Source organism: Rickettsiales bacterium, from assembly GCA_033762595.1.
Classification (GTDB): Bacteria; Pseudomonadota; Alphaproteobacteria; order Rickettsiales; family UBA8987; genus JANPLD01.
In genome coordinates this window covers 1-57,671 of record JANRLM010000049.1, presented here as the reverse complement: position 1 = coordinate 57,671, position 57,671 = coordinate 1, and the positions used below count along the sequence as shown (strand labels likewise).

52 protein-coding genes, 3 tRNA genes and 1 CRISPR repeat array are annotated in these 57,671 nt (G+C 34.1%); of the genes, 38 read left to right on the top strand and 17 right to left on the bottom strand.

The annotated features are described in order from the left end of the window. Nucleotides 1–44: 44 nt before the first annotated feature. Nucleotides 45–1,016 carry a rhamnan synthesis F family protein gene (locus tag SFT90_03930; protein MDX1949633.1) on the bottom strand — a complete coding sequence of 324 codons (972 nt, stop codon included), beginning with the start codon at nucleotides 1,014–1,016 and terminating at the stop codon, nucleotides 45–47. On the opposite strand from SFT90_03930, the gene SFT90_03925 reads away from it, so the two are divergent. Then, entirely contained in the window at nucleotides 1,015–1,866 is an 852-nt protein-coding gene (locus SFT90_03925; protein MDX1949632.1) for a glycosyltransferase family 2 protein, read from the top strand. The genes SFT90_03930 and SFT90_03925 overlap by 2 nt on opposite strands. 4 nt (nucleotides 1,867–1,870) lie before the next feature. Next, a complete protein-coding gene (rfbA, locus tag SFT90_03920) occupies nucleotides 1,871–2,758 on the top strand; it encodes a glucose-1-phosphate thymidylyltransferase RfbA (protein MDX1949631.1) in 888 nt (295 codons plus the stop codon). A gap of 154 nt (nucleotides 2,759–2,912) precedes the next feature. On the opposite strand, the gene secA is transcribed toward rfbA, so the two are convergent. Continuing rightward, nucleotides 2,913–5,684 carry a preprotein translocase subunit SecA gene (secA, locus tag SFT90_03915; protein ID MDX1949630.1) on the bottom strand — a complete coding sequence of 924 codons (2,772 nt, stop codon included), beginning with the start codon at nucleotides 5,682–5,684 and terminating at the stop codon, nucleotides 2,913–2,915. A gap of 59 nt (nucleotides 5,685–5,743) precedes the next feature. Here secA and SFT90_03910 point away from each other — a divergent pair, with 59 nt between their 5' ends. The 15 genes from SFT90_03910 (at nucleotide 5,744) to cas2 (ending at nucleotide 17,619) form a co-directional block, all read left to right on the top strand. Continuing rightward, the gene (locus tag SFT90_03910; protein ID MDX1949629.1) at nucleotides 5,744–6,730 is read left to right on the top strand and encodes an RluA family pseudouridine synthase; all 987 of its coding nucleotides are present in this window, start codon (nucleotides 5,744–5,746) and stop codon (nucleotides 6,728–6,730) included. A gap of 143 nt (nucleotides 6,731–6,873) precedes the next feature. Beyond that, nucleotides 6,874–6,949 (top strand) — tRNA-Thr (locus SFT90_03905). Nucleotides 6,950–7,035: 86 nt separating this feature from the next. Then, a tRNA-Pro gene (locus tag SFT90_03900) sits at nucleotides 7,036–7,112 on the top strand. A gap of 177 nt (nucleotides 7,113–7,289) precedes the next feature. Continuing rightward, nucleotides 7,290–8,465: a tyrosine-type recombinase/integrase gene (locus SFT90_03895; GenBank protein ID MDX1949628.1), complete on the top strand. Its 1,176-nt coding sequence runs from the start codon at nucleotides 7,290–7,292 to the stop codon at nucleotides 8,463–8,465. 1 nt (nucleotide 8,466) lies between these two features. Further along, nucleotides 8,467–9,360 (top strand): hypothetical protein, encoded by an 894-nt coding sequence (locus tag SFT90_03890; GenBank protein MDX1949627.1) that lies wholly within the window; start codon nucleotides 8,467–8,469, stop codon nucleotides 9,358–9,360. Nucleotides 9,361–9,446: 86 nt separating this feature from the next. Next, nucleotides 9,447–9,662, top strand: coding sequence for an AlpA family transcriptional regulator (locus SFT90_03885; GenBank protein MDX1949626.1), 216 nt, complete (start codon nucleotides 9,447–9,449; stop codon nucleotides 9,660–9,662). Continuing rightward, on the top strand, nucleotides 9,655–10,548 hold the full coding sequence (locus SFT90_03880; protein ID MDX1949625.1) for a toprim domain-containing protein: 894 nt from the start codon (nucleotides 9,655–9,657) through the stop codon (nucleotides 10,546–10,548). The genes SFT90_03885 and SFT90_03880 overlap by 8 nt, the downstream gene beginning before the upstream one ends. Nucleotide 10,549: 1 nt before the next feature. Beyond that, nucleotides 10,550–11,530 carry an AAA family ATPase gene (locus tag SFT90_03875; GenBank protein ID MDX1949624.1) on the top strand — a complete coding sequence of 327 codons (981 nt, stop codon included), beginning with the start codon at nucleotides 10,550–10,552 and terminating at the stop codon, nucleotides 11,528–11,530. A gap of 59 nt (nucleotides 11,531–11,589) precedes the next feature. After that, a complete protein-coding gene (locus SFT90_03870; protein ID MDX1949623.1) occupies nucleotides 11,590–11,913 on the top strand; it encodes a hypothetical protein in 324 nt (107 codons plus the stop codon). A 7-nt stretch (nucleotides 11,914–11,920) separates the two neighbouring features. Continuing rightward, the gene (locus SFT90_03865; GenBank protein ID MDX1949622.1) at nucleotides 11,921–12,172 is read left to right on the top strand and encodes a hypothetical protein; all 252 of its coding nucleotides are present in this window, start codon (nucleotides 11,921–11,923) and stop codon (nucleotides 12,170–12,172) included. Nucleotides 12,173–12,175: 3 nt separating this feature from the next. Then, entirely contained in the window at nucleotides 12,176–12,400 is a 225-nt protein-coding gene (locus SFT90_03860; GenBank protein ID MDX1949621.1) for a DUF5681 domain-containing protein, read from the top strand. Nucleotides 12,401–12,466: 66 nt separating this feature from the next. Further along, the gene (locus SFT90_03855; GenBank protein MDX1949620.1) at nucleotides 12,467–12,640 is read left to right on the top strand and encodes a hypothetical protein; all 174 of its coding nucleotides are present in this window, start codon (nucleotides 12,467–12,469) and stop codon (nucleotides 12,638–12,640) included. 336 nt (nucleotides 12,641–12,976) lie between these two features. Then, nucleotides 12,977–16,303: a type II CRISPR RNA-guided endonuclease Cas9 gene (gene cas9 / locus SFT90_03850; GenBank protein MDX1949619.1), complete on the top strand. Its 3,327-nt coding sequence runs from the start codon at nucleotides 12,977–12,979 to the stop codon at nucleotides 16,301–16,303. Nucleotides 16,304–16,305: 2 nt separating this feature from the next. After that, complete coding sequence (gene cas1 / locus SFT90_03845) at nucleotides 16,306–17,196, top strand: type II CRISPR-associated endonuclease Cas1 (GenBank protein MDX1949618.1); 891 nt, start codon at nucleotides 16,306–16,308, stop codon at nucleotides 17,194–17,196. Nucleotides 17,197–17,289: 93 nt separating this feature from the next. After that, nucleotides 17,290–17,619, top strand: coding sequence for a CRISPR-associated endonuclease Cas2 (gene cas2, locus SFT90_03840; GenBank protein MDX1949617.1), 330 nt, complete (start codon nucleotides 17,290–17,292; stop codon nucleotides 17,617–17,619). 58 nt (nucleotides 17,620–17,677) lie between these two features. Next, nucleotides 17,678–18,835: direct repeats of the CRISPR family, unit length 36 nt; unit sequence ATTATAGCGTATCTGTGTGGAAAAGGAAGCTATAAC. A 450-nt stretch (nucleotides 18,836–19,285) separates the two neighbouring features. On the opposite strand, the gene SFT90_03835 is transcribed toward cas2, so the two are convergent. Then, nucleotides 19,286–19,361, bottom strand: a tRNA-Lys gene (locus SFT90_03835). A 185-nt stretch (nucleotides 19,362–19,546) separates the two neighbouring features. Here SFT90_03835 and SFT90_03830 point away from each other — a divergent pair. After that, nucleotides 19,547–20,656: a calcium-binding protein gene (locus SFT90_03830; protein MDX1949616.1), complete on the top strand. Its 1,110-nt coding sequence runs from the start codon at nucleotides 19,547–19,549 to the stop codon at nucleotides 20,654–20,656. An 8-nt stretch (nucleotides 20,657–20,664) separates the two neighbouring features. Here the strand turns inward: SFT90_03830 and SFT90_03825 are convergent, their stop codons facing one another. From SFT90_03825 to SFT90_03795, 7 genes are all read right to left on the bottom strand, one after another. Beyond that, entirely contained in the window at nucleotides 20,665–21,153 is a 489-nt protein-coding gene (locus SFT90_03825) for a flagellar protein FliS (GenBank protein MDX1949615.1), read from the bottom strand. Nucleotides 21,154–21,208: 55 nt separating this feature from the next. Beyond that, on the bottom strand, nucleotides 21,209–23,791 hold the full coding sequence (fliD, locus tag SFT90_03820) for a flagellar filament capping protein FliD (protein ID MDX1949614.1): 2,583 nt from the start codon (nucleotides 23,789–23,791) through the stop codon (nucleotides 21,209–21,211). 17 nt (nucleotides 23,792–23,808) lie between these two features. Then, nucleotides 23,809–24,213 carry a hypothetical protein gene (locus tag SFT90_03815; protein ID MDX1949613.1) on the bottom strand — a complete coding sequence of 135 codons (405 nt, stop codon included), beginning with the start codon at nucleotides 24,211–24,213 and terminating at the stop codon, nucleotides 23,809–23,811. Between the two features lie 159 nt (nucleotides 24,214–24,372). Then, nucleotides 24,373–26,880 (bottom strand): flagellin, encoded by a 2,508-nt coding sequence (locus tag SFT90_03810; protein MDX1949612.1) that lies wholly within the window; start codon nucleotides 26,878–26,880, stop codon nucleotides 24,373–24,375. A 161-nt stretch (nucleotides 26,881–27,041) separates the two neighbouring features. Beyond that, complete coding sequence (locus SFT90_03805; protein MDX1949611.1) at nucleotides 27,042–27,890, bottom strand: hypothetical protein; 849 nt, start codon at nucleotides 27,888–27,890, stop codon at nucleotides 27,042–27,044. 3 nt (nucleotides 27,891–27,893) lie between these two features. Then, entirely contained in the window at nucleotides 27,894–28,766 is an 873-nt protein-coding gene (locus tag SFT90_03800) for a diguanylate cyclase (GenBank protein MDX1949610.1), read from the bottom strand. Nucleotides 28,767–28,771: 5 nt separating this feature from the next. Continuing rightward, entirely contained in the window at nucleotides 28,772–29,989 is a 1,218-nt protein-coding gene (locus SFT90_03795) for a hypothetical protein (protein ID MDX1949609.1), read from the bottom strand. Nucleotides 29,990–30,258: 269 nt separating this feature from the next. Here SFT90_03795 and rpmG point away from each other — a divergent pair, with 269 nt between their 5' ends. Together rpmG and SFT90_03785 are read left to right on the top strand one after the other, a co-directional pair. After that, a complete protein-coding gene (gene rpmG / locus SFT90_03790) occupies nucleotides 30,259–30,426 on the top strand; it encodes a 50S ribosomal protein L33 (GenBank protein MDX1949608.1) in 168 nt (55 codons plus the stop codon). 99 nt (nucleotides 30,427–30,525) lie between these two features. Then, entirely contained in the window at nucleotides 30,526–31,689 is a 1,164-nt protein-coding gene (locus SFT90_03785) for a SpoIIE family protein phosphatase (protein ID MDX1949607.1), read from the top strand. On the opposite strand, the gene gpmI is transcribed toward SFT90_03785, so the two are convergent. Beyond that, nucleotides 31,681–33,195, bottom strand: coding sequence for a 2,3-bisphosphoglycerate-independent phosphoglycerate mutase (gpmI, locus tag SFT90_03780; GenBank protein ID MDX1949606.1), 1,515 nt, complete (start codon nucleotides 33,193–33,195; stop codon nucleotides 31,681–31,683). The genes SFT90_03785 and gpmI overlap by 9 nt on opposite strands. 89 nt (nucleotides 33,196–33,284) lie before the next feature. Between gpmI and SFT90_03775 the strand changes: the two genes are divergently transcribed. From SFT90_03775 to SFT90_03760, 4 genes are read left to right on the top strand one after another with little or no spacing between them, the layout of a single operon-like run. After that, on the top strand, nucleotides 33,285–34,232 hold the full coding sequence (locus tag SFT90_03775) for a ribose-phosphate pyrophosphokinase (GenBank protein ID MDX1949605.1): 948 nt from the start codon (nucleotides 33,285–33,287) through the stop codon (nucleotides 34,230–34,232). Between the two features lies 1 nt (nucleotide 34,233). Next, complete coding sequence (gene nspC, locus SFT90_03770; GenBank protein ID MDX1949604.1) at nucleotides 34,234–35,385, top strand: carboxynorspermidine decarboxylase; 1,152 nt, start codon at nucleotides 34,234–34,236, stop codon at nucleotides 35,383–35,385. 52 nt (nucleotides 35,386–35,437) lie between these two features. Beyond that, entirely contained in the window at nucleotides 35,438–36,346 is a 909-nt protein-coding gene (gene htpX / locus SFT90_03765; protein MDX1949603.1) for a zinc metalloprotease HtpX, read from the top strand. Then, complete coding sequence (locus SFT90_03760) at nucleotides 36,343–37,491, top strand: aminotransferase class I/II-fold pyridoxal phosphate-dependent enzyme (protein MDX1949602.1); 1,149 nt, start codon at nucleotides 36,343–36,345, stop codon at nucleotides 37,489–37,491. Before htpX ends, SFT90_03760 begins: the two co-directional genes overlap by 4 nt. 3 nt (nucleotides 37,492–37,494) lie before the next feature. Here the strand turns inward: SFT90_03760 and glmS are convergent, their stop codons facing one another. After that, nucleotides 37,495–39,342, bottom strand: coding sequence for a glutamine--fructose-6-phosphate transaminase (isomerizing) (gene glmS, locus SFT90_03755; GenBank protein ID MDX1949601.1), 1,848 nt, complete (start codon nucleotides 39,340–39,342; stop codon nucleotides 37,495–37,497). Between the two features lie 147 nt (nucleotides 39,343–39,489). Between glmS and SFT90_03750 the strand changes: the two genes are divergently transcribed. Continuing rightward, nucleotides 39,490–40,329 carry an aminotransferase class IV gene (locus SFT90_03750; GenBank protein ID MDX1949600.1) on the top strand — a complete coding sequence of 280 codons (840 nt, stop codon included), beginning with the start codon at nucleotides 39,490–39,492 and terminating at the stop codon, nucleotides 40,327–40,329. Here SFT90_03750 and SFT90_03745 read toward each other — a convergent pair. After that, the gene (locus SFT90_03745; GenBank protein MDX1949599.1) at nucleotides 40,324–41,520 is read right to left on the bottom strand and encodes a methyltransferase domain-containing protein; all 1,197 of its coding nucleotides are present in this window, start codon (nucleotides 41,518–41,520) and stop codon (nucleotides 40,324–40,326) included. The genes SFT90_03750 and SFT90_03745 overlap by 6 nt on opposite strands. Nucleotides 41,521–41,523: 3 nt before the next feature. Beyond that, complete coding sequence (gene ruvX / locus SFT90_03740; GenBank protein ID MDX1949598.1) at nucleotides 41,524–42,021, bottom strand: Holliday junction resolvase RuvX; 498 nt, start codon at nucleotides 42,019–42,021, stop codon at nucleotides 41,524–41,526. Between the two features lie 51 nt (nucleotides 42,022–42,072). Between ruvX and rpoN the strand changes: the two genes are divergently transcribed. Then, the gene (rpoN, locus tag SFT90_03735; protein MDX1949597.1) at nucleotides 42,073–43,584 is read left to right on the top strand and encodes an RNA polymerase factor sigma-54; all 1,512 of its coding nucleotides are present in this window, start codon (nucleotides 42,073–42,075) and stop codon (nucleotides 43,582–43,584) included. Here rpoN and SFT90_03730 read toward each other — a convergent pair. Further along, nucleotides 43,570–44,727: a glycosyltransferase family 4 protein gene (locus SFT90_03730; protein ID MDX1949596.1), complete on the bottom strand. Its 1,158-nt coding sequence runs from the start codon at nucleotides 44,725–44,727 to the stop codon at nucleotides 43,570–43,572. The genes rpoN and SFT90_03730 overlap by 15 nt on opposite strands. A 41-nt stretch (nucleotides 44,728–44,768) precedes the next feature. On the opposite strand from SFT90_03730, the gene SFT90_03725 reads away from it, so the two are divergent. From SFT90_03725 to recN, 7 genes are all read left to right on the top strand, one after another. Then, a complete protein-coding gene (locus SFT90_03725) occupies nucleotides 44,769–45,644 on the top strand; it encodes a hypothetical protein (protein ID MDX1949595.1) in 876 nt (291 codons plus the stop codon). Further along, nucleotides 45,641–46,384 (top strand): uroporphyrinogen-III C-methyltransferase, encoded by a 744-nt coding sequence (cobA, locus tag SFT90_03720; GenBank protein MDX1949594.1) that lies wholly within the window; start codon nucleotides 45,641–45,643, stop codon nucleotides 46,382–46,384. The genes SFT90_03725 and cobA overlap by 4 nt, the downstream gene beginning before the upstream one ends. Nucleotides 46,385–46,469: 85 nt before the next feature. After that, nucleotides 46,470–47,213 (top strand): hypothetical protein, encoded by a 744-nt coding sequence (locus SFT90_03715; GenBank protein MDX1949593.1) that lies wholly within the window; start codon nucleotides 46,470–46,472, stop codon nucleotides 47,211–47,213. 8 nt (nucleotides 47,214–47,221) lie between these two features. Continuing rightward, nucleotides 47,222–47,995, top strand: a complete 774-nt coding sequence (locus SFT90_03710; protein MDX1949592.1) for a glycosyltransferase family 2 protein — start codon at nucleotides 47,222–47,224, stop codon at nucleotides 47,993–47,995. A gap of 81 nt (nucleotides 47,996–48,076) precedes the next feature. Continuing rightward, the gene (gene rpsT / locus SFT90_03705) at nucleotides 48,077–48,346 is read left to right on the top strand and encodes a 30S ribosomal protein S20 (protein ID MDX1949591.1); all 270 of its coding nucleotides are present in this window, start codon (nucleotides 48,077–48,079) and stop codon (nucleotides 48,344–48,346) included. A gap of 70 nt (nucleotides 48,347–48,416) precedes the next feature. After that, on the top strand, nucleotides 48,417–49,259 hold the full coding sequence (locus SFT90_03700; GenBank protein MDX1949590.1) for a hypothetical protein: 843 nt from the start codon (nucleotides 48,417–48,419) through the stop codon (nucleotides 49,257–49,259). Next, nucleotides 49,260–50,903, top strand: coding sequence for a DNA repair protein RecN (gene recN / locus SFT90_03695; protein ID MDX1949589.1), 1,644 nt, complete (start codon nucleotides 49,260–49,262; stop codon nucleotides 50,901–50,903). Here the strand turns inward: recN and prfA are convergent, their stop codons facing one another. Together prfA and recA are read right to left on the bottom strand one after the other, a co-directional pair. Then, a complete protein-coding gene (gene prfA, locus SFT90_03690; GenBank protein ID MDX1949588.1) occupies nucleotides 50,904–51,968 on the bottom strand; it encodes a peptide chain release factor 1 in 1,065 nt (354 codons plus the stop codon). 333 nt (nucleotides 51,969–52,301) lie between these two features. After that, nucleotides 52,302–53,330: a recombinase RecA gene (recA, locus tag SFT90_03685; GenBank protein MDX1949587.1), complete on the bottom strand. Its 1,029-nt coding sequence runs from the start codon at nucleotides 53,328–53,330 to the stop codon at nucleotides 52,302–52,304. 174 nt (nucleotides 53,331–53,504) lie between these two features. Here recA and SFT90_03680 point away from each other — a divergent pair, with 174 nt between their 5' ends. The 5 genes from SFT90_03680 to SFT90_03660 all read left to right on the top strand — a co-directional run bounded on the left by SFT90_03680 (nucleotide 53,505) and on the right by SFT90_03660 (nucleotide 57,517). Beyond that, nucleotides 53,505–54,020: an HK97 family phage prohead protease gene (locus SFT90_03680; protein MDX1949586.1), complete on the top strand. Its 516-nt coding sequence runs from the start codon at nucleotides 53,505–53,507 to the stop codon at nucleotides 54,018–54,020. Nucleotides 54,021–54,179: 159 nt separating this feature from the next. Then, nucleotides 54,180–55,376 carry a phage major capsid protein gene (locus SFT90_03675; protein MDX1949585.1) on the top strand — a complete coding sequence of 399 codons (1,197 nt, stop codon included), beginning with the start codon at nucleotides 54,180–54,182 and terminating at the stop codon, nucleotides 55,374–55,376. A 135-nt stretch (nucleotides 55,377–55,511) separates the two neighbouring features. Beyond that, nucleotides 55,512–56,069 carry a phage head-tail connector protein gene (locus SFT90_03670; GenBank protein MDX1949584.1) on the top strand — a complete coding sequence of 186 codons (558 nt, stop codon included), beginning with the start codon at nucleotides 55,512–55,514 and terminating at the stop codon, nucleotides 56,067–56,069. A gap of 11 nt (nucleotides 56,070–56,080) precedes the next feature. Beyond that, nucleotides 56,081–56,686 carry a DUF2460 domain-containing protein gene (locus SFT90_03665; GenBank protein MDX1949583.1) on the top strand — a complete coding sequence of 202 codons (606 nt, stop codon included), beginning with the start codon at nucleotides 56,081–56,083 and terminating at the stop codon, nucleotides 56,684–56,686. Nucleotides 56,687–56,689: 3 nt separating this feature from the next. Next, entirely contained in the window at nucleotides 56,690–57,517 is an 828-nt protein-coding gene (locus SFT90_03660) for a DUF2163 domain-containing protein (GenBank protein MDX1949582.1), read from the top strand. Nucleotides 57,518–57,671: the final 154 nt, after the last annotated feature.

The following is a 57,671-nucleotide window of genomic DNA, read 5'->3' as shown; positions in this document are numbered from 1 at the left end:
AATAAATGCGGGGTGACAATTTGTAATATGATAAAATTAAAAAACTACAAACTTAAATTTCTAACTCTATTTAGATGATTTTCTATCAAAGCCAAATCAAATTCTGGATATTTATTTTTTATCACCTCACGATATAAAAAGCTGTGATAATGAACTAATCGCGGGTCTTTGAGCAGAGAAGTTTTTATAAAAGGTGCATTAAAATATTGAATTTGCGAATACCAGCTTGAAAGATGAGGCGTCAAATAAGTATCAAAATATTTTCTAAAATTTATTTCACGATTTAATTTTTTTGAAAAAAACTTTTTAATTCCACCTTTGTAAAATAAATTTTCAGAAATATTTTTCTTAATTTTTGCGATATATTTTTCATCAAAATTCGTGCTTTCAAATGCAAGAACATCTGCGTGTGGGCAGAACGCACCCAAGCTAAAACCTTGCTCCAAAGCCTTTCTGCTTAAATTTACTTCATTATTTGTAACAATGTTTTCCTTATCATTTTCAAATTTGAAAGCTCGGAAATGATTATCTAAAAATTTCAGCATCTTAGTTGAAAAACTTAAGAAATAAGATTGAATATGATAAACACTCGCAACATTATCGCTAATGCCCCACATATCTAAATTTTTGGGTTGCATAGCGTTAAAAACTTTATTCAAATTATAGAAAGGCCCGTAAACACTATCATTTGCGAAGATTATTTGCTTATATTTTTCCTTCTCGGTTTCCTCATAAAAACCAGTTAGATAGCAGGCAAAATCATAACCTTCATTTTTTCGCAAGATTATTCTATGGGCAAGATTTTCAATTTTTGCGATTTCAGAATCATCAATATTGGGGCAGTTACTAACAAAAATTATATCACAATCAGCTGACTTCAAGGCTTTTAAGTAATGCAAAACATAATCATCAATTTTTGAATCCCGATCAAAATGAGAAAAAACGCACAAACGATTATAATTTGCGGATTTATTTTGAATCGCTATGTTACGGGTTATAAATTTTTTATATTCCATGAAAAATCAAGATTTAACAATTATCTCAGTAACCTATAACAGCAAGGAAATAATTTCGCAATTCCTAAAGGATATTTATCAAAAATTTGAGATTATAATTGTTGATAATGCAAGCAAAGATGGAACTGCCGATTTTGTGAGGGATAATTTTCCAGAAGTAAAAATAATAAAATCTGAAAAAAATCTCGGCTATGGCAGGGGTGCAAATCTAGGCTTGCAGAGTCTTTCAACTGATTACGCTTTTTTGCTAAACCCAGATATAATTTCTGATGAAGCCGCAATTATAAACCTGCTGGAAGTTGCAAAAAATACAAAAAATCTTGGCGTTTTAGCACCAGCAACTGATGAAAATGAATATATAAAATCTGAAAATTTTATTGCTGAAAAAACAAATTGGGTAGTTGGTGCAACTATGCTTTTTAAGATGGAAAATCTTAAAAAAATCGGCTTTTTTGATGAAAATATTTTCCTCTATTACGAAGAAACTGATCTCTGCAAACGCATAGAAAAAGCAGGGTTTGAGATATTAATTTGTAAAAATATTCTGCTAAAACATTTGGTTGGAAAATCTTCAACGCCTAATCCAAAAATTGAATATTTGAAATATTGGCATTCTTCTTGGTCAAAATTTTATTTTTACAAAAAACATTTATCACTTCAAAACTTTAGAAAGAAATCTTTAAGTTTAAGTTTTAGTTATTTGTTAAAATATTTGCTTTACATAATTAGCTTTAATAAATTAAAAGCGATAAAATATAAAGCTCGCTTAGCAGGCGGAATAAATTTTTTACTCGGGGCTAAAGCCTTTGATGAGGCTGGAAACCCAAGGGGTCTAAACTCTAACAACTAACTTTATGAAAGGAATAATTTTAGCAGGTGGCAGCGGAACACGCTTACAGCCTATGACAAACGCAATCAGTAAGCAGATTCTGCCGGTTTATGATAAGCCAATGATTCATTATCCACTGGCGATATTAATGAATTTTGGCATCAAAGAAATTCTGATTATTAGCACGCCTAGAGATTTACCAATCATTGAAAATTTTCTTGGTAGTGGTTCTCAATATGGTGTGAAATTCTCTTACAAAGTTCAGGAAAAACCTGAAGGAATTGCACAGGCTTTCTTGATCGCGGAAGATTTTATCAATGGTGATTCCTCTTGCTTGATACTTGGTGATAATATTTTTTACGGCTCTGAAATTTTAGGAAATGAAATAAGTGCAGATTTTCAAAACGCTCTTAACATAAAAAAAGGTGCTTCAGTGATGGCATATAGAGTTAGCGACCCACAAAGATACGGCGTTGTTGAACTTGATAAAAACAACAAAGCAATTTCAATTGAGGAAAAACCTAAGCAGCCAAAATCAAATTGGGCGGTAACAGGTTTATATTTTTATGATAAAAATGTTGTTGAAATTGCTAAGAATCTCAAGCCCTCCGCAAGGGGGGAGCTTGAAATTACTGATGTCAACAAAGCCTATATGGAAAAGGGCGAGCTTAATGTAATCAGCGTTGGTAAAGGCTTTGCTTGGCTTGATGCCGGCACACCTGATTCCCTTTTGGATTCGGCAAATTTCATTCAAACTATTGAAAAAAGGCAAGGTATAAAAATTGCTTGCTTAGAAGAAATTGCATTCAGAAAAAAATTTATTTCTAAAAATCAGTTTGAAGAATTAATCGGCAATTACAGCAAATCCTCTGATTATCACCTTTATTTATCTGATGTTTTGAATGAAATCTGATGCCTTATAATAGAATGTCACCCCGCACTTGTTGCGGGGTTAATGGTAAAACAGCTAGTGTCATCACTTAACTTCATATTTCATACCCGCGTAAGCGGGTATCTAGTCTATTTTATGAATTCCCGCTTCCGCGGGAATGAAGTGAATACACAAACTAAATTTTTCCGTGGCAGTTTTTGTATTTTTGACCACTTCCGCAAGGGCAAGGCTCATTGCGAGAAACTTTGCCCCAAGTGCTAGGATCATTTGGATTTCTATCCTCTGATTTTATATGCGTGCGAATTGTAACTTGAGCCTGCCTTTGACCATTTTCACTAGGGTTCATTTGCGATCCAGAAAAACCAAATTTGCTATTTGGATCAATATGAGTTGCGTGAATTTTTTGATTTTTCTGCTCTTGTAATCTTCTAAATTCCTCAGCAATCTCCTCATCATTTTGAATATGAATATGGAAAAGCCTTGTTAAAAATTTTTCGTTGAAGCTCTCAATCATCAGCCCAAAAGCCTCAAATGCCTCTTGCTTATATTCGTTTAACGGATCTTTTTGAGCATATGAGCGAAGGTTAATCCCCTGTCTTAGCATATCTAAAAAGTGCAGATGCTCCTTCCAAACTTCGTCAAGGCTGAAAAGCATAATGCGTTTTTCAAGATCATACATTGAGGCTTGCGAAAATTCATTATCACGCTTTTTGATAAAATTTTCTAGCTCATCAAAAATGAGGTTAAAGATTTTTTCATCGTCAATTTCATCATTATCAAGCCAGCTTGAAACATTAGGGTTTAAGCCAAAAATTTTGTTCACATCAATTTTTAGGGCGTCAATTTGCCATTGCTCTTTATAAGAATTTTTTGGTATGTAAGTGCTGACAATTTTATCAAGCGTTGCATCAATAATTTCAGTAACTTTTTCACGAACATTTTCCGAACGCATAATATTTATTCGCTGATCATAAATAACTTTGCGTTGCTCATTCATTACATCATCAAACTTGAGGAGGTTTTTTCTTATCTCATAGTTTCTGGCTTCCACCCTTGCTTGTGCTTTCTCCATCATTCTGGTAATTAGCGGGTGTTCTATAGGCTCACCTGGTGTTCCCATTTTGCCAAGCACCCAATCCATTTTTTTATCTGCACCGAAAATTCTAATTAAATCATCTTCTGCAGAGAGGAAAAATTTTGAATAACCATTATCGCCTTGCCTGCCTGATCTACCGCGAAGCTGATTATCAATCCTGCGGCTTTCGTGCCTTTCAGTGCCGATTACACAAAGCCCGCCAGCTTGTTTTACAATTTCTTTATCTCGCTCAACTTCAGATTTTATCTTGTTTGCAGCATCTTCAAAAATTTTTGCGTCAGTAATTCCAGATTGTTTTAGCTGCAAAATTTTTTCTTCAATAAGCAAATCCGCATTGCCACCAAGCTGAATATCCGTTCCTCTACCCGCCATATTAGTTGCAACCATAACCGCACCCGGCCTGCCTGCTTGTGCGATAACATAGGCCTCTTTTTCGTGCTGTTTAGCGTTTAGAATATAATGTTTTATCCCTGCTTTTTTGAGATGCTTTGAAAGAAGCTCTGATTTTTCAACGCTTGCGGTTCCCGCTAAAACAGGCTGATTCTTTTGATTACACTCAATGATTAATTTTGTAATTGCTTCAAATTTTTCAATCTCCGTGCGATAAATATGATCTTCATCATCAATTCTTGCAACGGCTTTATTGGTTGGAATTTCAATCACTTCAAGATTATAAATATCTTGAAACTCAGCCGCTTCAGTGCTTGCAGTGCCTGTCATACCGCTAAGTTTTGGATATAACCTGAAATAATTTTGGAAAGTTATTGAGGCAAGCGTTTGGTTTTCGCTTTGAATTTTTACCCCTTCTTTTGCTTCAATCGCTTGATGCAAACCATCAGAATATCTTCTGCCTTCAAGCACCCTGCCAGTAAATTCATCTATGATTAAAATTTTGCCTTCTTTAACTAAATAATCTTTATCACGAGTGAATAATTTATGAGCCTTCAAGGCTTGGTTTGCGTGATGAACAACGCTTAAATTTTCAACATCATAAAGGGTAGAGGCTTCCCTGATAATTCCATCTTCACGGAATAAAATTTCTAATTTATTATTTCCTTCTTCGGTTAAAACTATTGAGTGATTTTTTTCATCTTTTTCAAAATCTTTTTCATCAAGTTTTGGAATATATTTATTTATTTTTTGATATAAATCACTTCTATCTTCCACAGGCCCTGAGATGATTAGAGGAGTTCTAGCTTCATCAATCAAAATACTATCCACCTCATCAACTATGGCGAAATTAAAGGGGCGTTGCGTCATTTCCTCTAAAGAAAATTTCATATTATCACGCAGATAATCAAAGCCATATTCGTTATTAGTGCCGTAAGTTATATCGCAAGCGTAGGCTTCCCTTTTCTCATCATCGGTTTGGCCGTGAACTATAACACCCACTGAAAGCTGAAGGAATTTATAGATTTTCCCCATCCATTCCGCATCTCTTTTTGCAAGATAATCATTGACGGTTACAATGTGAACGCCCTTTCCTGAGAGTGCATTCAAATAAGTTGCAAGAGTTGCAACTAAGGTTTTGCCTTCACCAGTTCGCATTTCTGCGATTTTTCCTTGATGTAAAACTATGCCACCGATAAGCTGAACATCATAATGCCTTTGCCCCAAAACCCTTTTTGAAGTTTCACGAACAACCGCAAAGGCCTCTGGCAGAATATCATCAAGGGTTTGCCCATCGGCTAGTTTTTCCTTGAAGTAAATGGTTTTATTGGCTAGTTGCTCATCAGAAAGAATTTGCAAATCCACTTCAAAAGAGTTTATTTTCTCAACGATATTTGATAAAGATTTCAAATATCTTTCATTAGAAGTGCCAAAAATAGATTTTAATAAACTTGAAAACATCGCTTATTTTTTGTTTTGAAATGATTATATAGATTAGATTTTTAAGTGTAGCAATATAAATGCAAAATCAATTTAACATAGAAGAAATTCACAACGGATTAAGGCTAGATAAGGCAATTAGCCTTATAAACCCAAGAATTTCAAGAACACTAGTTCAAAAAATTATAAAAAACTCGCAGTTAAAGCTGAATGGAAAAATCTGTGATAATATCTCTGAAAAAGTAAAAACTGGCGATTTTATTGAAATTTCCGAGACAAGCCCAATTCCAAATGATGATAATATTGATAAAAAAATTGAGGCAAATCCAAATATAAAAATTGATGTTTTATATGAAGATGAATTTTTGCTTGTAATCAACAAACAAGCAGGCCTTACAATTCACCCTGGGGCTGGAAACCATAAGGATACTCTAGTGAATGCCTTGCTGCATCGCTATAAAAATAATTTATCTATGGTAAATGGCAAGGCAAGAGCTGGCATTGTGCATCGCTTGGATCGTGATACTACGGGTGTTTTACTTCTTGCAAAAGATGATTTTACGCATCGGGAACTTGCTAATCAAATTAAAGAGCGAACCGCCAAAAGAATTTATCACGCACTGGTTTGGAATAAGCCAAAAATGATCGCAGGAAATTTGCAAACTAATATCGGCAGACACCCAGCTGACCGCAGAAAGAGAGCCGTTTTTAAGACATCTGGTAAGGTTGCAATCACAAAATATAAACTCTTAAATAGTTTTTTTGATGGGGCAATTTCTTTGCTAGAAGTTACGCTTGAAACTGGCAGAACACACCAAATTCGTGTGCATATGGAACATCTTGGAATGCCCGTTGTTGGTGATAAAGTTTATAGCGGCAATCAAAATCAGAAGAAAATTGGCTCAATTCCAGCCAAAATTTTGGAGAAATTTGAAAAGCTCAATCGCCAATTTCTGCACGCCTACGAAATCTCTTTCACCCACCCTGAAACACTCGAAAATCTTACCTTCCAAGCCCCCTACCCTAAGGATATCAAGGCGATTCTTTCTTCGGTTGATGGTCGTTAGTTAAAGGTTGATAGTTAGGGGTTAGGGTTAGGGTTAGGGTTAGGGTTAGGGTTAGGGCTAAACCAAATGCCTGATTACCAATCTCAATTTACATTTGAATATTAAAAATTATAGATTATACATCGCAAGCAAAAATTTATTTCGCTACAGTAGCACAGGGGTAGTTGCACTGCATTGGTAATGCAGGGGTCGTGGGTTCGATTCCCATCTGTAGCACCATCTTATAGTTTTTGCTGTTGATATTATTTAGTTCTAATGTATAAGGGCTGAGTTTTTGATGTAAAAATTCTAGCTTTTCTCTAGTTCGGAGCGTAGCGCAGCCTGGTAGCGCACCAGTTTTGGGTACTGGGGGTCGTGGGTTCGAATCCCTCCGCTCCGACCATCTATAAAACCCACAAAGTTCATTAAAGTTCATAATCACTAGCAAAACCAACCTTTTTACGACGCTCTATTGTTTATTGGCGTTCACCTCAGTTCATTGACATTCTGCACAAATGGGGGTATATTTGGGGGTATAAGAATTGCTCTTTTAATTTATACCCCCATTTTTAACCCTGTTATGCCCCTAACTGACATAAAAGTTAAATCTGCTAAACCACAAGAAAAGCAATATAAGCTTTCAGATGATGGCGGGTTATATTTATTGATTCATCCGAACGGCTCTAAATATTGGAGATTAAAATATAGAATATCAGGTAAAGAAAAGGTTTATGCTATTGGAGCTTATCCAGAAATTACCCTACTTGAAGCCAGAGAGGAAAGGCAAAAGCTTAAAAAGCTAATTAAGCAAAACATTGACCCAGTAGAACAGAAAAAAGAACAAAAGCTAAAATCAGAAACTAACCCCGAAAATACTTTTGAATATATAGCTCATGAATGGCACGAACTCCAAAAACCAACTTGGACATCTAAACACGCTAAAAATGTTCTAAAAAGACTTGGTGCAGATGTTTTCCCATATATTGGCAACAAAGCCGTTAGTTCTATTACTGCTCAGGAGCTTTTAACTTTAATTAGAAAAATTGAAGAGCGTGGAGCAATTGATATCGCTCATAGAGCTTGCCAAACTTGCGGACAGATTTTTAGATACGCTATTTCAATAGGTAAAGCTGAAAGAGATATTTCCGCAGATTTAAGAGGGGCATTAAAGACCAGAAAGAAAGTTCACCATGCTTACCTAACCGAAAAAGATTTACCAGAGTTTATGCAAAAACTAAAAGATTATAAAGGCGATATAATTACTCCAATTGCAATACAGTTATTAATTTTAACCTTTGTTAGAACCAGTGAACTAATAAATGCAAAATGGGAAGAGTTTAATTTTGACAAAAAAGAATGGCATATTCCTCCAGAAAGAATGAAAATGAGGGAAAAACATATAGTTCCTTTATCTGAGCAAGTTCTAAATCTATTGAATGAGCTAAAAAACATAACTGGCTTACGCCCTTTTTTATTCCCTTCTCAAAATTCACCTCATAAAACAATGAGCAATAACACTATTCTTTACGCTTTATATAGAATGGGTTATCACAGCAGGGCAACAGGACACGGATTCAGAGCCACTGCCAGCACCATTTTAAATGAACACGGCTTTAAGTATGATGTGATTGAACGCCAACTTGCACACGGCGAACGCAACAAAGTTAGAGCTAGTTACAACCACGCCCAATATTTAAAAGAACGCCGTGAAATGATGGATTGGTGGGGTGAGTTTATAGAGAAATTAGGAGGGTAATTTGTCAAAAGAAGTAAACACTATTGATATTACTGGCTTAGACTTTGGAAATACTCTTAGTTATGAGATATTGCGTGAATTTCTCTCAGGATTAATTATTTTTGATGGCGATGTTGATAAAGCAAAAAAGCTATGCTTATGCAGGTTCTACAGAGATTTTAAAAAATCGGATAATAGCTTTCTATGTAAAGTTATAAAAAGTGAATTTAAAAATGAAATATGGCTTAAATTCGCTTCTGAAGTTGCTTATTTAAAATTATTTGAGTTTTTGGGACAAGATTTCAAAAATAATATCTCTGATCATTTATCTGAAATTGATACATACGAAACTATCACCGTTTCATATATTGAAGGGAATAAGAGAGCTACTGCAAAAAAAGTAAATACAGTTTTTTTATTTGTTTATTATCTTTTGCTCTTAAAACGAGAGGAAAATCAAGTTTTTTCTTCTTTAGATAAAATGGCTTCCACAAGAGAAAAGTCTCTAAGCAAAAATTTAATAATTCATTTAATGATAAATTTGCAAAATCCATTTTTTGAAGATAGCTACTGCTATAAGAGAAAAGAGGATATTGAAAATGCTCTAAAAACTTATAAGAAATATACTCATATTATATATGCATTAATTCATTCGGAGTTTTCAAAGCATTCTAATCTTCCAGATAATTATGGATTGTATCTGTATAATTTTGTAGAATCTTGCAGAAAAGATTTAATTGAAATACCCAAATCCAAAAATAGTAGTGTAACTTTATATGATGAGACAGAACTGCCAATAATAGTTAACAATAATTATAATTTCCAAAAAATACTATTTGAAAGTGATAACTCAGAAAAATTGTTTATTAAATCTAAAGACTTCCTCAATATATTAAATAGCTACATCAATAAATAGCCGTCCCCATCTTTCTGGGGGCAGTTTGTTAAATTGTATATTTGTGTAACTCATTCAATTTACTCCATAAACCTCAATGAGAGTGTATGGAAAAGAGAATCATTAGATTGCCGCAATTGATGAATAAAATTGGTTTCAAAAAAACCAAAATATACCAATTAATAAAAGAAGGGGAGCTAAAACCAGTCAAGCTGGGAATTAGAGCCATTGGATTTTTAGAGGCGGAAGTAGATGCTTATATTCAACAAAAAATAGATGCTTCCCGCCCTATTAATACAGAAAATGGAGATAATAATGCTTAATCTCCATAAAATAGCGTTAGCATTAAATGCCAAAAAATCTGGAAATGGCTATATTTGTTGCTGCCCATCACATAAAGACGCAAACCCTAGTTTATATCTTTATGAAACCAAGAGCGGCAAGCTTGGTGCTAAGTGTTTTGCTGGTTGCAGTTACAGCGACATAAAGCAAAAGTTAGCTTCGCTAGGTGTAATTTTTGAAACCAACAATAATTATGTTAGTAAAGTTTATAATTTAGGCAACCCTAAAGATACTAAAAATCCTAAAGTATTAGATTATAAAAAGAAAAGCTATATCCAAAACATTCTAAGTGAAGCAACTTCTAACCTAGAAAATACACCTGTTGAAATTTATTTGCGTAAACATAGAGGTGTAGAAAAATCTGAGCTTCCTGCATCGTTAAAATACCACCCCAATTTATGGCACTCTGCAACTCAGAAAAGCTATCCTGCAATGTTAGCAGCTGTTCAAAATATAGATGGTGAAGTAATTGGCTTGCACCGAACATACTTAGACGAAATCACCAATAATAAAGCGGATATTACGCCCAACAAGATGATGCTTGGCAACATTTCAGGAGGAGCTGTTAGGCTTAGTGGAGCTTTGTTTGCACCTTTAATAGTGTGCGAAGGTATTGAAACAGGTTTATCAATTTTAGAAGCTGTCAATTATCCAGTTTGGGCTTTGCTTTCAGCCTCAAATTTTGAAAGTTTTTCACCTCCGCCAATAACTCAAGTTTCCAGCATTATTATTGCAACCGATAATGATGAAGCAGGTCAAAAAGCCTCAGAGAAACTAGCAACTAGATTGGTTGCTCAAAGCTACTCTGTGAATGTTGTAAAGCCAGAAAATGCCAATGATTTCAACGAGTTATTAAAAGGTAATTAATATGACAATAGCACAAATAAAAGAATTAATTTCAAGTGCAGAAGAATTTATGCCAAAAGAAAAAACTGACACTAAAGAGGTTATTTGCATTGCCTTAAAAGAGTTTATGGCAAAAGTTATTCCACCAAGAGAAATGTTGCTTTCGCCAATAATACCAACGCAAGGGCTGGTGATGCTTTATGCTTTGCGTGGAATAGGAAAAACTCAAGTTTCGTTATCTATTGCGCTTGCTGTTGCTTCTGGAAAATCACTTTTTAGTGAAAAGTGGAAGTGCAAAAAACCAAGCAGGGTTTTATTTATTGATGGCGAAATGCCAGCCAATGTTCTGCAAGAAAGGCTTGCTGTAATGATTAAGGATTATGATATTTCAAGTATTTCATTGGATATTATCACGCCAGATATGCAAGAATTTGGCGTTCCTAATCTATCAGAGCCAGAGGGGCAGGCAAAAATAGAGCAACATATTCACGAAGATACAAAGTTAATAATTTTAGACAATCTTTCTACACTTTGCAGGTCTGGCAAAGAAAATGACGAAGATAGCTGGAAGCTTATTCAAGAGTGGGTTTTGAAGCTCAGAAGTAAAGGCAAATCCGTTTTGTTTATTCATCACTCCAATAAAGGCGGAAGCCAGCGAGGAACATCAAAGAAGGAGGATATCTTAGATACCGTAATCACTCTTAAACGCCCGCAAGATTATCAAAATGAGCAAGGTGCAAGATTTGAAGTTCATTATGAAAAATCTCGTGGTTTTTATGGTGATGATGCGAAACCTTTTGAAGCTTGGCTAAATGAAGGGGGGTGGAAAATATCGGAAATAGAAGATGCAGAGCTAAATAGAGTAATTGAACTTCACAATGACGGATTAAAGCAAAGAGATATAGCCACAGAAACAGGTTTAAATTTAAGCAAGGTAAATCGGCTTATTAAGAAGGCGGAAGCTGAAAAACTTATTGAGATAAGAAGAAAGAAAACAAAATAGAAAGGAGGTTGTTCCGCTGTTTTTTTACTATGTTTTGAAACAATGAAACAAAAATATTTATGCAATACAAAACTATAAACAACTATGAAACAATGAGCTTAAAAGACTTGGCTTTGCTAGTAATCGAGCGAAACAAAAATAAAAATAAAGTTGAAACAAGTAACGATAATTTTGTTGTAAGAACTAAACAAAATGTTTCAAAGCCTAATGTTTCTTATTCGTTACTTAAAAAACTAAAGCAGCTCAACCCTAAACAATATGAGTGGTGGGAAGAACGAGCCTCAATAATGCAATATGATGGCGGTATGCCTAAAAACATTGCTGAAAGAGAAGCTTATAATGATGTGATAAAATATGATTTCTTTAATAATCTTAACACCTAATATAAATATGAAAGAAGATGTATTACTAAAATTTACTCAGGAATTTATTGAATCTTTTGAGGTTGTTTTTGGTGAAATTGACTGGGAACATACAAAATTTTGTTTAAGTGGCAACTATGATGACTTTCTAATTAAGCAAGGTGGAACTTTTTTAGAGCCAAAAGTTGAGGACGAAGGCAATAAATGGGTTTGTCGAGCAAATCTGCTAAAAAATTATAGATTGTTGAAGTTTTATTTAAAAATTTACGACCGCATATAAAATATGACTGAAATAACTACCACATCTGAAAATTCAGTTGGAAATCAGCAATTAGTTATTTCTAGCTCTCAAAATCATAAGTCATGGCTATTTCAAAAAGGGGTGAGTGGCAACCCCCTAGGCAAGCCCAAAGGTTGTAAAAATAAACTTACAAGGTTAGCTGAACATATCACCGAAGAGAATATCCAGCAGATAATGCAGAAGCTTATAGAAAAAGCAAAATGGTGACATTTAGACGCTATAGAATTACTATTAAATAAAATAATCCCTGCACCACGCCCTGAAAATGTTTGCTTGCTTGAAGATGAAACCGCTGAAATTTCAGAAATAACACTCAATAATAAAGAGGATATTAAACAAGCAGGGGAGTTAATAGTTAAAAATATGATTACTGGCAAAATAAGCCCCTCAGAAGCTAACCAAATGCTTGCATTAGTGGAGAGATATGCGGAGATTATAAGGGGTTAGATAACAAAAAATTACACATTACAAATTTGATGTTGTTGATGCTCACCTTGCACATAGCAAAAAAGGTGCTTTGGGTTCTGCATATGATAGGGCTGAATATCTAAAAGAAAGAAAACAAATGATGCAAGATTGGGCAGATTTTTTAGATAAGCTGAGGGGGGATAAACCTGAGAATTATTAAAGCCGTAAATAAGTTAATCAAAAAGGGTATCCCGAAACAATATATAAAATATTGCCACGGGAGGAACCCACGAATTTCTTCTTATTATAACAACCATTTCCACACAGATATTCTATAAGAGAAATTCATTATTGAATATAATTCTAAGTTTAGTAATGTCAAGAAATAAACCTAAGATTGAAGTTATGAAAAAAATTCTAGGGCTTGACATAGGAATATCATCAATAGGCTGGGCAATTTCAGAAATTGATGAAGATAAGTTACAAACTATTGATCCAGAAACTGGAGAAATTATTCAAGGCAAATTATTAGGCTTGGGCGTAAGGGCTTTCACACAAGCAGAAAACCCAAAAGATGGTAAGTCTCTTGCTTTGCCAAGAAGAGAAAAAAGGTCATCAAGAAGAAGGCTAAGAAGAAGGAGATTTAGGTTAGAAAAAATCAAAAAACTTTTTGCAGAGTATAATATTTTATCACTCGAGCAAATAGAAGATATTTTGAAGCCACAAGCATATGAAAAATCACCTTGGCAACTAAGAGCAGAAGGGCTTGAGAGAAGAATAAATGAAGCGGAATTATTTAGGGTTCTATATCATATTGCAAAACTTAGAGGATATAAACCCCAAAAGGGCGAAATATCAGATGAAAAGAAAAAATCAGAAGATGGGCTTGTAAAAAATGCAATCAGAGAAAATACTCAGAGACTTAAAGAGGAAGGTTTGTTAACATTTCCTCAGCTTTTGGTTCGCACAAATATTAATGATAAGCCGTTCAGAAATAAATCTGAAACTTATATAAACTCAATTCCTAGAGACCTAACCGAGAAAGAAGCAAAACTAATATTAGAAAAACAAGCCTCGCTTGGTGCAAATTTTATAAATACTGAATTTGTTAATAAATATATTGAAATAGCCTTTAGCCAAAAATCTGCAATAGATAGAAAGCAGATGGAAAAAATGATTGGTAAATGCACTTTTGAGAAAGATGAGCTTAGAGCACCAAGGAATTCTTACTCAGCAGAAATTTTTAATTTATTAACTAAAATTTCAAATTTGAGCCTTAGAACCATTGATAACCCTGAAAAAATAGAGTTAACCGAACAACAAAAAAGGATTATAAAAGAGGTTGCATTAAGTCAAAAAACATTAACTTATAAAACTCTAAGAAAAGCTCTAAAGCTAGATGAAACAATAATATTTAAGGGGTTAAATTATTCAACTTTTAAGAATAGCAAAGGCAAAGAGAAAGATCCTGAAGCAGAAAAATTTATAGAGTTAAAAGGCTTCAATACTATAAAAAACATTCACGAGGAATTTGGAAAAGAAGAATTCCACGCCCTTCTAAATAATAGTGAGAAATTTGATAAAATTTGCGAGATTTTAACTACGACTAAATCAGAAGAGGAAGCTTATAATGAGCTAATACAAATTACCAAGCCTGAAATTGCAGAAAAGTTAAAATCAGTAGCATTTTCTAAGTATATGCATCTTTCATTAGGGGCATTAAGAAAAATTAATCCCTTTTTAGAACAAGGTTATAATTATTCAAAAGCTTGTGAATTAGCGGGATACAAACACTATAACCCCAATTCTGAATCAGAAAAGTTTGACTATTTACCATCTTTTGAAGAGCTTAAGAAAAAAGGAATTAACTTTGAACCTATAAGAAACCCAGTTGTTCATAGGGCGGTTTGTCAAGTTAGAAAAGTAGTAAATGCGGTTATTAGACAGCATGGCAGACCAGACCAAATTAATATTGAATTTACTAGAGATGCTAAGAATTCCCATAGTGAAAGAAGAAAAATTGAGAAAGGGCAAAAAGCCTTTCAAGACCAAAAAGAGCAAGCAAGAAAAGAATGTGAAAATCTTGGATTAAAGCCAGATGAAGGAGCAAATTTATTAAGGCTAAGATTATGGCGTCAACAAAATGAAAAATGTATTTATTCTGGAAATGATATTAAAATTGAAAACTTAAAAGACTATAACTCTTTAGATATAGACCATATAATCCCCTACAGCAGATGTTTAGATGATAGCTTAAATAATAAGGTTTTATGCTTTGCTAGCGAAAATAGGCAAAAAGGTAATAAAACTCCTGCTGAATATTTTGGTGTTGATACGGATAAATGGCGAGCTTTCAAAGATAGAATAGTTGCATCAAATTTGCCATTACCAAAAAAGAATAGGCTCTTAAAAGAAAAATTTGAACAATCAGATGATTTTATAGAGAGGAATTTAAGAGATACCTCTTACGCAACCAAATATACAGCGGGATATATAAAATCATTCTTAAAATTAAATGAAAACGATAAAATAAAAAACAAGGTTCAAACCAGAAACGGCTCATTAACAGCATTTTTGCGTCATAATTGGGGCTTTGAAAAAGTTCGCTCCGAAGGCGATAAACACCACGCCGTTGATGCATTAATTTGTTCAGTATCAACGCAGGGAATGGTTCAATATCTATCCAACTTCACTAAACGCAAGGAAGAAAAAGGTAAAGAATGGCTTAAGAAATTTGCCAATAAATCTAACATTCCTACCCCGTGGGGAGATAAAGAAAGTTTTAGAAATGAAGTCAATTTCCATTTGGAAAAAGTTTTTGTTTCAAGAGCCGCAAGAAGGAAGGCAAGTGGAGAGGTTCACAAAGCAACCCTTAAAACTACAAAATTTAAAAATCGGGGTCTTAATTTTACTACTAAAAATATCAGTTTAAAACAAATTGCATCTAAAAAAGATTTTTTCAAAAACCTTGAAGATTTTGAAAATAAGATGCTAGCTTACAGAATTTATGATGAAACTAATAAAATATTTAAAGATTCTGATAGCGAGTATTCAGTATATAACACCATAAAGAAGTTACTTACTGAAAACAATTTTGATTGCACTAAAGCGTTTGAAAAAGAAGTATTCCTTAAAAAAAGTAATAATGAAATAGGAAACCAAATTAAAAAGCTTAAAATTGCAGAGAATTTTGAATCCGATTCTGTTCTTAATCTAAAAAACAGCGGAAATGCAGAGGCTGATTTAGGGGAAGTTAGAAGGCTAGATGTGTTTGAAAAAGACAACTTTTATTTTATTGTTCCATTTTATGAAACCGACATTAAAGGAATACGAAATAATGAAATGAAAGCATTATCAAACAAAAGAGGGGAAAAATACATCTCTATTGACAATTCTTTTAGTTTCAAATTCCATTTATTTAAAGATGAACTAATTAGCTTTGAAAGTGATAAAAAAGAATATTTTGGTTACATAATTCAATATAAACCTAGTAGCGGTCAATTTGAGTTAGAAACCCAAGATAGAAGCGGAAAATTTAAAATTTTGGATAAGAAAACAAAGGAATTAAGGACTGAATATTCAAAAATGTTTTCAATAACTAAGGTAAAAAACTTCAAAAAATACTCTGTTGATATTTTAGGAAATTATTCAGAAGTTAAAGGTGAAAAAAGAATGCCAATTGGTAAAAAAAGCGAGGTATAATTTTGTCTTGGCGAATTGTAAATATTACAAAAGAATCAAAGTTAAGCCTTAAAAGCAATCAGCTTCTATACAAGCCTGCTGATAACTCGGAAGAGGTTACAATACCCTTAGAAGATATTGCCATTATAATGGCTGATAATAGCGAAATTAGCTTTTCTGCAAATTTATTACAAGCAATTGCAGATAATGGAATTGCTTTATTTATAACAGATAAAAGCCATCTACCAAGCGGTATATTCCTTCCATTTCATAAGCATAGCAGATATACTGAAATCTTTAACTTGCAGATTAATTGGTCTGAGCCTTTCAAAAAAAGAATATGGCAAAAAATTATTGAACAAAAAATTTACAATCAATTTTCGGTTATAAAAAAAATCAATAAAACCGAAAATATAAGGCTTCTTAAACTCTCAAAATCTGTATTATCTGGAGATTCAGAAAATAATGAAGCTCAAGCAGCAAAAGAATATTGGCAAGAATTATTTGCTAATTTCAAAAGAGGCAAAGAAGATATAAAAAACAAAGCACTAAATTATGGCTACGCAATTTTAAGGGGTGCAGTTGCAAGGGCGGTTGTTTCTTCGGGCTTTATGCCGTCTCTTGGCGTTTTTCACTCAAATAATCTAAATTCTTTTAATTTAGCTGATGATTTAATTGAGCCATTTAGACCTTTTATAGATGAATTAGTTTATACAGAATTCCAAGACAACGAAAAGCCAGATTTAACGCCGAAAGATAAGCAGAATCTTATTTCTGTATTAACTAAATTTTGTATGTTTGATGGTGAAAAAATTACTATTCTAAAAGCAATTGAACGCTCCGCTGAAACCCTTCAGAAGGCAACAAAAGAGAAAGATACAAATTTCTTAATTCTTCCTAATTTAGGTTTTTAATAAAATTCAAACATTTTCTTCGCTTACTTGTGGCGTGTTTTCTTGGAAAATAGCTAAAATTTTGATAAATTCGCCTCTTTAATCAGTTAAATTATGAAAATTAAAGAGGAAAGATATATGAGAATTTTAGTTTTCTTTGATCTTCCAACTGAAACAAAATTTGATAGAAAATGTGCCAGCAGATTCAGAAATTACCTTCTTAATGATGGTTATTTTATGGTTCAATTTTCTGTGTATTGCAGAATTTGCAAAGGGCTTGATGCAGTTGATAAATATATCACAAGATTAAAAAATAATTTACCGCCTAGGGGTAGTGTAAGGGTTTTAGAGGTAACTGATAAGCAATATTCAAGAATTAAAATATTAGTTGGTGAACGAAAAAAAATAGAAAAAGTAACTAAAGAACAGCTAGTTTTATTGTAATTTTTTCGTTAACTAAAAGCTAAAACCCCCTTTGTTATCAGGGGGTTAGCCAAAACCGATTATAGCGTATCTGTGTGGAAAAGGAAGCTATAACTAGTGTTTGTAAAGCGATATACTGCCCCTAATTATAGCGTATCTGTGTGGAAAAGGAAGCTATAACCTATGTTATTTTTAATAAATTCAGCTTCTGATTATAGCGTATCTGTGTGGAAAAGGAAGCTATAACCCAAGGTACTATTACTGCTACTTCTTTTTAATTATAGCGTATCTGTGTGGAAAAGGAAGCTATAACAATTCTGGTTGCAATTTATAGCTTTGAATAATTATAGCGTATCTGTGTGGAAAAGGAAGCTATAACCTATTATCGCTAGAAATAGAGGATATTGTTATTATAGCGTATCTGTGTGGAAAAGGAAGCTATAACAGCTTTGCTTATGATTATAATTTTGGAACAATTATAGCGTATCTGTGTGGAAAAGGAAGCTATAACACAAAAGGATTTTATGAGTATTAATTATGAATTATAGCGTATCTGTGTGGAAAAGGAAGCTATAACCATATAGGGCTTATTGTAATATTTCACACAATTATAGCGTATCTGTGTGGAAAAGGAAGCTATAACAAACTGGAGAATTAAAACCCCGTGAGCATAATTATAGCGTATCTGTGTGGAAAAGGAAGCTATAACTACAATTTCCCATATCCCTATCAGAATTTGATTATAGCGTATCTGTGTGGAAAAGGAAGCTATAACCGCACAAGATGCAACCAGATATACTGCTTAATTATAGCGTATCTGTGTGGAAAAGGAAGCTATAACACCTAAAGCAAGCTCTTTACAATTACTTTCATTATAGCGTATCTGTGTGGAAAAGGAAGCTATAACCAAAACTGGATTGCCTGCTAATGTGCCGTCATTATAGCGTATCTGTGTGGAAAAGGAAGCTATAACTTATCATAAAGCTCCTTTTGGTTAGTTGTTATTATAGCGTATCTGTGTGGAAAAGGAAGCTATAACCAATTATACCGCCATACGGACTTAATAAATATTATAGCGTATCTGTGTGGAAAAGGAAGCTATAACTTGCGAACACGACTTAAATAATCGTGAAACATTATAGCGTATCTGTGTGGAAAAGGAAGCTATAACTAGATAGCGATAGTGCTTTTCCTGCAAGCAATTATAGCGTATCTGTGTGGAAAAGGAAGCTATAACCTAACCTCTCCTATAGATTAAGGGGGCTACCCCCCTTTATGAATTACCATAATAATATTAGTGTTTATCTTGAATAATCACCCCTATAAAGCCTAATCAAAATTTCAAAATCTCCCTTAGGGGTGTTTTTAATGCATATAACCGCACTTGAAAAATTTTTGATATTTAGTATAACACAAAAATTAACGATACTTTATATCTCTAAAAAGTCATTCTGGGGGTATAAATGGGGGTACAAGCATTTTTCATATTGACCGATAATTGTTTATATACAGCTGGTTAATCAAACAATATGAAAGCCTCCGCTCGACCATCTATAAAACCCACAAAGTTCACTAAAGTTCATAATCACTAGCAAAACCAACCCTTTCACGACACAAAGGGGATTTTGAAGAAGTAATTTTAATACAAATATCTATTCTATTAAGTAAAATTTAGGAATGCAAAAAATGGTGATCCCGACAAGATTCGAACTTGTGACCCACTGATTAAAAGTCAGATGCTCTACCGACTGAGCTACGGGATCATAGAAAAAAGAAATATTATTAAAACTATTATCAATAATATTTTGCGAGTTTTATAGAGATATTAATCTCATCTTCAAGCATTATTTTCAAAAAATTAATTTTTTAATCAAAGCTTTACTAACAGCTAATTTTATGCTAAGGAAACCTCATATTGGGTGGGCTAACAACTATATTTCGAGGGCTTATGACTATTCTTGGAACTGCAAACGGACAAAGATTAACCGGGACAACAAATGATGACATTTTTGATAATGGTGGCTTTTTAGTTAGAATTAATGCTCTAGCTGGCAATGACGAAATAAACCTCACAAACACAAATTATCCCGCAAACACTAGAAGATTTTCATATGTTGATGCAGGAGAAGGCAATGATGTTGTTAATGGCTCTGAAAATAGAGATGTAGTTTATGGAGGTTCTGGCAATGACCTTATAATTGGCAATGGCGGTAATGACACTTTAAGATCTGGCACTTCTGATAGTGCTGGTGCTTCTATTTCATATAACGGCACAAATTTTGTTGGAGATATAATAGATGGTGGAACTGGTGATGATGCAATATTTGTTAGAGATGGCGGGCTTGCCTTAGTTTTTGGTGGAGATGATAATGATAGGATTTATTTTCAAAACTCTGCTAACGGAAATATTGCGGATGCTGGATCAGGAAATGACCAAGTTTATGGCAGTAGAGGTAACGATATTTTAGCTGGTGGAGATGGTGAGGATATTATTAGAGGTAAATCAGGCGATGACGAGCTTAATGGTGATGCAGGAGATGACGATATAAGAGGTGGATTTGGTGATGATAAGATTTCAGGGGGAGATGGTGCTGATAAATTGTATGGTAACTTAGGGAATGACGAACTTAATGGCGATGATGGCGATGATTTAATTTATGCTGGCAGTGGCGATGATATAATTGATGGTGGTGTTGGTAATGATAGCATTTTTGGTGGAAGTGGAAATGATATTATTAAAGGCGGCGATGGTGATGATAATATTAGAGCTAGTAGTGGTAATGATAATATCAGCGGTGGGCTTGGAAATGATATTTTAGAAGGTGGCGGTGGAAATGATATATTCACCTTTGATTTTACCGCTAGTGGCGAGAAAGATATTATTAAAGGCTTTCGCAATGGCGATAAAATTGCTCTAAATTCTGGAATTGACTTCAGCGATTTAGTGATTGTTAAAACTGGTTCTATATCAGAAATTACTTTACCTGATGGTCAAATAATTGAAGTTAATACAACTTCAAATTTCACTTTTGACGCTGATGATTTTACTACGATTTAGTATATTAGCTAAACACTGAATGCCATTGGTTGGGCTTGCATAGCACCTATATTTGCAGGGTTGAAGTAGATCGAAATATCAGGCAAAAAACCATCATTCGCCCCGCTTTTTGAATCTTCTTTTAATTCTTTTTCATAGGTGTTTTTTGCTTCCAGCCAAGAATCCTTCATTTCTTTTAAGTGTCTAATGCACATATCGCACATAGATAAATCTTCTGAAGAATTAATGCTTAAAATTCTGTAGCAAACACCAGTATACCAATCTTTTAAGGTTTCCGCAACCTCACCACCATTTTCAATATCCAAACAATCACGGAGCCCAGAAACTATAAGGTATGCTTTTTCAATTTTGTTATATCTGGTTTGAACATCTTTATTTATAATCGCATCTTTTGCTTGCATAAGGCTAACAATTGCCCCTTCATATAATGAAAAAAGATTGCTGAATTTATCCAGCGTTTGGAATGCATTTTTATAATTATTTATAGCGTATGTCATCTTGACCTCCTATAGCTAAATACATTTTAGCCTTGTTGATTTTTACTTATTAAAATTAATTCCTAGCATTACGAACATTATCTTGTGCTTCTAGCAGTAATAAAACTGAGTTTGCACTATTGATAGCCTGCTCTAATGCCGCGAATTGATCTCTTAATCTTTTAACATAATCTTCAAGCCTATCTTCAAGTGAGATAACCTCTGAAGAAAAATCTTCATTAGAAGCAACTATTTCATCAATAGTTACTTCTAAAATTCCACCATCTTTCAAATAATCATCTGCTATGTTATAAATTTTATCTGCGATACCTTGCGTAATTGATACAGAAATTTCATCAGTGCCATCACCAGTATAAATAAATTCTAAGCCAGCTACTGGCGTTCCAGTTGCACCAGAAATAATGCCTGCACTTAAAGAAAGATAAACATTTTGACCCCCTGAAAGATAATCAGTGCCATCAGCATTTAGAAGTTTAACTTGCTGGCCTACAGCTCTTGAAGTATCAATATCAAGCTTAAATTCATTAAGCGTAATGCTATTGCTTGATTTAGATAAAACTAGATTTGACGAGCTAATAGTTGATTTTAACTCAAAAATTTCTCTAATTTTTTCAAAATTATTTGCTATTGCGTTTTTTAGCTCAGATTCATCATAATTAAGAATATTATTTGTGGCGATAGTAGTTTCATCACCAGCAAAATCATTAAGTGTAATGCCTATATCAGCAAGTGATCTAAAATTGCTATCAGTTGTGCCATCAACAATTCTGTTAATCTCAATTGAAAGTAAATCAGAGAGAGATTTAAGAATTGTATCACCGCCTAAGATTGCAGTATCTTTGTATTTTTGAGTTGCGGGATCACGCTCATTTTGCTTTGCTTCATAAACCCTAAAAGCATTATAAGAATCAAGAAAAGCAACGATTCTTTCAGTAACTAAATCTGCATCAAAATTTATTGCAACATCAATGCTATCAGCAGTAATTTCACCATAATCAGGTGTAACATTTCTAAGGGTGAATGTAACATTTTCTTTAACATCGGCGATTGTATTTGTGCTTCTTTCAATTTCTACACCATCAACTGAGAATATTGCATTTGAGGCCGATTGTGTTGTAGTTATAGAAGCATTAGTTAAAACACCACCTGCATCAAAAAACTGATATGAATTATCCAAGCCTTCTGTAGCAGATTTTAACGATAATCTGAAGTCAAAATCACCAACTTGAACGATAGATGCGGATAAGCCAGTGAGTGATTTCTTCTGGTTTAGATTGAAAACTATATCATTTAAGGATTCCCCTTCTACAATAGTAAAATCAACTAATTCACGAGTTCCAAAAGCATAGCCAAGTGCTTTTTCTAAAGAGGAAGCATTTTCCCTTGTTGAGATATTTGCACTAACTCCAGCATCACCCAAATTAATCTGAATTTTTTTATCGCTGGTTGTGCTTTCTAAGGTAAGGTTTGCATTAAGGGTAGTGCCAAGGTTTGAAGCCCTAAAAATTTCATCACCCACCCTAACTGAAATTATGCCATTTGAGCCAGTGCTATATTGCACTTGAAAATCTCTGATAGTGCCAAATTGCCCATTTGAAGTATTAAAATTATCCGAAATAAAACGAACATTTGAAGATGTTAAACCGGTTAATGGTGCTTTAACATCTGCATTAGTGAAATTATTTATTCTTCTGCTTTGATAAATTTTTTGATTTGATAAAGCTGAATTTAAGTTAGTTGCGAAGCTGTTTGCGTTTGATTGTAAATCATCAATTATAATATCTTCATCAAGTGTTAGGGTAAAAGATGTTTCATTCACACCGCCTGAATTTCCTGTAAAAGTTATAACCGCCCCACTTGCAACACCTGTATTTGCACCTGCATTTATTGAGGTATCAGAGGTAATCGCATTTGATGTATATACAACCCCATTTTTTGTAAAGCTTAGTGTTGTAGTATTCGCTGTATTATCATAGCTTGCTGTAATGCCTGAAATTGAACCTTGCAGACCAACTAACCCACCACTTCCGCCCACAACATTGAAATTTTCTATACCAGCGGCAGTCAGAATACCTGTCGCACTTCCCTCAACGGAATAATCACCTGATGCAAGCTGAAAGCCAGTTAGTGTTGTGCCTGTAACCTCTTTTGTAACACCTGAGCCAATTTCAAATGTTCCAGCAGTAAAATATGACCCTGATGAAGCTGTTGTTGCAGAGAGGCTTCTTGTGTTAAAGCTTCCAGTTCTTTGCTCTAAAGTTTTTGCAATAGAGCCAATTTCAATTTTGCTATTACCAATCTGAGCCCCCGGATCTGCGGTTACAGATAAATAACTTGAAGCAGAAAGTGTGGTAGAAAAAAGATTTGCTGATCTATACTCAAAAGCGTTAGAAAAATTGCTTAATACCCCAGTAGGGTTTCTCAAAAAATTAACCGAATTTTTTAACGCATTAAGATTCGTATTAAGGCTACTATATTCAGTAACTTTGGTTTGATTTGTTTTTATTTGAAGGTTTAGAGTATCAATTGGCCTTTTTCTTAGAGCCGATAATTCCTCAACAAGCTTGGTGCTATCCAAGCCAGAAGCTATTCCTGAGATGGTATTTCCAACAATATTTCCTAAATTTATAGTTGTCATTGGAAATAGTTTTTTGTTTATAAAGAGCCACTAACAACATTTCCAGAACCACCACCAAGCTGGAAAACTTCCACTTCAGATTTTGTTTCAATTCTACCAGTAGAAATATCTGTAAAGCGAATATAGTATTTATCTAAACTATTGGATTGAGAGCCTTTATAGATGGTAAATACATAATCATTAAAATATGGGTTATCACCACCAACTAAGCTAACTGCAACGCCCTTTAGAGCTTCAAAGCGTCTTTCTTCTGAGCGAGCGGCGTTTTGTTCAATTGAAGATTTTTCACCAGCACTTACAACTCTTTGTGCTGTAAAATCTTGCCTTTGTTCAATAGTTTGAACAGCTCCAACCCCTGATTGTGGTGCAGTATTTTGCGAAACCTGAACCGATTGAATATTTGAAACTCCGTTAACTTCCATAAAGACCTCCAAAATTTTATTTATGTTTATAGCCTTTAATAAAATATAGAAATTATAGTTTAATGAAAGCTATATTTATGCCAAATTCTAGGTGGGAGTTATATTTTAAGATAGAAAAGGGGGGAAGTTGCCTTCCACCCCTGTAAGTAAAAAAGATAATTACTGCTGAACTAGTCTTAGTAGTAACTGCGGTATCTGGTTTGCCTGAGCAAGAACCGATACAGAAGCCTGTAATTTCACCTGATTTGTAGCAAATTTAGTAGATTCTTCTGCTATATTTGCATCAAGGAAGCTACCACGAGCAGCATCTTGGTTTGCGATTGATACTTCAATGTTAGATGAAGCAAATTCAAATCTTGAAATTGCAGCACCAACATCAGCCCTGCGAGAGATAACTGAAGATATTGCGTTATCTAGTGCTTCAACTGCTGTTTGTGCACCAGCTTGTGTATCAATTGATAGAGTTTGTGCAACACCATCATTATCAAGATAAATCTTGCTAGTTGATACATCTTTAATTGAGATAGCAATTTTATCAGATAATGCAGAACCAACTTGGAATGATAAACCACCAGAACCAGATGCACCTACACCAAAGTAAGAATCTAAAGCATTTGTTAATGCTTTAACTTCATCAGCATTTTCAAGGTTGATAGAACCAGTTAAACCAGTGATATCAATAGTGATCCTTTGATTGTTATCATTACCAGCAGCATCACGACCAATTAAAGTAATTGTTTGATCAGCTGAAGATAGGATATCATTAGCACCACCTAAATCAGTTGCACTGAAAGTTGTGCCATTAACAATTACAGAAAGTGAATTGTTAGCACCAACACCAGCGACACCAACAAAGTTTCCAATATCACCGAAATCAGTATTAGTAATATCAAAATTATTAGATCTGATAGTTACAGATGAAGCAGTTAAGCCGTCAAGAACTGTGTCGTTAATATTAGCAGCTGTTACGCTGTTAACTGTTCTAATCTGATAAATATCAACATTAGCTAAAGCTGTGGTTAAATTAGAAGCATAAGTTGCAGCAGTAGTTGATGTATTTAATGCACCAGTCACAGCAGCAAGACTTAAGCTGAATTTAGAACCAGAACCATCAGTAGCTGTGAATTCTAGATCCTGAGCCGCAATATTACCACCATTACCTGAAGCAACTAAATTAGCACTTACATATACTTTATCACCGATTTGAGTTCTAATAACAACATCTTCCGCGTTTGAACCATTTTCATCAAATGATACTATTTCAAAAGTTCCAAAACCTTCACCTTGGAAAGATGCGTCATTGAATTCAGAAACAGAAACCGCAGAAACATAAGTTGAATCAGCTGTGCCAACTGTAGTGTAAGCATCACCAGTGTTACCTACGCCAAATAATTGGTTAAGAGCTGATTCTAACTCAGCAACTTGCTCAGCATCAGTTAAATCAACGGTGTTAGAGCCAATGTTTGCAACGCTAATGATTAGCCTTTCATTGTTATCAGCACCAATTGCATCACGACCAATTAAAGTTATAGTGCCATCAGCAGCAGCCAAAGTATCATTTGCGCCACCAATATCAGAAGCACTGAATGTTTTACCATTTAAAGTTACAGTGATGTAATTAGCAGAGCCTGCACCAGCAACTGCTGTGAACTGACCAATCGTTCCAAAATCGTTGTTTGTAGTATCAAAAGTTTTACCACGAATTGTAACGTCAGAAGCAATTGTTAAACCACCAAGCCTTGTTCCAGTAACTGAATTTAAGCCAGAAACAACTCTTGTTTGTTGCAATTCAACAGCAGATAAATCAGTTGTTAATGTGCCTAAATAAGTATCTGCAGCACCAGAAGTGTTGATAGAACCAGTTCCAGCAGCTAACCTTAAAGTGAAAGCTGAGCCTGAGCCATCATTAGCAGTAAACACAACATCAGTTGCAGCGGCAATGTTACCACCATTACCAGAAGCAGTGATTGTTCCAATATAAGTTTTATCACCAATGATTGTTTGAACAACTACTGATTCAGCGCCCGTTCCATTTTCATTGAAGTAAACTGCACTAAATGTACCAAAACCAGTTTGCTGAACTGAAGTATCATCAAATGAAGCAAGCGATTGCACCGCTGTAACGCTTGAACCAGGTGTTCCAACAGCATTGTAAGAAGATACAGTTGCAGAAACTGAAACATCTTGATCTTGGATAATACCAGCATTAAGTGGACCAGAAACTTGAACGCTTGCATCACCAGCAATAGAGCCATTTAATAGAGTAATTCCGTTAAATGAAGTCGTGGTAACGATACGATCAATCTCTGATTTAAGAGCCGAGAACTCTTGGTTTAAGAATGCCCTTTGAGTGTTACCAAGTGAACCAGAGTTTGATTGAACTGCAAGAGCCTTTTGACGAGATAAAATATCGCCGATTTGTTTAAGCGCACCATCAGCGATCTGAAGAACGCTTCTAGCTTGCTCAGTGTTGAGTTTCGCAATCTCTAAAGATTTAACAGTTGTGCTTATTGAAGTACCGATGGATAGACCAGCTACGTCATCAGATGCTTTAATAATTCTGCTACCACTTGAGAGTTTTGCGATTGAACTAGATGCAACAGAACCTGCACTAGTTAGATTTCTTGATGCCGACGCGGCAGCAAGATTTGAGTTAATACCTACCATAGAACCTCCTACTTGGATTGTTGTTAAAAAAAAGGTATAGGCTACATGCCCATTACAATATTTACATTAAAACTTGATGATTAGCAAAATCTTTCAGTTCAATTTTATTTCAAATTTTATGAAAATTTACAAATGTGGCTAAATTACAATTGATTAAAAAATTAATCCAATTTCAAATCTATTGGCTTTTTTATTATTGCTTCCGAGACAGGCTTTATATTATTATCCGAAGGGAGAGTTTCCTGCTTTTTACTAGTAGCAACAGGTTTATTTTTTTGCTTCTCAGCAACTTTTCTGAATTTCTTTTCTTCTGGATTATCTGTTGGTTTAGTTTCAATTTTTTGAGCCAGAGATTTTGGTAAATTACTAGCTTTTGCTGAGTGATTATTTTCTATATATGCAACTGGCTTTGGTAAATCTTTATCTATAAGATTAATAACTTTGCCATTTTTCTTAGCTATTTCTTCTAATAAAATGTTTTTTTCAGTCTTTTCAATATTTTCTTTTAACTCTTGAATATCGCTATTTCTAGCTTGCTGAACAATGTTTGAATTTGGGGCTTCGATTGCCTTATGAGTAATTTTATAATCAACATAAAATTCAGTTTCTTCAGATTTTATAACAATCTTACTGTTTATAGCGTTGCTATTAAAAACAGAATCAAAAGGTAGAAATAACAAGTAACCCGAGGGAGTTTTAAGTGCAGTGCCGTTGTTTTTATCTATGTTTTTATCAATGTAATTAACAAAATCTTGGATTTTCTTATATTCAGGATTTTCATACATTTTATCAAAGGCTTCTTGCACTTTTTGATTAATCCTAGCCTGCGAAACTTGTTCAGGAATTTCATCTTCGCTAGAATTTGAAAGCCTATTTTTTAAGTCATTAGAATATGTTTCATATAAAACAAAAATAAGAAAAACAAAAGCGGCAGCCTTAAAAATCTTCTGCCCATAATCAGGAATTTGCTTGTTAGATTGTTGCTGTTGTTTTTCTTTTTTGAATAGCATGAATCAATTTTTATTTATGGTAAGCTTAACTTGCGATGCTTTAACTAAATCAATCATATCAGCAGCTTTAAGACCAACATCTATCCTCTCGAAGCGAGCATTAATAGATATATCATATTTAAAGATGTCTGCAAGTTTAAGATTAGATTCAAGCCTTTTAAGGGGATAAACAACTTCATCATCAAAGGTTCTAAGCATTGCAACCGCAAATTTGCCTAATCCTAAATAGGAAACTACATCTCTAGCTCTAAAGTTTGAACTTATAACTTCAGCAATTTTTGAAATTATTTCATCTGATTTATCCTTGCCATCGCTTTTTCTAATATTTGAAAAACCTTCCACTGATAAAATTAAAAGCACCGATTCAACCTTAATTTCATATAGATAATCCATTATTTCATCAAGGGTATGAACAAACACATCGTGATTTATTAATTTTGTGTGTTCATCAATAGCATTTTTAGTGTGTGATAATTCTTGCAGGATTGATTTTACTTTATCCCGAAGGAAATATTTTTTCTCTAAAATCAGGTTAAACTGCTGTTTTTCTTCTGTAGAAATATCACGCTCAGCAAAGGCGTTCATATCAATAACTTCACCGCCTGCATTTTTTATTTTGAATGTAATTATGTGGCTTACAATATCTTTAAGATCATTGCCATCAAAGGCAAAATCAAGGTTTTCATCAAAAATTTCTTTTATATCCTCAGGCAGTAAAATTCTAAAATCTTTACCAACTATTGCATCTTCGTCATATCCGAAATAATCCCCGCCCCTTCTATCATCTACAGATTTTCTGAATTGCGAAATTTTGAGAGATTTTTCAGGGTTATTTTGTTCAATAACAAATTTGAGATTTCCTTTTCTTAAATACATAACCCCTAATTAATAACCATACTTTGTGGATTAAGTAATCTATCAGGATATCTACCTTGAAACAAGCTAATTCCTAAAGCGTGGCCATATTCTATAGCGTGAATGTCATCACAGCGACATAAAATCAAGCGATTCGCACCTGCATCTGCTATCGCATCTCGGACGGGTTGATTTTCTTTTTTAGAGAATAAATCCCCTTTAACATCAGCATTCCATTGCAACTTTACAAGGTCAAACCCTAGTTTTTTGCGGTTTATATGAAGAAAACTCTCATTATTAAGCCCATCTAAACATATTTTATGATTTCTTTTCTGAGATAAATCTTTTACTTTTTGAAATGAATAAATATCAGAAAGCACATCTGATGCAGTTATTTCAATAACAAGCTGGCTTTTGAAATCTTTTGCAATCTCACTAAATTCTGCAAAATCTTTTGATAGCACAGAGCTTAAATTTAAGTTCAAGCTTATTGGCATGTAAAGAAAGCTCTCTGGGTTGGTGCTTACAATTTCCAAAACTTTTTCATCTAATTTTTCAGTCAAAAAATTAAATAGCCATTTATTTGAAGTCAGCTTGAAATTTGTATCAAGCATTCTTTGCAAAAAGGGAATATTTATATAAATTTCATTATATAATGGCTTTGGAATTGGATTTATTAAATCTTTAATAGTGCAAACTGGTTGTTTTCTGATGGCGGAATCTAATTTTGTTTCGGCAATTTCTTTTTCAATATCTGGAAATAATTTAACCGCTGGTTGTTTAATGGAATTTTCTTCACTGAGAGTTAGCGTGTCTTTGCCAAGCTCTTTAAGCATAGCCTCAGACATAATTTTGGAGGCTAGGCTTGAAAATTGTTGCCACTGAAAATTCAAATCATAAGTTTCACAGAATTCTTTATTTTCTCTGCCATCTGGAAGGTTTGAAAGCGGATCATCAAAAAATAAATACCTCAACTGAAATATAGCCTTATTAAGTAGCAATTTATCAGCCCCACGATAAAGCAGAAATACATCAAGATTTGACATTCTAACAATTTCGCCAATTTCTTCGCGGAAAATATCATTCAATATATTTACAGCAATTTTTATGTGAAAATCATTCTTATAAGTTTCTGTTAGCTTACTAAGCCTAAAGTGAACGGCGTAGTTATCAGATTGCGAATGCCTGCTGGAATTGGCAAAATCAACTAGTTTAGCTTCCGAGTTGTTAGTAATAATCCTCATATATATCAATGATTTAATATATTTTCTGATGTTTTTCCACCTTTGTCACCCCGCATTTATTGCGGGGTTAACAATAAAACACGCTCAAACCTCAAACATAAAGGCACTTCCAACCATTAACCCCGTGACAAGCACGGGGTGACAATTGGTGCTTAAGAAGCTAAAATCTGCCTACGTGAACGCACCTTATTTTATCTAGAAATAAAACTTGATTTATTCATTAATAAATATATATCTCACAGCTATAAAATTAAGCAAGGTAATTTAGTATGGCAAAGAAAAACACAGTTATAGTTAGAATGGAAAGCACAGCTGGCACTGGCTATTACAAAATCGCGAAAAAAAATCCTAAAAAGCAACAAGGTAAAATGGAGTTCAATAAATTTGACCCTGTTGCAAGAAAGCATGTTAAATTCGTTGAGAAAAAATATAAATAATTTTTTAATTGTTTTTATACCCTAAAGCCAACTTTTAAGTTGGCTTTTTTTTTGCTTTAGTTAAATTAAAATTAGTTATCATAGAATAATTACTTATTAATGTATCAAAAAATTCTCAAAGAGCAATCTAGCTTGCTTGATTTGCCCGTTTTGGTTGCAGACGATAGTGAAATTAGTAGAAAAATTTCTGAAAAATATCTTCGCGAAGCCGGATTTAGAAACCTTCATTTTGCCAAAGATGGTAAGGAAGCACTTGATCTAGTTAAAGAAATATATCCCAGAATTTTGGTCTGCGATATTTTTATGCCTAAACTTTCAGGTTTTGAGCTTATTAAAGAAATTAGAAGTAACCCAGCAATTTCTGATATTGCAATTTTAGTTCATACCGCATCAAGTAATAATAAAGATGTAAATGATGCTTTCATAAATGGTGCTAATGATGTTATTCTAAAACCAGTTCAGAAGGAAGAATTTCTTACAAGATGCACAATCCATCTTGAAAACTCTACCTATAGAAAAAGAATTAGTGAGGAGCTTGAAAAAGCAAAATTCTTACAGGCATCAATTATTCCATCTTCGGAAAAACTAAATTTAATTAAGGAAAAAGTTGGCATTGAAACAGGCTTCATATTTCAACCAAGCTCGGAATTAGGTGGCGATTTTTGGTCAATAAAAATACTGAATGAAAACCAAATTGTTATTTATTGCGTTGATTTGACTGGCCACGGAATAGCCTCTGCGATGAATACTTTTAGGGTTCACAGCCTAATTGAAGAAAATTTGAAAGCAGACATTAATATCTCAGAGTTTTTACATAAAATAAATAATGTCCTTTGTGAAATTATGCCAATTGGGCAATATGCCACTATGTTTTTTGGTGTTATTGATATAGCAAAAAATACACTAAGTTTTTCTAATGCTGGTGCGCCATACCCAATGTTATGTAAAGAAAATGGTGAAGTAAAAAATTTAGTTTCAAACGCATTGCCAATAGGTGCAAATAGAGATACAATATATAGCATTGTTACAGAAGATTTTAGCAAAAATGATGTTTTGCTTGTGTTCAGTGATGCACTTAATGAAAGTGTAAATTCTCAAGGAGAATTCTTTAATGAAGATAAAATAAGCAAAACTCTCTCAAAAGTGAATGGAAGTTCCGCTCAAGAAATTGCTGATTTATTATTCTCAAAATTTTCTAATTATATCGGCAAAACTACCTTTGATGATGACCTTACCATCAATGTTTATAAGAGGTTAAAATAAAGCCTTGCCAGTCATCTCCTCTGGCTGAGGGGTATCCATCAATTTCAAGATTGTTGGGGCTATATCGCAAAGGCTTCCATCTTTTATAACAGAAATATTTTTATTTGAATTCACAATTATAAACGGCACCGAACCCACTGTGTGTTGTGTGTGTGGTTGCCCGTTTTCATCAAGCATTTCTTCAACATTGCCGTGATCAGCAGTTATAATCATCGCCATTCCGGTTTCATCAATTGCTTTTTTGAGCTTACCTAAACACTCATCTAATACTTCAACCGCTTTGATTGCGGCAGGTAAAACGCCAGTATGCCCAACCATATCACCATTTGCGAAATTACAAACAATCAGAGAAAATTCTTTTGATTTAATAGCTTCAACAAGTTTTTCAGTAACTTGATATGCTGACATTTCCGGCTTCAAATCATAGGTTGCAACTTTGGGGGAAGGCACTAAAATTCTTTCCTCGCCCTTGAAAACTGATTCAGCACCGCCATTAAAAAAGAAAGTTATATGAGCATATTTTTCCGTTTCAGAAATTCTTAATTGCTTCAAATTATTTGCAGAAATTACTTCACCCAAAGTGTTTTTTACAGATTCCGATGGGAAAATAGTTTGTAGTTTTTGATTTAATTTTTCAGAATATTCCACCATTCCTATCGACTCGGATATAATAGGTTTTGTGCGATTAAAACCATCAAAATTTTCTTCTACTATTGCGGTTAAAATTTCCCTAACTCTATCAGCTCTAAAATTACACATTAAAATTGAGTCGCCTGCTTGAAAGCCTTTATAGGATTGATTTGTGGCAGGCTTGATAAATTCATCAGTAACATCATTTGCATAAGAATTTTTAATATAATCTATCGCATTTGAGAAACTATTTTCAGCTTTCGCATTAACTATTGCGTTGTAAGCGGCCTCAACCCTTTCCCATCTATTATCGCGATCCATACCATAAAACCTTCCGCCAAGCGTTGCGAGTTCAATATTTTTATATGGTTTTAGTTTTTCAATTAGAGATGAAATATATTTCTCGGCAGATTTCGGGCTAGTATCTCGCCCATCAGTAAATAGGTGCATCTTAACATTAACGCCCGCTTCCGCATATGATTTTGCCATATAAATTATGTGATCAATATGACTATGCACGCCACCATCAGAAGCCAATCCCATTATATGAATTTGCGAATTATTCTTTTTTAGATTAGCAACTGAGTTAGCAATAATTGGGTGATTTTTAAGCGTATCATATGCAACGCCATTATCAATTTTACCAAGTGAACCTGCGATAATCCGCCCGCCACCAATATTCATATGTCCAACTTCAGAATTGCCCATCTGTCCTTCAGGCAAGCCAACGGCTCTGCCATAAGTTTTAACTGAAGAATTAGGATAACTTTTCAAAAAACTATCAAAATTTGGTGTTTTTGCTTGGGTTATGGCATCATAATCGCCACCTTTTTTAACCCCCCACCCATCTAAAATACAAAGTAAAACTGACTGCATAAAATTATTTTATATAAAGTGTTAACAAAAACGAATTTTTCCTCTATTTACACTATCAACCATCAACTATCAACCATCAACTGAATACTATGACAGGGCTTAAATTACTTTCTGGTAATAGCAATCCAGAGCTTGCAAAGGCGATTTCTGAAAATCTCAAAGTGCCGCTAATGAAGGCAGATGTTAAGCGTTTTGCAGATAATGAAGTTTGGGTTGAAGTTCAGGAAAATGTTCGTGGTGAAGATGTTTTTTTGATTCAATCAACTTGCTTTCCAACTAATGATAATGTGATGGAATTGCTGATTTGTCTCGATGCATTGCGTAGGGCTTCTGCCAAGCGGATTACGGCGGTTATCCCATATTTTGGCTATGCTAGGCAAGATAGAAAACCGGGGCCAAGAACACCAATTTCTGCAAAATTAATGGCGAATATCATAACCTCAGCCGGTGCAAATAGAGTTCTAACCATGGATTTACACGCCGCACAAATCCAAGGTTTTTTTGATATTCCTCTTGATAATTTATATTCCCTCCCAGCTTTCGTGAAGGAAATCACAGATGAACATAAAGATTTATCTGATGTAATTGTTGTATCCCCTGATGTTGGTGGGGTTGCAAGGGCAAGATCGCTTTCCAAAAAGCTTAATGATGTAGATTTAGCAATCGTTGACAAACGCCGTGAAAAAGCTGGCGTTTCAGAGGTTATGAATATAATTGGCGATGTTGAAGGTAAGCATTGCATTATATTTGATGATATCGCGGATTCCGCAGGAACGCTATGTAACGCCGCAAAAGCACTTAAAGAAAAGGGCGCAAAATCAGTAAAAGCCTATATTACGCACGGCGTTTTATCTGGCAAAGCGGTTGAAAGGGTTAAAAATTCATCGCTTGAAGCACTTTATATCACTGATTCAATTCCATTAAGTGAGGAAGGCAAAAAAGAAAGTAAAATTAAAACAATTTCCGTTGCGCCCCTTATTGCGAAAGGCATTCAGAGTATATTTAATGAAACTTCGATCTCCGCACTTTTTGATTAAAATGAAAAATATCACAGAAATTTTTAAGGACATAAAAACCCCAGCCTATGTGCTTGATGAGGCGAAATTAATCAAAAATCTTGAAACCGCAAAAAGGCTAAAAACTGAAGCAAATTGCAAAATTGTGTTAGCACTCAAAGGCTTTTCAATGTTCGCAATTTTCCCGCTAATCCGCGAATATTTAGATGGCACAACCGCCAGTGGTTTTAATGAAGCGATGCTCGGCTATGAAACTTTCGGCAAGGAAGTTCACACTTATTCCCCAGCTTATACTGAGGAAGATATTGAAAAATTAATCCCGATTTCAAATCATCTTTCATTTAATACAATCTCTCAGCTAGAAAAATTTTATCAAAAAATAAAATCACAAAATAAAAATTTACATATCGGGCTTCGCGTTAACCCCTTGCTTAGCCTTGTTAAAAATAGCGAAATGTATAATCCCTGCTCGCCTTGTTCAAGGCTTGGTGAAAATATTGAAAATATTAATGATGCATTATTTGAAAAAATTTCAGGGCTACATTTTCATATTTTATGTGAAAATTTAGCAGAAGATTCCATCAAAATGATTGATGAAATTGAGGCAAAATTCAGCCAATATTTCCGCAAAATTTCTTGGATTAATTTTGGCGGTGGTCATTATATTAATCACCCAGATTATAATTTGGAAAAATTAATTTCTCGTGTCAAAAATTTCAAAAATAAATATCCACATATTGAAGTTATTTTTGAACCGGGCGGTGCGATTGCCTATGATGCAGGTTGGCTTGTTGCCTCAGTTTTAGATGTTGTCCGAAATCAGAAAAATATTTTGATTTTAGATACTTCCGCAACCGCACATATGCCAGATGTTATTGAAATGCCTTATCGCCCTAGGGTGATAAATTCAGGGCTTTCAAATGAGAAAAAATATACTTATTTAATGGGTGGCAACACCTGCCTTTCAGGCGATATTATCGGCGAATATTCCTTTGATAAAGAAGTGAAAGCAGGGGATAAAATTATCTTTGAAGATATGATGCAATATACAATGGTTAAAAATACTACCTTTAATGGAATTGCCCTGCCTGATATAGCTATCTTAAGAAAAAATGGCGATTATGAAATTGTAAAATCCTTTAATTATCAAGATTTCAAAATGCGTCTTAGTTGAAATTTTTGTATTATTTAACTATATATTGGTATTATATTAATCAAATAACACTATGCCTGCATATACAAAAACATTTATCTTAATTGCTGGCTTAACCGCTTTTATGGGGTTTGTCGGTGCTTTAATTGGCGGCCAGAGTGGAATGATAATCGCCATTTTTATCGCATTTTTGATGAATTTTTTTGCTTATTATAACTCTGATAAAATAGTTCTAAAAATGTATAAGGCTGAGCCGATTGAAAAATCGCAGTCGCCTGAAATATTTGAAATGGTTGAAAAATTATCGCACAACGCTGAAATTCCGATGCCGAAGATTTATATTATTAATAATCCGCAACCGAACGCATTTGCAACAGGCAGAAACCCTGAAAATGGTGTGGTTGCTGTAACTACTGGCTTATTAAATATTCTAAATAAAGATGAAATTGAAGGCGTAATTGCCCACGAAATTGCTCATATAAAAAATAGAGATACCCTAATAATGACAATTACCGCAACTATTGCTGGGGCAATTTCTATGATTTCAAATTTTGCAATGTTTTTTGGTGGTGGAAATAATCAAGAAAATCGCAACCAAAATGGTTTTGTAATTCTCATCGTTTCAATTATTGCACCAATTGCCGCAATGCTAGTGCAAATGGCAATCTCAAGAACAAGGGAATATCAAGCAGATGAAATTGGGGCAAAAATTTCTGGCAAACCACTTGCACTTGCTTCAGCTTTACAAAAAATATCTGGCAAAGCACAAATTATTGATAACCAAACCGCGGAAGAAAACCCAGCAACTGCTCATATGTTTATAATAAACCCGCTACACGCAAGGGCAGTTGATGGCTTGTTTTCAACGCACCCAAACCCTGCAAATCGCATTGAAAAATTGAAGCAAATGGCAGGCGAAAATAATTTTAATCAAGCAAATGAAATTGATTATAATAAGGTTACTAAAAAAGGCAGTTTTTGAAAAAAAATTCATTAAATAACTTATTTTTACAAGAAATTGAAAAGGCGAAATCAGAGGATAGATTTAGGGAATTAAGCATTTCTGAAAGAAAAAGCCCTGCAAAAATATTTCGTGATAATAAAGAATATATCAGCTTTTCTTGTAATGATTATCTTGGGCTTGCGAATGATAAAAGGTTAATTCTAGCGAGCAAAAAAGCTACTGATGAATATGGCACGGGTGCAGGTGCAAGCAGGCTTATAACGGGCAATAATAAATTATACAAAGATCTTGAAGATAATATTTCTAAGCTAAATTCAACAGATGAAACTTTGGTTTTTTCTAGCGGATATCTTACAAATCTTGGCATTATTTCAGCAATTTTTGGTAAAAATGATTTGCTTGTCATTGATAAATTAAGCCATTCTTGCATTATTGAAGGCAGTTTTTTAAGTGGTGCAGAAGTTAAAAGATTTCATCATAATAATTATAAAAATTTAGAGCAGATTTTAGAAAAAAATCGTAAAAACTTCAAAAATTGCGGAATTATTACTGAGGCCGTTTTTAGTATGGACGGCGACAGAGCTGATCTTGAAAAAATAAATAAAATAGCCAAAAAATATGATTCTTTTGTGATTGCTGATTTCGCTCATGATATTAATTTTTCTGCCCAAAAATATTCCATAAAAAATGAAAATTTTATTAAGATTGGAACTCTCTCCAAAGCCTTTGCAGGCTTAGGCGGCTATGCAAGCGGCGTTAAAAACATTAAGAGTTTTTTAGTTAATAAATGTAAGCCTCTAATTTTTTCCACAGCACTTCCACCTTCAGTTTTAGCAAGCAACAACAAAGCGGTTGAAATTGTTTTAAGTAATAAAAATATCGGAAAATTTGCATTAGAAAATGCAAAATATTTTTATGGTTTAATGAAAAAGAAAAATTCTGATTTCATTATAAAAGAGCCAGAATCTCAAATAATTCCGATAATTATCGGCGATAGTAAAAAAGCAGTTTCGATGAGTAAAAAACTGGCAGAAAATGGGTTTTTAGTTCACGCAATTCGTCCACCAACTATACCAAAAAACACAGCTAGGCTTAGGTTTTCCTTCTCAAACTCACACACAAAAGAGCAAATTGAAAATTTAGTGGAAGCAATTAATCTATAAAATCTACTCAACTGTTACGCTTTTTGCGAGATTGCGGGGTTGATCAACATCTGTTCCCTTCGCAACTGCAACATAATATGCAAGCAACTGCACTGGCACTGAATAAATTATTGGAGAAATAATTTGGCAGATGAAAGCTACTCTGCTACAATCAATCATTGGCATTTCTATTGCGTGAGCAGTAACATCTTTCAAATTGTCAATCCCAAGTTTATCGCTGATTAGAATTATTTTTCCGCCCCTTGCGGCAATTTCCCTAATATTTGAGGCGGTTTTATCAAACAATTCATCAGTTGGGGCAATCGCAACCACTGGCACATTTTCATCAATAAGGGCTATAGGCCCGTGTTTTAACTCTCCAGCGGCAGTTGCTTCACTATGAATATACGAGATTTCCTTGAGTTTTAACGCACCTTCCATAGCAATCGGATATGAAACACCACGCCCAACATATAAAATATCGCGATAGCCAGAAAGCTCGGCTGCGATTTTTTCTATATGTTTATCGCTCTCCAAAATTTGTGAAATTAGCGAGGGAATTTCAAGCATTATCCGAGCGGAATTATTATATAAATCAACCTGTGATGGATTTTTTTTCTTGGCAGTTTTCAACATCAAAAACGCCAAAGTGCAAAGCTGAGTTGTGAAGGCTTTTGTTGATGCAACGCCTATTTCAGGGCCACTATAAATTGGCAGAACATAATCTGCTTCACGAGCTATAGAGCTTTGTGTTACATTAACAATCGCAATAGTTTTCTGACCTTGCGATTTTGCATATTTGAGAGCCGCTAAAGTATCCGCCGTTTCACCTGATTGCGAGAGAAAAATACACATTCCGTTTTTCTGTAAAATTGCTTCTCTATATCTAAATTCTGATGCTACTTCTGCCGTTGCTTGAATTTTTGCAAGTCTTTCAAACCAATATGTAGCAACCTTTCCAGCGTAATATGAAGTGCCACAACCAATTATTGTAACCGCAGAAATTTCAGATAAATCAAATGGTAAATTCGGCATTGAAATTGTGTTTTGAACACCATTAAAATATGCATGGAAATTATCACCAATAACGCTTGGCTGCTCAAAAATTTCCTTCTGCATAAAATGGCGATAATTTTCCTTACCGATATTTATTGCGGAGAGGTTTGATTGCTGGATTTTCCGTGCTACTTCTTCGCCTTTTCTATTGTAAATTATAATATTTTTTGGCGTAATTTCTGCAATGTCACCCTCTTCAAGATAACAAATTTTTGAGGTGAGTGGTGCTAGTGCTAACGCATCAGAGGCGATATAATTTTCAGAATTGCCGTAACCCACAACCAAAGGTGCGCCGTGCCTTGTGGCGAAAATTGTTTTATCATCATCAGCAAAAATTATACCAAGTGCATAAGCACCTTCTAAGCGATGCACCGCCTTGATAACGGCTTCCTTCTTGCTGTTGCCATCATTTAGATATTTTGTAATTAAATGCGGAATAATCTCCGTATCAGTTTCGCTATGAAATTCTGCCCCTAATTTTTGAAGCTCCGCCCTGATGTGAAGGTAATTTTCAATAATTCCATTATGCACCACCGCAACTTTATCTGTGGCGTGCGGGTGAGCGTTTCTTTCAGATGGAGCGCCGTGAGTTGCCCACCTTGTATGGCCAATCGCAAGCTGAGATTTAAGCGGATTTACTCCAAGAACTTTTTCAAGGTTTTTGATTTTACCTTCAGAGCGAACCCTTGAAATTTTCCCATTTTGGCTGACTGCAACTCCTGCGGAATCATATCCGCGATATTCAAGCCTTCTTAAGCCTTCCACAACAATTTCAGCAGAATCAATTCTGCCAGTAACACCAATAATTCCGCACATTTGAGAGAGATTTTGTTAATTAGATGTAATATACCTATGCACAAATTTATCAACTAAATTCCTGATTATACTATAAATCAAATATCGCTTTATATATATTTTTTAATTTATATTATGCGATTCATAAATTTGCTTAAAATATAAAATATGCCCCTTAAGATATTGATAAATAATGAGATATTAGACGCAGAAAATGCCAAAATTTCTGTGCGAGATAGGGGTTTTCGCTTTGGTGATGGCGTGTTTGAAACAATTCCGTTTTACAATAAAATCTGCTATCATTTTGATTATCACATGGAAAGGCTGAAGGAGGGGATTAATTCTATAGGTATTTATTATTCATTTCTTGAACTTAAAAGCCAGGTTGAAAACCTTATAAATCTTAATCAAATTCAAGATGGTTTTGTTAGAATTATAATTACAAGAGGTGAGGGAAGCCGAGGCTATATGCCTACTTACGAAACTGAGCCTTCACTTGTAATTGAGATTGTTGAACGCCCTAAAATGGAGCGCCAAAGTGCGAAATTGAAAATATCAAAATATCGCAAAATTCCATCTGAATGTCTGCCTAGTAACCAAAAATTGATGAATGGTCTAAGCTATAGCTTAGTTAAAGAAAATGCCAGAAAAGAAGGTTTTTTTGATGGTTTAATGCTTTCAATAGATGATAAAATTTGTGAGTGTGGGGCTGCAAATATCTTCTGGTTTAAGGGCAATAAATTATACACACCAAGCCTTAAAAGCCCCTGTGTAGCAGGCGTAACAAGAAGAATTATTCTTGAACTCTCGCCTTTTGAAGTAATTGAAGGTGATTTTAATTATTTAAGTTTATCAGGTGCTGATGAAGTTTTTATTACAAATGTTACGCTTGGGGTTTATCCGGTTGAAATAATTGAACCAAGCCTTTTCAAAAATGGCAAAGGATACAAAAAAACCAATGAATTAAATGAGATTTATCTTTCGGATATTAAATCTAAAACTTTATAATTTCCTTAACTTTGCGATGTAAAAACCATCAAAGCCTTTATCTTGTGGAAGGATTTTTTTATCCGAAATAAATTCAAATTTATCTTTATTATTCTCTAAAAATTTTTCAATTTGCAATTGATTTTCAGAAGGCAAAATTGAGCAAGTTGAATAAATTAAATAACCATTTTTCTTAAGAACCGAATGATAATTTTGTAAAATTTCTTGCTGAGTTTTTTCTAATTCCGCAATTCTTTCTGAAGTTAATTTCCATTTACTATCAGGGTTTCTTTTCAAAACACCAAGCCCACTGCAAGGCACATCAAGAAGTAAAATATCGGCTGAATTTTCAAGCCTTTTGATAGTTTTTGTGCCTTCAATAAGTTTCATTTCTATGTTGCAAGCCCCTGCCCTTCTGGCTCTTAATTTTAGTTGCGTTAGCTTTCTTTCATCAACATCTAAGGCAATAATTTTACCCTTATTTTTCATCAAACTTGCAAGATGCAAAGTTTTACCACCAGCCCCAGCACAAGCATCAACAACCCTTAAATTTGGCTTAAAATCTATGGATTTAGCCACTTGCTGCGAGGAATAATCCTGCACTTCAAAATAGCCTAATTTAAAAGAATTAGTTTTGAAAAGATTTACCCTTTCTGGAATTAATATTGCATCATCTTCAATAATTTTTGCTTTAATATTTTCTTTAGATAATTCATTTATTAAATCTGCAGGTGAAATTTTTAGAGTATTAGCCCTAATTACAAGCGGTGCGGTTTTGCTTAATTCTATCGCTGTTTCCGGCCAAATACCCCCAAGATTTTTTTCACAAAATTTATACAACCAATCAGGAAATGAAGTTGAAACCGCAGGGTTTTTGGAGAGCTTCACAATTCTACTATTAACAAAATCCACATCAATTTTTTGATATTCTGGGATATCTACAAACTGATTTTTGCTAATATAAATATGCGTTAAAACCAGTAACTGCCAAGCTTTGCGATTGTTTGGAATTTTCTCATAAATTTCATAAAGCAAACGAAAATTTCTAACAATATCGTAAAAATTTTCAGCAACAAAAGCCCTATCACGAGAGCCAAATTGCTTATTTTGTTTGAATTTTCTTTCAATAACTTTGTCAGCGTAAAAACCGCCTTCAAAAACATCTTCAAGGCAATCTATAATCGCTTCAATTAAATTTTTATGGAATTTCATAAATTAAAAAAAATCTAAAAATCTTTGTAAAATTTCTGCTGCAGCTAGTTTATCAATAAATTTTTTCTTCATTCCCTCAGTTAGATTCAGTTCTTGCAAGCGATTATGAGAAATCTGAGTTGAAAATCTCTCATCTTGGAAATAAATATTCAGTTTAGTAGGCAAAATATTATTTGGAAGCATTATTATTTTTTCTTGATAAAATTTATCAAGATTTCTGCCAAATTGCATTATTGATTGCTGCTTTTTTGAAGTTGAGCCATCAGCGTTATAAGGCAAGCCAATTACCACTAAAATAATTTCATTTTCAATAATTAATTTGAAGATTTCTTCCGCTAAAACAGAAAATTTTTTATTATCTAAAACCTTCAAGGGGCTTGCAATTAGCCAAGTTGCATCAGATTTAGCAACGCCGACTTTCTTCTCGCCGAGATCTAAGGCAAGAACTGCCTTGCGAGAATTTTTCAATTCTCCCGCTGAAATTTTATCTAAAATTGGCATTAAAATTTATGCTTACTTGATTTTCATTCAAAAAATCTTACAATTATAATTATGGCTAGTCAAATGCAATCACTTGTTCTAAAGCAAGCCCAACAGCTTGTTTTAACCCCACAAATGCAACAATCTTTGAAGATTTTGCAATTATCTTCGCTTGAACTTGATGAGTTTATTGAAACCGAACTTGAGCAAAACCCTTTGCTTGAAAAAGAAAATGATGAGATAGTTGAAAATGAAGCTAACCTTGACGAAAACAAGAATGAAGAGTTTGAAGAAACTCAAGAAAAAGACTCCTATGAAAATCTAAGCGAGGAAAACTTCAAGGAAGATAGCGGGCTTGATAACGAAGTCCAAAGCCAAGATAATGATGATTTCAGCGTTGAAGATTATGGCGATATTTCCCAAATTGAAGCTGGCAATTATAATAATGACTCTGATACAACTTCAATAATTGAAAAAAACTTCTCTGAAGAAAAAACTCTAAAAGATCACCTTCTAGAGCAAATTAATTTAGATTTTTTTGATCCAGCGAAAAGAATTATCTCTGCATATCTTGTTGAAATGCTTGATGGAAAAGGCTATTTAAGCGGCGAAAATTTAGAGGAAGAAATTTCCTCGCTTGCAAATAAATTAAATTGTGAAATCTGTGAAATTGAAAATCTTATCTTAGAATTGCAAAAACTTGACCCAATCGGCGTGTTCGCAAGAAGCCTTGAGGAGTGCTTAAAAATCCAGCTTAAAGAGCTTGATAGGCTTGATCCAGCTATGGAAATTCTGCTTGGTAATTTACCACTTTTAGCAAAAGGGGAAATTCAAAAACTTAAAAAATTATGCAAAGTTGATGATGAAGATTTGAAATTAATGATTGCAGAAATTAAAGCTCTAAATCCTCGTCCAGCTAGCAATTTTGCGGAAGTCAACGCCGAAACAAAAATCCCTGATTTATATTTGATTAAAAAATCTGGTAAATGGAGCGTTGAACTTAATTATGATATTATCCCAAAACTCAAAGTTAAAAAAGATTTTTTTAGAAAATCTAAAGATAAAATCATCAATGAAAATGATAAGCAATTCCTAAATAAAAATATTAATTCCGCTAATTTTTTATTAAGAGCATTAAGCCAAAGATATGATTCAATCTTGAGGGTTAGTGCTGAAATTGCTGAATTCCAAACTGAGTTTTTTGATAAAGGAATTAATTTCCTAAAACCGCTAACAATGCGACAAGTAGCAGAAAAACTTGAGCTTCATGAAACTACAATAGGCAGAGTTGTTGCAAATAAATATATAGCAACGCCAAGGGGCGTTCTGGAGTTAAGATATTTTTTCACTAACTCACTTAGCTCAAATTTTACTGAAAATGATATTTCAACTGAGAGTGTAAAGAATTTAATCAAAGAAATTATTGAAGCAGAAAAAGATATTTTATCTGATGATGATATTGCAAAAATCTTGAATGAAAAGGGTATTGATGTTGCAAGAAGAACAATCGCAAAATATCGTGAGGCTATGAATATCCCTACCTCTGCAGAGCGTAAAAGAAGCCGAAAATTAATGGCTGTTTGAGATTATCCCCCTATATAAATCAAAGTTTTTCTCACACATTTGCTTTAGGGAAAATTTGCGATGGATTCTTTCAATCGTGTTTTTTGAAAATTCTTCTGCGAAGTTTTTATCAGTAAAAATTACTAACACTTCATCAATTTTATTGGCAAGAATTTCTGGGTTTTCAATCGGCACTAAATAGCCGGTTTTGCCTTCCTTAATAATTTCAAGTGAACCGCCAATATCTGTTGCAATTACTGGCTTACCAAACGCGCCAGCTTCCGCTGTTACACGCCCAAATGTCTCAGCTTCCCTAGAGGTATTAAGAGCAACATCACAGGCTTTATAGTAAAGCGGAAGATTATCTGATGAACCGGCGAAAATCACCTTATTTTCAAGAGAATTCTCAACAACAATTCGCTTGAGATTTTCATAATATTTTTGTGAAGAAGATTTCACATCACCCACTAAAACCAAAACTGCATCTGAATTAACTTTTTTCATCGCTTTTATTGCGATATCCTGCCCTTTCCAATGAGTAACTCTGCCAACTAGCAAAATAATTTTTTGATTTGTAATGCCAAGTTTATCTTTCAAATGAGCAATTTCATCAGCTAAAATTTTTTCTGGATTAAAAAAATCTAAATCAACGCCACGATGAATTGTAATAATTTTTTCCTCAGAAACATTATAGAATGTGAGAATATGATTCTTCACAAAGTGAGAAACTGCGATAATTTTATCGCCATAAACCATTACGGAATTATAAAATTTCTTGAAAATATTTTGAAATTTATAAAAGCCGTGAAAAGTTGTTATGTAGGGAACTCCAACGATTTTTGAGGCAATAAATGCACTCCAAGCGGGTGCACGAGATCTTGCGTGAATCACGCCAACATTATTTTCTTTGCAGACATTTGCTAATCTAAAGGCGTTAAGAATAATTTTAATCGGATTCTTAGTTTTCAAATTTAATTTGTGATGTTTTATGTTTTTTTGACGGAGTTTATCAACAAATTTTCCGCCAGAGGAGGCGACCTGAATTTCATACTCAAAGCCAGTTTTAACCGCAAAACTGCATATATCATAAACACCACGTTCAACCCCACCATCATTTAAGGCTGGAAGCACTTGCAAAATAGTTTTTTTAGAATTTTGATTCAAAATAAATATATTTATTGTGATTTTATTTATATAATAAACCTATGAAATTATATTTTACAACTTTTATATTCATTCTAACATTTTTTTGCCTTGAGGTAAATGCTCAAGAGTTAAAAATATGTGCCAAAGGAGTTGAAAGATGCAAACCTCTCAAAAATTATGGCGAAAAATATAGCAGATGTATGCGAATAATTTGCTTCCAAGATGATGCAAAAAATTTGCCCAAAAACAAAAAAGAAACTATCTCAACCACCCCAGAAATCAATGAAGAGGAAGCTAAATTAGAAATTATAAAAATATGCGATAATGGCAAAAAAAGATGTGAAGTTTTGAAAAATGAAACCGAATTTTATTGGGATTGCATGAATGAAACCTGTAGAGATCCTGAGCTTTCAAAAACAAACCCCTCTTGCGTGGAAGGCCATCTTGCTTGCAAGCCAGAGCTTGACGAATATCAGGCGTGCGTAAAATTAAATTGCGGTGATGCAAAAGAATGTGAGAAAAGTAAGAAATTTTGCAATGATGGCTTGAAAAGATATTGGCGTTGTGTTTATAGAATTTGCCTTGCGCCAGTTGATTATTTTAGGAAAAGGCCAATTAAGAAAAATATGGCGGTTGTGATTCAAGATAAAAAAACTGGCAAAGCTAAAAAACTCAAAATAAAAACAAGGAAACCATCTCTTTCAGGTGCATCTATTGGCAAGCTAAACCCACCAAAAGGCATTGATGCAGAGGAATGGGTAAGGGATATTCCAACAGAATTTTTAATAACTGGTAACCCATCAAAATATATGAAATGCTTGAATCCAGAGGCGGTAATGGAATGCAGAACAAGAGATGTTCGCTCCTGCGGTTGCTCAGATGGCAAAGCCGCAATTATGATAAATGGAATTCCAAAACCTTATAAAGTAAAATGAAAAAGCATAAAGTCTACATTATTGGTGCGGGGGCTGGAAGTAAGGATTATCTTACTCTCAAAGCCTTTGAAATTCTTACTTCTTACCCCGATGTTGTGATTTATGACAGGTTGATTTCTGAAGATGTTATCAATTTAATTCCGCCAAATGTTGAGAAAATCTTTGCAGGTAAAGAGCCAAAATTTCACCATATGAAGCAAGGTGAAATTAATAATGAAATTATTAATCAAGTTAATTTAGGGAAAAAAGTTATTCGCTTGAAAGGGGGAGATCCCTTCATTTTCGGCCGTGGAGGCGAGGAAATTCTGGAACTCAAAAATGCCAATATTGAGTTTGAAGTTATCGCTGGAATTTCCGCCGCAAATCTCTCTGCATCTCGCTTTAATATCCCCCTTACTTTTAGAGAAATTTCAGATGGTGTAATATATTTAAGTGGCCATTCTTATGATGATAATCCACCCAAAATTGATTATGCATACCTTGCAAAAGCTAGCGTTACAATAGTTTTATATATGTCAGTTGGGAATATTAAAATTATTGCAGAAAATTTTATGCAAGCTGGAATGGATAAAAATAAAAATGTCGCTGCAGTTCAATCAGCAAGCCTAAAGGAAGAAAAAATAATTTACGGAAACATCTCAAATATTGCTCAAAAAATTATAGAATCTAACATCTCAAACCCTGCAATTATCATAATAGGTGATGTTGTAAAAATATCTGAAAATCTTAATAACATCTAGTAATATATTGATTTTAAGCGTTTTTTATGGATAGTTTTAATGGAAACTATTAGCTTGAAGAATTGTATAAATCTTAAAAAAATAAATGACAGATAAGTTATATCTATTGATGAATGCACCTGCGGATTTGCTATCAACACCGCTTGCACATTCATTTGGCGTATGCGAAAGGCACAGCCACGGAATGTGGGAAGAACCCCTGAATGTAGTTAGTAGCCTCTGTTTTTTCATCGCTGGCTTCTTAAATTTTCATTATTATTTTTATAATCCAGAAATTTCACAAAAAAGAATTTTAGATATTCATATTCTAACAATTCTAACCTTCTGCATCGGTGTTGCAAGCACGCTATTTCACATGATGCCTAACTATTACACTGAACTTCTAGATATATTATTTATTGTGATTTTTATAAATGTCTTCTTTTTTAGTGTGATGATTAGGCTTGTCGGCTTGAATTGGTTTCAAATAACTATCTGTTACCTCGCCTTTATAGGCTCTACACATATTATGATAAGCCACTTTCCGAACGCACTTAATGATTCCGTTGCCTATCTTTCCTCAATGGGTACGCTAGTTTTTGTAGCAATTTATCTCAACTCAAAAAGGCGGGCTTCCGCAAGGCAATTCCTGCTTGCTTCAATTGTTGGAATATGTTCTTTATTCTTCCGTATAATTGATAAGGGCGTTTGCTCAGTTCTTCCAACTGGCTCGCATTTCTTGTGGCATGTTTGTAATTCTTTGCTAGTATTTATTTTGCTAAGGCAACTTATTAGAAGTGTTAATAGAAGAGCTAGAATGCTCAGAATGGCGAGTGAATACGGCTTATAAAATGAATTATGAAACTTCCGCTTTCGGTTACAATTATTACTAAAAATGAGGAAGAACGCCTGCCCTATACCCTTAAATCAGTGCAAAATATCGCTGATGAGATAATCTTGGTTGATAGTGGTAGCACTGATAAAACCCTTCAAATCGCTAAAGAATTTAACTGCAAAATATTTCATAAAGATTGGAATGGTTACGGCGAGCAGAAAATTTTTGCGGAAGAGCAAACTAAAAATAACTGGATATTAAACCTTGATGCTGATGAGGAATTAAGCGAATCTCTAAGAGAAAACATCATTAAATTATTTCAGAATTCTAAAATTGAGGAATTTCCTGCCTATAAAATGTTCTGGCAGATGCTTTTTCTGGGGCAAGAAAAGCCACCCATTTTTGCAGTCGGCAGCAATTTTGTTCGGCTTTATAATAAGGAAAAAGCTGGCTTTAGTGCAAGCAAAGTTCACGATTCAGTTCTACTTAAAACCCCCTCAGAAAAATTAGGAATTTTGCAAGGATATGTATATCATAGATGTTTCAAATCTATGAAGCACTGGGCGGAAAAAATCAACTCCTACAGCACTTTACAAGCTGAAGATTGGGTTAAATCTGGCAGAAAACCTCCAACTCTCGCAAGAATGATTTTTGAACCAATTTTTGCTTTCCTAAAATCCTATTTCCTTAGAAGATACTTCATTTACGGCGTTGATGGCTATTTTGCCAGCATAATCTACGCCTACGCAAAAATGTTAAGACTCGCTAAAGTGCGGGAATTATTCAAAAATATTTGAGTTAGTTGTCTAAACCAAATAATCCTTGACATATAGCTAAAAAAGGCATAGATGAAACCCTCAAAACATTAAAATTTAAGTATGGCAACTCATAAATCCGCAGAAAAGGCAGCTCGCCAAGCTGAGAAAAGAAGGTTAAGAAATAACGCTACTGAAAGCAAGATTAAAACTATTATCAAATCTGCTCGTCAGGCGATTTCCTCTGGTGATGCTAACACTTCAAAAGAAGCTGTTAAAAAAGCTCAAAGCACTCTTGCAAAAGGTGTTTCTAAGGGGCTAATTAAGAAAAATACTGCTTCAAGAATTACAAAAAGGCTTGCTTCTGCATTAAAAAAAGCTTCTGGTAAATAATTTTTCTAATATTTTTAGTAGAATATTTTATTTTGGTTAATAATATTTGTTATTAACTTATACTAAATAATTGTCTTTTATTGCCTACATAAAATTGCTGATTTTATCTCTTGTGCAAGATTCTATAATCTTTAAGCCAAACCTTAGCGATGTAGGTAAAATAAAACATCCGCTTGAATATCACCTGCCTGAAACAAACAATATAAGCCTTGAAACCGAAGATTTTGAAAGAATAAATCTCTGGGTTAAGCAACCTGAAAATGAAGATGGCATTGTTTTTGTTGTTTTTCACGGCAATACTGGGCATTTAGGGAATGTTGGAACGCCCTCAAAAGATGATATTTTTGAGCCTGAATATCGGGTGAATTTACTTAAAGAAATTATTAAAACTGGTAATGGCTTTGTGGCGGTTTCACTTAGGGGTTATGGCGCTTCCTCTGGTAAGCCCTCTGAGGCTGGCTTTGAAAAAGATGTTAAAGCAATTGCCAAATTTTTAGAGAATGAAAACTATCCAAACTTAATTATCCTCTCTGAATCGCTTGGCAATAATACTGCACTAAAACTGAATGAGGCACTTAATTATAAAAATGTTCAGAAAATCGCTTTAATCGCCAGTTTTACTGACCTTTTTGATAAAAGCACTGATTTATATCCAGAATTTGCAGAATTTGATTTATCAAAAATTCTTCGTCATAAATTTGATAATAAAAAAATTTTACAAGAGACAAAATATCAAGGGAAAATCTTACTTTTTCACCCTATTGATGATGAAACAACACCTTTCAAACATTCTGAAAAATTATTTGAAATAGCAAAAGAAAAAGGGCTTGATGTTTATCTTTATCCGCTTAAAAATTGTGGTCATATCACTTGGAATCCTCAAGAAATAATAGATATAATTTTAGAAAAATAAATGCTCACTGCATTACAGATAAATAACTTGACTCTGATAAAATCTATCTCGCTAGATTTCTCCAATTCTTTGAACATTATTACTGGTGAAACTGGCTCTGGCAAATCAGTTCTGCTGGATTGCATATCCTTCACACTCGGCACGAAAAACAATAGAATTATAACTTCAGATGATAAAGGTTTTATAAGTTTAAGCTTTGATATTTCTGAAAATGAAAAGGTTAAAAACCTTCTAAAAGAGGCTGAGATTGAGCCTGAAAACGATATTATAATTCGCAGAAATATCGGAAACAAATCACAAATTTTTATAAATGAAACCCCCGTTTCTCAAAATTTTGTGAGAAATATTGCAGAATTTTTGGTGGAATCTTATCGCCAGAATGATTTTACAGGCTTGCTAAATAGCAAAAATCACATTGAAATTTTAGATAATTATTCAAATTTGAATTCAAAAAAAAGTAATTTAGAAAATATTTTTAGAGAAATAAAACAAGTAAAAAAAGAAATTGAAACCCTTGAAAAATCAGCAGAAGAAAGAGAAAAAGAAAGAGATTTCTTAAAGCACGCCATTAAGGAAATTGAGAATTTTTCTCCAGAAAATAATGAAGAAGAACAACTTGTTGAAAAAAGGAAATTTCTATCAAATAAAAAGAAAATTTTGGAGATTTTAAGTAGTGCAAATAATCAGCTGGAAGAATTAAATATCGCAAAAAATTTGTTACAAATCCAAAAATCTATTACAAAATTATCTGGTTTAGTTGCTGATGAAAAAATTAATTTAATCAATGAAACCCTTGAAAACTCTATAGTTCAAACTGATAGAGCTGCAATTTTAATCTCTGAAATTAATGATGAAATTTCTGGCCAAGAAAATAATTTAGATGAAATTGAAGAAAGATTATTTTCCCTTCGTGAGCTTGCAAGAAAATATAATGTTTTATGTGATGAACTGCCAAATTTGATTGATATTTATAGCGAAAATTTAGCAAATTTAGAAAACTCAAATAATAATTTATCAGAGCTTAAAAATCGTGAAAAAGACTTATTAGAAAAATATTTTAGCCTAGCGGAAGAAATTTCTGAGAAAAGAAAATCTTCTGCTAATAAGCTTGAAACCCTAGTAAATCAGGAGTTTCCAGTGCTTAATATGAAGGGAGCAAAATTTCTTGTTGATATTACTTCTGAAAAAGAAAAAATTTCAGCAGAAGGAATTGATAATATAATTTTTAAGGTTGCAACTAACCCCGGGCAAACACCGCAAGAGCTTGGGAAGGTGGCTTCAGGTGGCGAAATTTCTCGGGTGATGCTTGCATTAAAAATTGCTTTATCTGGAATAAAATCTTCCGCTTGCCTAATTTTTGATGAAATTGATACTGGAATTGGTGGTGCAACCGCTGATTTAATGGGGGATAGAATTAAAAAACTTAGTGAAAATCAGCAGGTTTTATGCATTACGCATCAGCCCCAAATTGCTGGAAAAGCAAGTAATCATATTTTTGTTTTCAAAAAAACTTCTACAAATAAAACTGAGATTTCTGCTAAAATTCTTGATAAAAAAGAAACCACTGAGGAAATCGCAAGAATGATTTCCGGCGTTGATATTACTAAAGAAGCCCGTGCGGTTGCGGTTAAGTTGAAGAAATAATCACCCAATTTCTGAGAGTTTTGCCTCTTGCTCAGATAGCATCAAGGCGTTCACAATGTCATCAATATCACCTTCATCAATAATCTTTTCAATATTGAAAATGCTTAAATTTACCCTGTGATCCGTAACCCTATCTTGTGGAAAATTATAAGTGCGGATTTTTTCACTTCTATCACCGCTACCAACTTGGGTTTTTCTTGAAGAAGCACGCTCTTCATCAAGTTTTTGGCGTTGGATTTCATATAATTTTGACTTAAGCAATTTCATTGCTTGTGCTTTATTTTTATGCTGAGATTTTTCAGTTTGTTGTGCAACCGCAATGCCTGTTGGAAGGTGCGTTACACGCACTGCTGATTCAGTTTTATTAACGTGCTGGCCACCCGCCCCTTGTGCACGAAAAACATCAATTCGTAAGTCTTTATCATCAATTTGAATATCAACATCTTCAGCTTCAGGAAGCACCGCAACGGTTGCAGCTGACGTGTGAATTCTGCCTTGTGTTTCAGTTTTTGGAACTCTTTGCACCCTGTGAACGCCAGATTCAAACTTGAGTTTAGCAAAAACCCCTGCACCCGTAACGCTACAAATAATTTCTTTATAACCACCCATATCGCTATCAGATGCGTCCATAATTTCAAATCTCCAGCCTTGCTTTTGGGCATAGCGCATATACATATTCAACAAATCACCTGCGAAGATTGCGGCTTCATCACCGCCAGTTCCAGCCCTTATTTCAAGAATTGCGTTTTTTTCATCTGCAACATCTTTTGGAAGCAATGCAATTTTGACTTCTTTTTCTAAATTTGGCAGGATTTCTTTTGCGTTTTGCAATTCTTCTTGTGCGAGATCTTTCAGCTCTTCATCTTTGAGCATTTCCTCAAGGGCCGGAATGGAATTTACCAAATTCAAATATTTTTCAATAAGAGAAACACTCTGCGACATTGCAGAAAATTCTTTAGATAAACTCGCGTAATCTTTGCTGGATAAGGCTTCAGGGTTGAGTAATTTTTCGCCAACTTCCTTATGCTTATTAACTATAATTTCTAACTTACTTTCAAACGACATATCAAATTAATTTAATTCAGGGTAAAATGAAATTATTAAAAGAGTGTTAGTATCTATAGATTTTAATAAATTTCTGCTGTATTTTCACCTAAGTGTCACCCCGCATTTATTGCGGGGTTAACCATAAAACAAGCTCAAAACTAATGCTTAGAAGCACTTTTAACCATTAACCCCGCAACTTGTGCGGGGTGACAATTAGCGGTTAAGTGGTTAAAATCTATGGATAGTGAAAACTCCCATTAATAATTTAATTTAATTTTAGTCTTCACCCTTACCCCCTCCCGAGGGAGAGGGGGAATTTTATAAAACATAACTAAGGTAAAACTAGATAGATTATGCTGAGGCTTTTTCAAGCTCTTTATCTTCATCATTGCTGGTATTGAAAGAAAGATTTGAAGCACGAACTTTTTTCTCAATTTCTTCGGCAAGTTTTGGATTATCTTTCAAGAATTGCTTAGCATTTTCTTTACCTTGCCCAATTCTTGTGCCACCATAAGCGAACCAAGAGCCAGCTTTTTCAATGATTTCAGTAGCAACACCCATATCAATAATTTCACCCAAGCGAGAAATTCCTTCACCATAAATAATTTCAAAATCAGCTTGTTTGAATGGAGGGGCAACTTTATTTTTTACCACTTTCGCACGAGTTTGGCTTCCGATAACATTTTCTTTATCTTTAATTGTGCCAGTTTTTCTGATATCAATACGCACAGAAGCATAGAATTTCAGAGCATTTCCGCCAGTTGTAGTTTCAGGATTTCCAAACATCACGCCGATTTTTTGACGAATTTGGTTAATGAAAATCACCGTGCAGTTTGTTTTTGAAATTGAACCAGTAAGTTTGCGAAGAGCTTGACTCATAAGCCTTGCTTGCGCACCCATTTGGGCATCACCCATATCACCTTCAATCTCAGATTTTGGAACAAGTGCCGCAACTGAATCAACCACTATAACATCAACCGCACCTGAACGAACAAGTGTGTCGCAGATTTCAAGAGCTTGCTCGCCTGTATCTGGCTGAGAAATTATTAAATCATTGATATTTACACCAAGTTTTTCAGCGTAAACTGGGTCAAGTGCGTGTTCTGCATCAATAAACGCACAGATTCCCTTTTTCTTTTGAGCTTCCGCTACGATGTGAAGTGTGAGAGTGGTTTTGCCTGAGCTTTCAGGCCCATAAATTTCAATCACTCTACCACGAGGGATACCGCCAATTCCAAGCGCCATATCTAGCCCCAAAGAGCCAGTAGAAATTGATTCCACGCTTACTGCTTCCTTGTCGCCGAGCTTCATTATTGAGCCTTTGCCGAATGATTTTTCAATTTGACTAAGTGCAGTTTCAAGAGCTTTTTTCTTATCCATAAATATTCCTTTTCTGAGAGTTTGTTTCTAAGTTTCTACCATCTTTTTATAACACTTCCAAGAAAAATAAAAAAAATCTTCACCTCCCCCCTTCCATAGAAAATTTTATCGTTCCACAATCATTTTGCAGGGCAGAAAATAATTTCTTCAATGCGAAACAAAATATCTTATACGATGAAAAATTTTTCTAAAGATTACACACTTGAAATTAAATCAATCAGCAAACTTGGCGTATTTACTGGTTATGCAAGTGTTTATAACATCATTGATAATCACGATGATGTAATTCTACCTTTCGCTTTTTCAGATTCTTTAATGCGTGAAAATAACATCAAGCTACTCTGGCAGCATAGAGCTGATGAGCCAATCGGCATCATCACGCATATTGAAGAAGATGAGATGGGTTTGTTCGTTGAAGGCAAACTTCTTTTAGAAGTTGAAAGGGCAAGAGAGGCTTACGCTCTTTTGAAATCCGGCGTTTTACGAGGTTTAAGCATCGGTTTTAGAGTTACAGATTTTGAAATTAATGAAAGCAATATAAGGCTTATTAAAAGTGCAGATCTCTTTGAAATCAGCCTTGTAACATTTCCTGCGAATGAATCCGCAAAAATTACTTCCGTAAAATCTAATGAAGAAGAATTAGAATTGCTTGCTTTGCTTAACAAGGCAATCCGCGTTTTGCGGGGGTAGAAACCTTAGTTAGTATCAGTTGTTAGTAATAGTGAAATGAATAAAAAATCACTGCTACTGATACTTATACTAAATACTAATTTTAGCACTCACCCCTGCCCTCTCCCAGAGGTAGAGGGAGAATAAAAACTAAAAACTAACAACTAACAACTAAAATATATGAATACAATAAATAGAAAAGTTGATGATCTCGGCCATGCATGGGAAGAGTTCAAAAAAATTAACGATAGAAGACTCAATGAAATTGAAAGAAAAGGGAGTGCAGATAGCCTTACAAATGATCATCTTTCAAAAATTAGCAATGTGATTGATAATTTCAAATCTCGTTTAGATGGCGTTGAAACCATAATAAACAGGCCATCTTTAGGCGGTGAATATAAATCAGATGTTACTTCTCGTGAAGCAAATGAGCATAAATCTGCCTTTATAAATTATATTCGCAAAGGCGTTGAAGGTGAGCTTGCTTACCTTGAGAAAAAGGCACTTTCTGTGGGCACTGACGCTGATGGCGGATATTTAGTTACGCCACAAATGAGTTCAATTTTAGCTCGCACTATTTTTGAAACCTCACCGATGAGAAAAATCGCATCTGTAACGCAAATTTCTTCTGATGCGTTAGAAATTATTGAAGATAATACTTCAGCAGGTGCAGATTGGGCAGCTAGTGAAACTGCTGAAGTTGATGATTCTACCACGCCAGAAATAGGTAAAATTTCTATTGAAGTTCACGAATTAGTTGCACAGCCAAAAGCAACGCAAAAACTAATCGATGATTCTTCTATTGATATTGAGCAATGGTTGACAGAAAAGCTTGCAGATGTTTTCTCTCGTAAGGAAAATAGTGCATTTATTACTGGTAACGGAACTGCAAAACCTACTGGAATTTTATCTTATGCAGCAGGCACAGGGGCTTCACAAATTCAGCAAATTAATTCTGGCACTGCTGGCGTTATAACCCCAGATTCCCTAATTAATTTATATTACGCTCTAAAAGATGAATATGCGATTAATTCAACTTTTTTGATGAATCGTTCAGCCGTTCAAGCGGTGAGACTTCTTAAAGAATCAACTACAAATCAATATCTATGGCAACCAGGTTTAAGCCTTGGCGTGCCTGATACTTTACTTGGCGTTCCTGTGATGCAGGCTTCTGATATGCCTGTTCCGGCGGCAAATTCGCTTTCAGTTGCGGTGGGGGATTTCAAGCGTGCATATCAAATCGTTGATAGGTTCGGCGTTAGAATTCTGCGTGATCCATACACAGAAAAACCTTTCGTGAAATTTTATACAACTAAACGCGTTGGCGGTGAAGTTGTGAATTTTGAAGCAATCAAAATTTTGAAACTCGCAGCTTAGCAAAAATTCCCTCCCCTGCTTGCGGGGGAGGGTTAGGGTGGGGGCAAATTAGCAAAGCCCCCCTCTGGGTCTATCGCCCCATCTCCCCCCGTAAACAGGGGGAGAAAAAGTAGTAACCCCCAAAACCTAAATTATATGTTTTCCTTTTTCAAAAAAAATAAAAATCCTGAATTAGTGAAGCTTGAAGAGCCAACCATAGAGCCGCTTACAATAGATGAAGTAAAAAGATTTGTTCGTATTACTGGCGATTATGAAAATAACACAATTCAAGATTTGATTAAATCAGCGAGGCAAGATGCGGAAAGATATATGAAATCTTCCATCTTGAAGCAAAAATGGCGGTTATCCTTCAAATATTATGTTGATAATGAAATTGAAATGCCGATGGGCCCCGTTATTTCCATTGATGAAATAAATATAATTGGCAAAGATGGCTCAGAAAGCCTTTTTAACTCAAGTTTTTATCAACTTTCACCAGCAAAATATTTTCTATTTTTTGATAAAATTCCAAGCGGAAGATTTATCACGATAGATTATTTTACAGGCTTTGGGGAAACTTTGCAGAGCGTTCCAGCACAGATAAAAACCGCACTTCTTAACCAAGTTGCGTATCTTTATGAGAATCGCAATAAAGTGGATTTGAACCCTGCTTCTCGTGAAGTTTTCAACCTTTATCGTAGAGTTTTAATTTAATTGGGGGCGTTATGGTTTCATTTCACAATATAAGGTTTCCTGCAGATATTTCAGCAAAAGCCACCAGCAAAATTGAATTTCAAACTGAAGTAATCTCCTTTCTAAAAGGCAATGAAAAAAGAAATTCTTTACAGCAAATTCCTATCAGAAAATTTGAAATTAATTTCAAAGATATTTCAAATTTGCAAGCTGAAAAGGTGCAATGGTTTTTTATCGCAAGGCAAGGCAAAGCCTATAGTTTTCGTTTCAAGGATTGGCAGGATTTTGAGGCGATTGATCAACAAATTGGCATAGGAGACGGCGAAAAAACACAATTCCAACTTATAAAAAATTATGGCGATGAACAAAATTACATTACTAGAAAAATTACAAAAATTTTTCAAAACTCTGAAAAAATTTATTTGGACGGGGTTCTCCAATCATCTGGATATAATATATCAAATGATGCTGGCTTGGTTAGTTTTACACATCCTCCTGCAGTTAGTGTTCAGATAAAAGCAAGTTTTCAATTTGATAATTGCGTTAGATTTGAAAATGATTTTTTGGAATTTTCTCAAGAAACTTTCGGGAAAGGATCGCTTCAAAAAATTGGTTTTATTGAAGTTTTAGAGGGGTGATTTATGAAAAATATTTCAGAAAATATGAGAAATCATTTAGCTAGCGATCTCACAACGCTCGCTAAATTTATCAAAATTTCAAAGGGGGATTTTTTCTTGGGGCTTACAAATCTGCAAGAAAAATTTACCTTTGAAACGCTTGAATATCAACCCTTGATTGACACGGAAAATTTTAATTTCGCTTCAAATAATTCTATAAAAAACAAAGAAGATTTTTTGGGAAGTTTTGAAAGTGATTTAATCACTGAAAACATTATAAAATCTGGTTTTTTTGATGATACAGATATTGAAATATTTTTGCTTAATTATAAAAATACTTCTGATGGAAAAGTAATTCTTAAGAAGGGTTTTATCTCAAAAATTATCTTTGATAATAATAAATATATTTTTGAAATTTCTTCATATGCTAAGCATCTTGAAAACATCATCACGCAAAATTATTCACCAAATTGTAGGGCTAGATTTTGCGATGCAAAATGCAAATTAAATCGTGAAGATTTTTCCTTTAATGGCTCTGTAACCCAAGAAATCTCAAATATTTCATTCAAAGATGATTCTTTAACTCAAGGAAGCGGATATTTTAATTTTGGTCTGGTGGAATTTACCAGCGGTGCAAATCAGGGAATCATTAGAGAAATAGCTGAATATTCAGAGCAAATTATAAAATTAAAAACCCCTCTGCCGTTTAATATTGAAGTGGGCGATGATTATAAAATCTCTGCTGGGTGCGATAAAAAATTTTCAACCTGTGTTAGCAAATTCAATAATGCAGTCAATTTTAGAGGCGAGCCTCACATTCCAGGAATTAATAAAATTTTTGCAAATATATAAAATTATGACTTCAAAAAATGAAATATTATCAAAAGCTAGGGAATATCTTGGCGTGAAATTTTTACATCAAGGCAGAAGTAAAAAATATGGCGTTGATTGTATTGGCTTAGTTTTCTGCGCCTTTCAAGAACTTGGAATAAAAATCAATAATAAA

Excerpts from the sequence above, each read along its gene's own strand:
- SFT90_03925 (MDX1949632.1), top strand. The coding sequence starts at position 1,015 with ATGAAAAATCAAGATTTAACAATTATCTCAGTAACCTATAACAGCAAG.
- SFT90_03930 (MDX1949633.1), bottom strand. The coding sequence starts at position 1,016 with ATGGAATATAAAAAATTTATAACCCGTAACATAGCGATTCAAAATAAA.
- rfbA (MDX1949631.1), top strand. The coding sequence starts at position 1,871 with ATGAAAGGAATAATTTTAGCAGGTGGCAGCGGAACACGCTTACAGCCT.
- secA (MDX1949630.1), bottom strand. The coding sequence starts at position 5,684 with ATGTTTTCAAGTTTATTAAAATCTATTTTTGGCACTTCTAATGAAAGA.
- SFT90_03910 (MDX1949629.1), top strand. The coding sequence starts at position 5,744 with ATGCAAAATCAATTTAACATAGAAGAAATTCACAACGGATTAAGGCTA.
- SFT90_03895 (MDX1949628.1), top strand. The coding sequence starts at position 7,290 with ATGCCCCTAACTGACATAAAAGTTAAATCTGCTAAACCACAAGAAAAG.
- SFT90_03885 (MDX1949626.1), top strand. The coding sequence starts at position 9,447 with ATGGAAAAGAGAATCATTAGATTGCCGCAATTGATGAATAAAATTGGT.
- SFT90_03880 (MDX1949625.1), top strand. The coding sequence starts at position 9,655 with ATGCTTAATCTCCATAAAATAGCGTTAGCATTAAATGCCAAAAAATCT.
- SFT90_03875 (MDX1949624.1), top strand. The coding sequence starts at position 10,550 with ATGACAATAGCACAAATAAAAGAATTAATTTCAAGTGCAGAAGAATTT.
- SFT90_03870 (MDX1949623.1), top strand. The coding sequence starts at position 11,590 with ATGCAATACAAAACTATAAACAACTATGAAACAATGAGCTTAAAAGAC.
- SFT90_03865 (MDX1949622.1), top strand. The coding sequence starts at position 11,921 with ATGAAAGAAGATGTATTACTAAAATTTACTCAGGAATTTATTGAATCT.
- SFT90_03860 (MDX1949621.1), top strand. The coding sequence starts at position 12,176 with ATGACTGAAATAACTACCACATCTGAAAATTCAGTTGGAAATCAGCAA.
- cas9 (MDX1949619.1), top strand. The coding sequence starts at position 12,977 with ATGTCAAGAAATAAACCTAAGATTGAAGTTATGAAAAAAATTCTAGGG.
- cas2 (MDX1949617.1), top strand. The coding sequence starts at position 17,290 with ATGAAAATTAAAGAGGAAAGATATATGAGAATTTTAGTTTTCTTTGAT.
- SFT90_03830 (MDX1949616.1), top strand. The coding sequence starts at position 19,547 with ATGACTATTCTTGGAACTGCAAACGGACAAAGATTAACCGGGACAACA.
- SFT90_03825 (MDX1949615.1), bottom strand. The coding sequence starts at position 21,153 with ATGACATACGCTATAAATAATTATAAAAATGCATTCCAAACGCTGGAT.
- fliD (MDX1949614.1), bottom strand. The coding sequence starts at position 23,791 with ATGACAACTATAAATTTAGGAAATATTGTTGGAAATACCATCTCAGGA.
- SFT90_03815 (MDX1949613.1), bottom strand. The coding sequence starts at position 24,213 with ATGGAAGTTAACGGAGTTTCAAATATTCAATCGGTTCAGGTTTCGCAA.
- SFT90_03810 (MDX1949612.1), bottom strand. The coding sequence starts at position 26,880 with ATGGTAGGTATTAACTCAAATCTTGCTGCCGCGTCGGCATCAAGAAAT.
- SFT90_03805 (MDX1949611.1), bottom strand. The coding sequence starts at position 27,890 with ATGCTATTCAAAAAAGAAAAACAACAGCAACAATCTAACAAGCAAATT.
- SFT90_03800 (MDX1949610.1), bottom strand. The coding sequence starts at position 28,766 with ATGTATTTAAGAAAAGGAAATCTCAAATTTGTTATTGAACAAAATAAC.
- SFT90_03795 (MDX1949609.1), bottom strand. The coding sequence starts at position 29,989 with ATGAGGATTATTACTAACAACTCGGAAGCTAAACTAGTTGATTTTGCC.
- rpmG (MDX1949608.1), top strand. The coding sequence starts at position 30,259 with ATGGCAAAGAAAAACACAGTTATAGTTAGAATGGAAAGCACAGCTGGC.
- SFT90_03785 (MDX1949607.1), top strand. The coding sequence starts at position 30,526 with ATGTATCAAAAAATTCTCAAAGAGCAATCTAGCTTGCTTGATTTGCCC.
- gpmI (MDX1949606.1), bottom strand. The coding sequence starts at position 33,195 with ATGCAGTCAGTTTTACTTTGTATTTTAGATGGGTGGGGGGTTAAAAAA.
- SFT90_03775 (MDX1949605.1), top strand. The coding sequence starts at position 33,285 with ATGACAGGGCTTAAATTACTTTCTGGTAATAGCAATCCAGAGCTTGCA.
- nspC (MDX1949604.1), top strand. The coding sequence starts at position 34,234 with ATGAAAAATATCACAGAAATTTTTAAGGACATAAAAACCCCAGCCTAT.
- htpX (MDX1949603.1), top strand. The coding sequence starts at position 35,438 with ATGCCTGCATATACAAAAACATTTATCTTAATTGCTGGCTTAACCGCT.
- glmS (MDX1949601.1), bottom strand. The coding sequence starts at position 39,342 with ATGTGCGGAATTATTGGTGTTACTGGCAGAATTGATTCTGCTGAAATT.
- SFT90_03750 (MDX1949600.1), top strand. The coding sequence starts at position 39,490 with ATGCCCCTTAAGATATTGATAAATAATGAGATATTAGACGCAGAAAAT.
- SFT90_03745 (MDX1949599.1), bottom strand. The coding sequence starts at position 41,520 with ATGAAATTCCATAAAAATTTAATTGAAGCGATTATAGATTGCCTTGAA.
- ruvX (MDX1949598.1), bottom strand. The coding sequence starts at position 42,021 with ATGCCAATTTTAGATAAAATTTCAGCGGGAGAATTGAAAAATTCTCGC.
- rpoN (MDX1949597.1), top strand. The coding sequence starts at position 42,073 with ATGGCTAGTCAAATGCAATCACTTGTTCTAAAGCAAGCCCAACAGCTT.
- SFT90_03725 (MDX1949595.1), top strand. The coding sequence starts at position 44,769 with ATGAAATTATATTTTACAACTTTTATATTCATTCTAACATTTTTTTGC.
- cobA (MDX1949594.1), top strand. The coding sequence starts at position 45,641 with ATGAAAAAGCATAAAGTCTACATTATTGGTGCGGGGGCTGGAAGTAAG.
- SFT90_03715 (MDX1949593.1), top strand. The coding sequence starts at position 46,470 with ATGACAGATAAGTTATATCTATTGATGAATGCACCTGCGGATTTGCTA.
- SFT90_03710 (MDX1949592.1), top strand. The coding sequence starts at position 47,222 with ATGAAACTTCCGCTTTCGGTTACAATTATTACTAAAAATGAGGAAGAA.
- rpsT (MDX1949591.1), top strand. The coding sequence starts at position 48,077 with ATGGCAACTCATAAATCCGCAGAAAAGGCAGCTCGCCAAGCTGAGAAA.
- recN (MDX1949589.1), top strand. The coding sequence starts at position 49,260 with ATGCTCACTGCATTACAGATAAATAACTTGACTCTGATAAAATCTATC.
- prfA (MDX1949588.1), bottom strand. The coding sequence starts at position 51,968 with ATGTCGTTTGAAAGTAAGTTAGAAATTATAGTTAATAAGCATAAGGAA.
- recA (MDX1949587.1), bottom strand. The coding sequence starts at position 53,330 with ATGGATAAGAAAAAAGCTCTTGAAACTGCACTTAGTCAAATTGAAAAA.
- SFT90_03680 (MDX1949586.1), top strand. The coding sequence starts at position 53,505 with ATGAAAAATTTTTCTAAAGATTACACACTTGAAATTAAATCAATCAGC.
- SFT90_03675 (MDX1949585.1), top strand. The coding sequence starts at position 54,180 with ATGAATACAATAAATAGAAAAGTTGATGATCTCGGCCATGCATGGGAA.
- SFT90_03670 (MDX1949584.1), top strand. The coding sequence starts at position 55,512 with ATGTTTTCCTTTTTCAAAAAAAATAAAAATCCTGAATTAGTGAAGCTT.
- SFT90_03665 (MDX1949583.1), top strand. The coding sequence starts at position 56,081 with ATGGTTTCATTTCACAATATAAGGTTTCCTGCAGATATTTCAGCAAAA.
- SFT90_03660 (MDX1949582.1), top strand. The coding sequence starts at position 56,690 with ATGAAAAATATTTCAGAAAATATGAGAAATCATTTAGCTAGCGATCTC.